The 57671-nt window shown below is 40.4% G+C and carries 53 protein-coding genes and 2 tRNA genes (2 of these 55 running past the window's edge); 27 read left to right on the forward strand and 28 right to left on the reverse strand.

Annotation, left to right across the window (positions count from 1 at the left end; translation table 11 throughout):
* The 4 genes from RT138_RS13840 to RT138_RS13855 all read left to right on the forward strand — a co-directional run.
* Window positions 1–1346 carry the 3' portion of an FGGY family carbohydrate kinase gene (locus RT138_RS13840; RefSeq protein WP_313191170.1) on the forward strand. The gene continues 130 nt to the left of window position 1, outside the view, so only the last 1346 of its 1476 coding nucleotides appear in the window; its start codon lies beyond the left edge, outside the window; its stop codon occupies window positions 1344–1346.
* 12 nt (window positions 1347–1358) lie between these two features.
* Window positions 1359–2687, forward strand: a complete 1329-nt coding sequence (xylA, locus tag RT138_RS13845) for a xylose isomerase (RefSeq protein ID WP_313191171.1) — start codon at window positions 1359–1361, stop codon at window positions 2685–2687.
* A 158-nt stretch (window positions 2688–2845) separates the two neighbouring features.
* Window positions 2846–2919 (forward strand) — tRNA-Asn (locus RT138_RS13850).
* A 56-nt stretch (window positions 2920–2975) separates the two neighbouring features.
* Window positions 2976–3896: a PfkB family carbohydrate kinase gene (locus RT138_RS13855; RefSeq protein ID WP_185214045.1), complete on the forward strand. Its 921-nt coding sequence runs from the start codon at window positions 2976–2978 to the stop codon at window positions 3894–3896.
* Window positions 3897–4012: 116 nt separating this feature from the next.
* Here RT138_RS13855 and RT138_RS13860 read toward each other — a convergent pair whose 3' ends face one another.
* On the reverse strand, window positions 4013–4528 hold the full coding sequence (locus RT138_RS13860) for a sigma-70 family RNA polymerase sigma factor (protein ID WP_313191172.1): 516 nt from the start codon (window positions 4526–4528) through the stop codon (window positions 4013–4015).
* Window positions 4529–4813: 285 nt separating this feature from the next.
* Window positions 4814–5830, reverse strand: coding sequence for a UDP-N-acetylmuramate dehydrogenase (murB, locus tag RT138_RS13865; protein WP_313191173.1), 1017 nt, complete (start codon window positions 5828–5830; stop codon window positions 4814–4816).
* Between the two features lie 102 nt (window positions 5831–5932).
* Between murB and RT138_RS13870 the strand changes: the two genes are divergently transcribed.
* Window positions 5933–6544: a TetR/AcrR family transcriptional regulator gene (locus tag RT138_RS13870; protein ID WP_313191174.1), complete on the forward strand. Its 612-nt coding sequence runs from the start codon at window positions 5933–5935 to the stop codon at window positions 6542–6544.
* On the opposite strand, the gene RT138_RS13875 is transcribed toward RT138_RS13870, so the two are convergent.
* Both RT138_RS13875 and RT138_RS13880 read right to left on the reverse strand, forming a co-directional pair.
* Window positions 6533–7510: a YpdA family putative bacillithiol disulfide reductase gene (locus RT138_RS13875; protein WP_313191175.1), complete on the reverse strand. Its 978-nt coding sequence runs from the start codon at window positions 7508–7510 to the stop codon at window positions 6533–6535. The genes RT138_RS13870 and RT138_RS13875 overlap by 12 nt on opposite strands.
* Window positions 7494–9692 (reverse strand): FUSC family membrane protein, encoded by a 2199-nt coding sequence (locus tag RT138_RS13880; protein ID WP_313191176.1) that lies wholly within the window; start codon window positions 9690–9692, stop codon window positions 7494–7496. The genes RT138_RS13875 and RT138_RS13880 overlap by 17 nt, the downstream gene beginning before the upstream one ends.
* Window positions 9693–10006: 314 nt before the next feature.
* Here RT138_RS13880 and RT138_RS13885 point away from each other — a divergent pair, with 314 nt between their 5' ends.
* The 5 genes from RT138_RS13885 (at window position 10007) to RT138_RS13905 (ending at window position 15411) form a co-directional block, all read left to right on the forward strand.
* The gene (locus tag RT138_RS13885) at window positions 10007–12583 is read left to right on the forward strand and encodes a phosphoenolpyruvate carboxylase (protein WP_313191177.1); all 2577 of its coding nucleotides are present in this window, start codon (window positions 10007–10009) and stop codon (window positions 12581–12583) included.
* A 78-nt stretch (window positions 12584–12661) separates the two neighbouring features.
* A complete protein-coding gene (locus RT138_RS13890) occupies window positions 12662–13282 on the forward strand; it encodes a hypothetical protein (protein ID WP_313191178.1) in 621 nt (206 codons plus the stop codon).
* Window positions 13283–13292: 10 nt separating this feature from the next.
* Complete coding sequence (locus RT138_RS13895; RefSeq protein WP_313191179.1) at window positions 13293–14315, forward strand: Gfo/Idh/MocA family oxidoreductase; 1023 nt, start codon at window positions 13293–13295, stop codon at window positions 14313–14315.
* Window positions 14316–14394: 79 nt separating this feature from the next.
* A complete protein-coding gene (locus RT138_RS13900; RefSeq protein WP_313191180.1) occupies window positions 14395–15282 on the forward strand; it encodes an exopolyphosphatase in 888 nt (295 codons plus the stop codon).
* A 45-nt stretch (window positions 15283–15327) separates the two neighbouring features.
* A tRNA-Leu gene (locus RT138_RS13905) sits at window positions 15328–15411 on the forward strand.
* Between the two features lie 140 nt (window positions 15412–15551).
* Here the strand turns inward: RT138_RS13905 and RT138_RS13910 are convergent.
* Complete coding sequence (locus tag RT138_RS13910; RefSeq protein ID WP_185214035.1) at window positions 15552–16346, reverse strand: (Fe-S)-binding protein; 795 nt, start codon at window positions 16344–16346, stop codon at window positions 15552–15554.
* A gap of 11 nt (window positions 16347–16357) precedes the next feature.
* Window positions 16358–17653 carry a (Fe-S)-binding protein gene (locus RT138_RS13915; RefSeq protein WP_313191181.1) on the reverse strand — a complete coding sequence of 432 codons (1296 nt, stop codon included), beginning with the start codon at window positions 17651–17653 and terminating at the stop codon, window positions 16358–16360.
* A 291-nt stretch (window positions 17654–17944) separates the two neighbouring features.
* Here RT138_RS13915 and RT138_RS13920 point away from each other — a divergent pair, with 291 nt between their 5' ends.
* Entirely contained in the window at window positions 17945–19636 is a 1692-nt protein-coding gene (locus RT138_RS13920) for a GMC family oxidoreductase (protein WP_313191182.1), read from the forward strand.
* An 88-nt stretch (window positions 19637–19724) separates the two neighbouring features.
* Here the strand turns inward: RT138_RS13920 and RT138_RS13925 are convergent, their stop codons facing one another.
* From RT138_RS13925 to RT138_RS13955, 7 genes are all read right to left on the reverse strand, one after another.
* Window positions 19725–20291: an OmpH family outer membrane protein gene (locus RT138_RS13925; protein ID WP_313191183.1), complete on the reverse strand. Its 567-nt coding sequence runs from the start codon at window positions 20289–20291 to the stop codon at window positions 19725–19727.
* A 96-nt stretch (window positions 20292–20387) separates the two neighbouring features.
* Window positions 20388–20921 carry an OmpH family outer membrane protein gene (locus RT138_RS13930; RefSeq protein WP_185217602.1) on the reverse strand — a complete coding sequence of 178 codons (534 nt, stop codon included), beginning with the start codon at window positions 20919–20921 and terminating at the stop codon, window positions 20388–20390.
* A 57-nt stretch (window positions 20922–20978) separates the two neighbouring features.
* On the reverse strand, window positions 20979–23552 hold the full coding sequence (gene bamA / locus RT138_RS13935) for an outer membrane protein assembly factor BamA (RefSeq protein WP_313191184.1): 2574 nt from the start codon (window positions 23550–23552) through the stop codon (window positions 20979–20981).
* Window positions 23553–23672: 120 nt separating this feature from the next.
* Window positions 23673–24410, reverse strand: coding sequence for an isoprenyl transferase (locus RT138_RS13940; RefSeq protein WP_185214029.1), 738 nt, complete (start codon window positions 24408–24410; stop codon window positions 23673–23675).
* Window positions 24410–24637, reverse strand: a complete 228-nt coding sequence (locus tag RT138_RS13945; protein ID WP_313191185.1) for a hypothetical protein — start codon at window positions 24635–24637, stop codon at window positions 24410–24412. Before RT138_RS13945 ends, RT138_RS13940 begins: the two co-directional genes overlap by 1 nt.
* A gap of 103 nt (window positions 24638–24740) precedes the next feature.
* A complete protein-coding gene (locus RT138_RS13950; protein ID WP_308214528.1) occupies window positions 24741–25634 on the reverse strand; it encodes an NAD kinase in 894 nt (297 codons plus the stop codon).
* A 42-nt stretch (window positions 25635–25676) separates the two neighbouring features.
* Window positions 25677–26339: a CBS domain-containing protein gene (locus RT138_RS13955; protein ID WP_185214028.1), complete on the reverse strand. Its 663-nt coding sequence runs from the start codon at window positions 26337–26339 to the stop codon at window positions 25677–25679.
* A gap of 176 nt (window positions 26340–26515) precedes the next feature.
* Here RT138_RS13955 and RT138_RS13960 point away from each other — a divergent pair, with 176 nt between their 5' ends.
* Both RT138_RS13960 and RT138_RS13965 read left to right on the forward strand, forming a co-directional pair.
* Complete coding sequence (locus RT138_RS13960; protein WP_313191186.1) at window positions 26516–27346, forward strand: 1-acyl-sn-glycerol-3-phosphate acyltransferase; 831 nt, start codon at window positions 26516–26518, stop codon at window positions 27344–27346.
* 6 nt (window positions 27347–27352) lie between these two features.
* Window positions 27353–28318, forward strand: a complete 966-nt coding sequence (locus RT138_RS13965) for a GNAT family N-acetyltransferase (protein WP_313191187.1) — start codon at window positions 27353–27355, stop codon at window positions 28316–28318.
* A gap of 219 nt (window positions 28319–28537) precedes the next feature.
* On the opposite strand, the gene RT138_RS13970 is transcribed toward RT138_RS13965, so the two are convergent.
* From RT138_RS13970 to RT138_RS13980, 3 genes are read right to left on the reverse strand one after another with little or no spacing between them, the layout of a single operon-like run.
* Window positions 28538–28984 (reverse strand): GNAT family N-acetyltransferase, encoded by a 447-nt coding sequence (locus RT138_RS13970; protein ID WP_313191188.1) that lies wholly within the window; start codon window positions 28982–28984, stop codon window positions 28538–28540.
* 7 nt (window positions 28985–28991) lie between these two features.
* On the reverse strand, window positions 28992–29441 hold the full coding sequence (locus RT138_RS13975; RefSeq protein ID WP_185214024.1) for a GatB/YqeY domain-containing protein: 450 nt from the start codon (window positions 29439–29441) through the stop codon (window positions 28992–28994).
* Between the two features lie 11 nt (window positions 29442–29452).
* Window positions 29453–30214 (reverse strand): SDR family NAD(P)-dependent oxidoreductase, encoded by a 762-nt coding sequence (locus tag RT138_RS13980; RefSeq protein ID WP_313191189.1) that lies wholly within the window; start codon window positions 30212–30214, stop codon window positions 29453–29455.
* Between the two features lie 485 nt (window positions 30215–30699).
* On the opposite strand from RT138_RS13980, the gene dnaB reads away from it, so the two are divergent.
* Window positions 30700–32295 (forward strand): replicative DNA helicase, encoded by a 1596-nt coding sequence (dnaB, locus tag RT138_RS13985; RefSeq protein ID WP_313191190.1) that lies wholly within the window; start codon window positions 30700–30702, stop codon window positions 32293–32295.
* Window positions 32296–32891: 596 nt separating this feature from the next.
* Here the strand turns inward: dnaB and RT138_RS13990 are convergent.
* Both RT138_RS13990 and RT138_RS13995 read right to left on the reverse strand, forming a co-directional pair.
* Entirely contained in the window at window positions 32892–33122 is a 231-nt protein-coding gene (locus tag RT138_RS13990) for a hypothetical protein (protein WP_313191191.1), read from the reverse strand.
* A gap of 31 nt (window positions 33123–33153) precedes the next feature.
* Window positions 33154–33837 (reverse strand): M15 family metallopeptidase, encoded by a 684-nt coding sequence (locus tag RT138_RS13995; RefSeq protein WP_313191192.1) that lies wholly within the window; start codon window positions 33835–33837, stop codon window positions 33154–33156.
* Window positions 33838–33978: 141 nt separating this feature from the next.
* On the opposite strand from RT138_RS13995, the gene RT138_RS14000 reads away from it, so the two are divergent.
* The 9 genes from RT138_RS14000 to RT138_RS14040 all read left to right on the forward strand — a co-directional run bounded on the left by RT138_RS14000 (window position 33979) and on the right by RT138_RS14040 (window position 41637).
* Entirely contained in the window at window positions 33979–34608 is a 630-nt protein-coding gene (locus RT138_RS14000) for a CatA-like O-acetyltransferase (RefSeq protein ID WP_313191193.1), read from the forward strand.
* A 114-nt stretch (window positions 34609–34722) separates the two neighbouring features.
* Window positions 34723–37008, forward strand: coding sequence for an ATP-dependent helicase (locus tag RT138_RS14005; protein WP_313191194.1), 2286 nt, complete (start codon window positions 34723–34725; stop codon window positions 37006–37008).
* A gap of 57 nt (window positions 37009–37065) precedes the next feature.
* Window positions 37066–37794 carry a DUF4290 domain-containing protein gene (locus RT138_RS14010; protein ID WP_313191195.1) on the forward strand — a complete coding sequence of 243 codons (729 nt, stop codon included), beginning with the start codon at window positions 37066–37068 and terminating at the stop codon, window positions 37792–37794.
* 122 nt (window positions 37795–37916) lie between these two features.
* A complete protein-coding gene (gene murA / locus RT138_RS14015) occupies window positions 37917–39242 on the forward strand; it encodes a UDP-N-acetylglucosamine 1-carboxyvinyltransferase (RefSeq protein WP_185214017.1) in 1326 nt (441 codons plus the stop codon).
* Window positions 39243–39340: 98 nt separating this feature from the next.
* A complete protein-coding gene (locus tag RT138_RS14020; RefSeq protein WP_185214016.1) occupies window positions 39341–39973 on the forward strand; it encodes a YceI family protein in 633 nt (210 codons plus the stop codon).
* A gap of 117 nt (window positions 39974–40090) precedes the next feature.
* Entirely contained in the window at window positions 40091–40564 is a 474-nt protein-coding gene (rlmH, locus tag RT138_RS14025; protein ID WP_313191196.1) for a 23S rRNA (pseudouridine(1915)-N(3))-methyltransferase RlmH, read from the forward strand.
* Window positions 40565–40617: 53 nt separating this feature from the next.
* Entirely contained in the window at window positions 40618–40749 is a 132-nt protein-coding gene (locus tag RT138_RS14030) for a hypothetical protein (protein ID WP_262890811.1), read from the forward strand.
* 19 nt (window positions 40750–40768) lie between these two features.
* Window positions 40769–41158 carry a hypothetical protein gene (locus tag RT138_RS14035; protein WP_313191197.1) on the forward strand — a complete coding sequence of 130 codons (390 nt, stop codon included), beginning with the start codon at window positions 40769–40771 and terminating at the stop codon, window positions 41156–41158.
* A complete protein-coding gene (locus RT138_RS14040; RefSeq protein WP_313191198.1) occupies window positions 41155–41637 on the forward strand; it encodes an HAD domain-containing protein in 483 nt (160 codons plus the stop codon). Before RT138_RS14035 ends, RT138_RS14040 begins: the two co-directional genes overlap by 4 nt.
* 322 nt (window positions 41638–41959) lie before the next feature.
* Here the strand turns inward: RT138_RS14040 and RT138_RS14045 are convergent, their stop codons facing one another.
* Both RT138_RS14045 and RT138_RS14050 read right to left on the reverse strand, forming a co-directional pair.
* Complete coding sequence (locus tag RT138_RS14045) at window positions 41960–42421, reverse strand: NUDIX domain-containing protein (protein ID WP_185217595.1); 462 nt, start codon at window positions 42419–42421, stop codon at window positions 41960–41962.
* 113 nt (window positions 42422–42534) lie between these two features.
* Window positions 42535–43272: a hypothetical protein gene (locus RT138_RS14050; protein WP_313191199.1), complete on the reverse strand. Its 738-nt coding sequence runs from the start codon at window positions 43270–43272 to the stop codon at window positions 42535–42537.
* Window positions 43273–43415: 143 nt separating this feature from the next.
* Between RT138_RS14050 and RT138_RS14055 the strand changes: the two genes are divergently transcribed.
* On the forward strand, window positions 43416–45833 hold the full coding sequence (locus RT138_RS14055) for a thiamine pyrophosphate-dependent enzyme (RefSeq protein ID WP_313191200.1): 2418 nt from the start codon (window positions 43416–43418) through the stop codon (window positions 45831–45833).
* A gap of 19 nt (window positions 45834–45852) precedes the next feature.
* On the opposite strand, the gene RT138_RS14060 is transcribed toward RT138_RS14055, so the two are convergent.
* The 5 genes from RT138_RS14060 to RT138_RS14080 all read right to left on the reverse strand — a co-directional run bounded on the left by RT138_RS14060 (window position 45853) and on the right by RT138_RS14080 (window position 51102).
* Window positions 45853–46716, reverse strand: a complete 864-nt coding sequence (locus RT138_RS14060) for an ROK family protein (protein WP_313191201.1) — start codon at window positions 46714–46716, stop codon at window positions 45853–45855.
* Window positions 46706–47803: a chorismate synthase gene (gene aroC / locus RT138_RS14065; RefSeq protein ID WP_313191202.1), complete on the reverse strand. Its 1098-nt coding sequence runs from the start codon at window positions 47801–47803 to the stop codon at window positions 46706–46708. Before aroC ends, RT138_RS14060 begins: the two co-directional genes overlap by 11 nt.
* Before the next feature lie 62 nt (window positions 47804–47865).
* Complete coding sequence (gene aroA / locus RT138_RS14070) at window positions 47866–49119, reverse strand: 3-phosphoshikimate 1-carboxyvinyltransferase (RefSeq protein WP_313191203.1); 1254 nt, start codon at window positions 49117–49119, stop codon at window positions 47866–47868.
* A 2-nt stretch (window positions 49120–49121) separates the two neighbouring features.
* The gene (locus RT138_RS14075) at window positions 49122–50228 is read right to left on the reverse strand and encodes a chorismate mutase (protein WP_185214008.1); all 1107 of its coding nucleotides are present in this window, start codon (window positions 50226–50228) and stop codon (window positions 49122–49124) included.
* Window positions 50229–50271: 43 nt separating this feature from the next.
* A complete protein-coding gene (locus RT138_RS14080) occupies window positions 50272–51102 on the reverse strand; it encodes a prephenate dehydratase (RefSeq protein ID WP_313191204.1) in 831 nt (276 codons plus the stop codon).
* Window positions 51103–51708: 606 nt separating this feature from the next.
* On the opposite strand from RT138_RS14080, the gene RT138_RS14085 reads away from it, so the two are divergent.
* The 3 genes from RT138_RS14085 to RT138_RS14095 are packed head-to-tail and all read left to right on the forward strand — an operon-like array spanning window position 51709 to window position 54028.
* Window positions 51709–52563, forward strand: coding sequence for an EamA family transporter (locus tag RT138_RS14085; protein ID WP_313191205.1), 855 nt, complete (start codon window positions 51709–51711; stop codon window positions 52561–52563).
* Window positions 52560–53177 (forward strand): YigZ family protein, encoded by a 618-nt coding sequence (locus RT138_RS14090; RefSeq protein ID WP_313191206.1) that lies wholly within the window; start codon window positions 52560–52562, stop codon window positions 53175–53177. Before RT138_RS14085 ends, RT138_RS14090 begins: the two co-directional genes overlap by 4 nt.
* Complete coding sequence (locus RT138_RS14095; protein WP_312696915.1) at window positions 53174–54028, forward strand: nucleoside phosphorylase; 855 nt, start codon at window positions 53174–53176, stop codon at window positions 54026–54028. The genes RT138_RS14090 and RT138_RS14095 overlap by 4 nt, the downstream gene beginning before the upstream one ends.
* Before the next feature lies 1 nt (window position 54029).
* On the opposite strand, the gene rodA is transcribed toward RT138_RS14095, so the two are convergent.
* The 3 genes in view from rodA to mreD are tightly spaced (at most 19 nt apart) and all read right to left on the reverse strand, a layout consistent with a single transcriptional unit that may run on beyond the window.
* Window positions 54030–55298: a rod shape-determining protein RodA gene (gene rodA / locus RT138_RS14100; RefSeq protein WP_185214003.1), complete on the reverse strand. Its 1269-nt coding sequence runs from the start codon at window positions 55296–55298 to the stop codon at window positions 54030–54032.
* Complete coding sequence (gene mrdA, locus RT138_RS14105) at window positions 55291–57267, reverse strand: penicillin-binding protein 2 (RefSeq protein WP_313191207.1); 1977 nt, start codon at window positions 57265–57267, stop codon at window positions 55291–55293. Before mrdA ends, rodA begins: the two co-directional genes overlap by 8 nt.
* A 19-nt stretch (window positions 57268–57286) precedes the next feature.
* Window positions 57287–57671: the 3' portion of a rod shape-determining protein MreD gene (gene mreD, locus RT138_RS14110; protein ID WP_237219514.1), read on the reverse strand. The gene runs 146 nt beyond the window's last position; 385 of the gene's 531 nt are visible here — the last part of the coding sequence; its start codon lies beyond the right edge, outside the window — the gene reads right to left on this strand; its stop codon occupies window positions 57287–57289.

Below are 57671 nucleotides of genomic sequence, written 5' to 3' on the forward strand. Positions count from 1 at the left end.
GTTGGGCTGAACAAGACCCGGAACTTTGGTGGCAAAATACCAAGAAAGCCATATTGAAAGCCAATGCTAGTGGCCAATATGATCCAAAGGATATCGCTGCCATTGGAATTGCCTATCAGATGCATGGCCTAGTTGTGGTTGATAAGGGCCAGAAGGTACTGCGCAATTCCATTATTTGGTGTGACAGTAGGGCTGTGGAAATTGGAAACGAGGCTTTCCAGTCTTTGGAACCAAAAGGTTTTCTAAGATCCCATCTTAATTCTCCGGGTAATTTTACGGCATCAAAACTGTCTTGGGTAAAGAACAATGAGCCTGAATTGTATGAAAGGGTTCATAAGTTTATGCTTCCAGGCGATTTTCTATGTATGTGCCTGACTAAGCAGATCAATTCCAATCCGAGTTCCATTTCTGAGGGTATCCTTTGGGATTTTGAAAAAGACGCACTATCAGATACTTTATTGGATTATTATGGTATAGATCGGTCTTTAGTGCCTGAGGTGCAAGCAATCTTTTCAAACTATGGTTCCATCGATAAGGGTGTAGCAGCTGAGTTAGGTCTATCGGAGAAGGCTATAGTAAGCTATAAAGCGGGGGATCAACCTAACAACGCATTATCCCTAGGTGTAATTGATGCAGGGGAGGTCGCTGCAACGGCCGGTACCTCTGGTGTGATCTATGCTGTTGCGGACCATTTAATTTTTGATAAGCAATCAAGGGTGAACAGTTTTGCCCATGTCAACCATAGTAAAGACCAAAGTAATATCGGTGTGCTATTATGTATTAATGGAACCGGTATCCAAAATAGTTGGATCAAAAAACTAACAGCTCAAGGTTTGGATTACGATCAGATAAACCAAAAAGCTGCTGAAGTTGCTATCGGTTCTGAAGGAATTGTGGTATTGCCATTTGGAAATGGTGCTGAACGTATGCTGAACAATAAAACTGTCAATGGCCATATCGAGAATCTCGATTTTGTGCGACATGATGCTTCCCATATTTGGCGTGCAGTCCAGGAAGGGATAGCCCATTCGTTTCGATATGGCCTAGATATCATTAAGGAAAATGAAATCCATCCAACGGTTATTAAGGCCGGTTATGCCAATATGTTCCTGAGCCCCGTGTTTCAACAATCCTTTGCCGGGGTAACCAATGTACCAGTCGAACTTTATGAAAATGACGGAAGCGTTGGGGCGGCGTTAGGAGCAGGAATTGGAGCACAGCTGTATAAAGATAAAAAAGAAGCATTCTCGGGCTTGAAAAAGATCAAGACCATCGAGCCTCAGCATAAGGATATCTATAATGACCTCTATTCAAATTGGAAGGAAAGTTTATTACAGAAATTATAATCAACTATAAATATGAAAGTTTTAATTGGAGAAAAAGAGTATTTCAAGAATATCGGGCAAATCAAGTACGAAGGCTTGGATTCCGATAATCCATTGGCATTTCGCTGGTATGATGCTAAAAAAGTAATCGGCGGAAAGACTATGGAGGAGCATTTTAAATTTGCATGTGCCTATTGGCATTCATTCAACGGAAACGGAGCGGATCCTTTTGGTGGGCAGACCCATTTCTTTCCTTGGGATGAAAAATCGAAAACACTAGATCGCGCAAAAGATAAGATGGATGCCGCTTTTGAGTTTATGACGAAATTGCAATTGCCATATTACTGTTTCCATGATGTAGATTTAGTGGACTATGGTAATGATGTCAATGAAAATGATTCCAATCTAGCGGCAATCGTCGAATATGCGAAGGAAAAACAAAAGGAAAGTGGAATTAAGTTGTTATGGGGTACAGCCAATCTATTCAGCCATCATCGTTATATGAATGGTGCTTCCACCAATCCTGATTTCCATGTATTGGCGCATGCTGGGGCACAAGTAAAAGCAGCTTTAGATGCAACCATAGCCCTAAAGGGAGAGAATTATGTGTTCTGGGGTGGTAGAGAAGGTTATATGTCCTTGTTGAATACCAACATGAAACGCGAACAGGAGCATTTGGCAAAATTCCTACATATGTCAAAAGATTATGCTCGTAAAAATGGTTTCAAGGGAACATTCTTTATTGAGCCGAAGCCATGTGAACCAACAAAACACCAATATGATTATGACTCCGCGACGGTCATCAGCTTCTTAAGGCAATATGATCTTTTGGATGATTTTAAATTGAACATTGAGGTTAACCATGCAACATTAGCTGGCCATACTTTCCAACATGAATTACAGGTTGCTGCTGATGCAGGCATGTTAGGTTCAATCGATGCCAACCGTGGTGATTACCAAAACGGATGGGATACCGATCAATTTCCAAATGATCTGAATGAATTGACAGAAGCGATGTTGATTATTTTGGAAGCAGGTGGCCTTCAAGGAGGTGGAGTGAACTTCGATGCGAAGATCAGAAGAAATTCAACTGACCCTGAAGATTTGTTCTATGCTCATATTGGCGGTATGGATGCCTTTGCTAGAGCATTGGTAACAGCAGATAATATCCTTCAGAAATCTGAGTTCAAAAAAATCCGTAAGGATCGTTATGCAAGTTTTGACAATGGAAAAGGAGCCGAATATGAACAAGGGAAGCTGACTTTGGAGGATTTGAGAAGCTATGCGGTAGAGAACGGTGAACCAGAAATGAGAAGTGGAAGACAAGAATTCTTAGAGAATTTAGTCAATCGTTATATTTAGTCGATCGAATTGATAAGATAATTTTCGTTGGATATGAGTGGATTACGTATTGAAAGGCCTTTTTATTAATAAATTTTCAATTTTTTGTTTGTGTATTAATTATTAAAAACCTATTTTTGTACCACTTTGAAGATGAGGGCAACCTTATCAATTCGAATTCCTGAATAGCTCAGTTGGTTAGAGCATCTGACTGTTAATCAGAGGGTCGCTGGTTCGAGCCCAGCTTCAGGAGCAAGATAAAACAGCCGGCCAATCGCCGGCATTTTTTTTATAACATAATTTATATCCATGAGTTTAGTAATCGTTGGAACAGTTGCTTTCGATGCCATTGAAACCCCATTTGGCAAAACAGATAAAATCGTAGGTGGAGCAGCAACATTTGCTGGATTAGCAGCATCTTATCTATTCCCAGATGTTAAATTAATTTCTGTAATTGGTGAAGACTTTGGCGATGATAACTTAAACATCATCAAATCAAGAGGTATCAATGTTGAAGGTATTGAAGTAATTCCTGGAGGGAAATCTTTCTTCTGGTCTGGAAAATACCATAATGATATGAACAGCCGTGATACATTGATCACTGAACTGAACGTATTGGCAGATTTTGATCCTAAAATCCCTGCTTCTTATCAAGACTGTGAATATCTGTTGTTGGGTAACTTGACCCCAGCGGTACAGATGGCAACTTTGAAACGTTTGGATAAGAAACCGAAGTTAGTGGTATTGGATACCATGAACTTCTGGATGGATGTGGCATTGGATGAGTTGAAAGAGGTGTTGAAGAAGGTTGATGTGTTGACTATTAACGATGCTGAAGCAAGACAATTGTCTGGAGAGTACTCATTGGTGAAAGCAGCAGAGAAGATCCTTCAGATGGGACCTCAGTACCTGATCATTAAAAAAGGTGAGCACGGAGCTTTGTTGTTTGGGGAAGGCCAGATCTTTTCAGCGCCTGCCTTACCATTAGCCGATGTATTTGATCCAACAGGAGCCGGAGATTCTTTTGCAGGTGGTTTTATCGGATATTTAGCAAAGCTACAATCCGTTAATTTTACCAATATGAAGAACGCGATTATTTTTGGGTCTGCTTTGGCCTCTTTCTGTGTGGAGAAATTCGGAACAGAAAGATTGCAGAATCTGAGCAGTGAAGAAATTTCGGAGCGTATTCAGGAGTTTGTAAAACTTTCAAAATTCGAGATAAGCGAATAAGCTTATCTCGAATTTCTTTTTAGGCTTCCCTTAAATTAGCATAAAAGTTTTAAGGGGATATGGCTTAATCTACATAAACCTTTAATAATATTTTTTTTCGGATGTTTTAAAGAGAATTAATTCTCTTTGAATTTATATGCAGTAAGAGTCTTTTTCATGGACTTTCTTGCTACATGTATCCTTGTTTTTACTGTTCCTATTGGAATCTGCAGATGGTCAGATATTTCATGGTATTTATAACCTTCGAAATACATGGTGAAAGGAACATAATATTCATCGGATAACTTGGAAAGAGCATAGTTGATGTCTTCCATGATGAATTTGTTTTCACCATTGTTCTTTGCTGCAGATACAACTAGGTTAATTTGTGAGATTTCTTCCTCCTTTGTGATAAAGGAATTCGTTTTTACTACGCGACGGTAATTATTGATAAAGGTGTTCTTCATAATGGTATAAAGCCAACCTTTCAAATTGGTTCCGTCCCTGAAGTTCTTGAAGTACGTGACGGCCTTGAGTAAGGTGTCCTGTACTAAGTCGTTAGCATCTTCATGATCACGGGTGAAGTTTCTGGCATAACTTCGAAGTGATTCAGAGTGCTTAACAACGAGTGAGTTGAATTCGATCTTGTTCATACAATTAGCGATTATAGTATAGTTAAATGATGCGATGTGTTTCAGGCTAGAGCCTGATTTAAGCTGAACAACCGAAAAAATTATTAAGCCATAATATTTCTACGCTACTATGTACAATTCTTGTGCAGTAAATTAATAAAATTGTGGATATCGATATTTTAGTGGAAGGAATTTTCGCAATACGAAAGTGGATTAAAAACCTGTATCGGCTTTTATTGTATTATAATCGATGATTATTGTTTTATAATAAAAAAAATATCGGAGTCACGAAAATGTGGAAAACTTTTATAGTATGTTTACTTCACGTTCTAAAAGTACTCCAAACTGTGTATTGACATCGTCCACTATAGTAGACGATACTTCAAATATTTCATTACCAGATGCTTTTCCGATGTTTGTGAGGACTAAAGCTTGATTTTTCCACACGGCCACCTGTCCAACCGATTTTCCTTTCCAGCCACATTGCTCAATCAGCCAGCCAGCCGCCAGCTTCTCATGGTCGGGGTCCATGGTATAATGTACGATATCGGGAAATTGTTTTTGAAGTTCTGAAAATTGTGCTTTCGTGATAATTGGATTTTTAAAAAAACTGCCTGCATTGCCGATAGTGGAAGGATCAGGAAGTTTTTCAACGCGGATATAGGATACCACTTCTGCGACATCTTTGATGCTTGGGGTATTAATTCCCCTTTTCTCCAATTCACTTTCAATGGCTCCATAGCTCGTATTGATCTTTCCAAACAGCTCAAGTTTGTAGGTCACACTGCAGATTATGAATCTACCCTTGTATTCCCTTTTGAAAATACTGTCACGGTAGGAGAATTGGCAATCTTCATTGTTGAAGGTGATAAACTCTCCAGTTTTACAATCAAATGCACGGCATGAATAGAAGATATGCATCAATTCCTGTCCATAGGCACCGATGTTTTGTATAGGGGATGCTCCAACCGTCCCTGGAATCAGGGCCATGTTTTCCAAGCCTGGGAAATCGTGGTCTATACAGTACCAAACGAGGTCGTTCCAAACTTCTCCGCCAGCAGCAGTGACGAATACCTGGTTTCCTTCAATGAAATGTTGTATCCCTTTATTGGCCACATGCACGATGAGCCCTGGATAGTCTTTGGTGAAAAGTACATTGCTTCCACCACCTAAGATGAAAAATTCGTTTTCAAAAGCTCCTGCAGAAAATAAGTCTATTAAAACCTGCTCATCTTCTACTTTAATATATTGATTTGCCATGGCCTCAATACCAAAAGTATTTAGGTTTTTTAGGGATTTATTCTCTTGAGTTGCGTTTTTCATTTTTTTGACCGAATCCTTTAAAAGTTCGAAAAATTAATCTATCTTAGTTTACAAGGCTGTAAAGATAGGTAAACGGCAAATTATAAACTAATTTTATTATGTATGGCAAAAAATGCAGATGCGAAAAGGGTGAAGATATTGGAGGCGGCAAAGCGTAGGTTTGCACATTATGGATTAGCCAAAACGACCATGGCAGAGATTGCCCAAGATCTTTCATTTTCTAAAGCCTTACTTTACTATTACTTTCCTGATAAAAACAGATTATACGCCGCAGTATTTGAAATGGCGGTTGATGAGATCGTGAATGAAACCACGGAAAAAATCTCCCAATCCAAAAACGTCAATGAAGCTATGGACGCTTTCCTATGTACCAGATTGCGCATTATCAAAGACAACTTTAATCTGTTCGAATTCAGTTATTCGCTAAGAAATGAGATGCCACCCGATATTGAAGCAATCTTACCTTCTCTTTTCGAAAAGGAGATCAAACAGGTATGCCTCGTATTGAGAAAAGGGTTGGAGACCAAAGAGATCGAAGTGGAAGAAATAGAAATAACCGCCAAGATTTTATTGATTTCTTTATTAGGGATGCGTATCGGTATCCTGCAGGAATTCAAGAATCTTTTCCTGCCACCATCCAAAGAAGAGTTTGATTATATCCTGAACCTTCAGAAAAAATTGGCGAAAATCTTCATCAATGGCCTAAGAGTTTAGGTTCTTTTCAACAATATTCTTCACAATGAGATGAGCATGGATCCTAGAGTTTTCTATGAACCATAAGTGCGTATTCAAACCTCCGCAAACCACTCCCGCTAGGTAAAGGTTTTCCACGTTTGTTTCCATCGTTTCGGGATTATGCGCTGGAATACAAGGAGCTGTTGTAGGGACCTCGATGCCGACCTTTTCAATGAATTCAAAGTTGGGTCGATAGCCTGTCAGTGCCAAAACAAAATCATTTTCGATACTGATCAGTCCTTTCGGAGTCGAGACTTGAACTTCTCTTTCCCCTATACTTACAATATTTGATCGGTAATGGACCTTAACCTCTCCATTGGCAATGCGGTTCTCAATATCGGGACGGACCCAGTATTTTACTCTTGGACTTACTTCCTTGCCTCGGATGATCAATGTAACATCTGCACCTTTTCGATAGGTTTCAAGTGCTGCATCAATGGAAGAATTGCTGGCTCCAACGACAATGACTTTCTGATTAGCATAATAATGGGGGTCATCATAATAGTGCCTTACCTTATCCAAGCCTTCGCCCGGTACCCCCAGATACATGGGGATATCATAAAAACCTGTAGCTACGATTACATTTTTGGCTCTATAGATCGATTTTGTCGTGGTGACCTGAAAAGTTCCATCAATTTTGTTGATGGTCAATACCTCTTCAAATAAATGGGTTTTTAAATTGAACTTCTTTTCTACCCGACGATAGTATTCCAGAGCTTCGGCACGTCTGGGCTTAGGGTTGGTTGTGACAAAAGGTGTGTCGCCGATCTCCAATCGCTCCGAGGTGGAGAAAAAAGTCATGTTGATCGGGTAATTGTATAAGGAGTTTGTCAAACAGCCCTTTTCAATGATTACATGGCTTAAGTTGTTTTTCTTTGCTTCAATTCCACAGGCGATCCCAATCGGACCTCCGCCTACTATCAATACATCAATTAAGTTGTCCATTAGCCATTTCTATTTGTCCAGGATGGATAGCACTTTCTTTCTCCATCACATCCAAGGTAGATTTGTATAAATCTGAGGAAATTTTATTTAAAAATTGCAATTGTTCTGTAATTAATTTGGTTTCCACGGGGTTCAAGGTTTCAGGCGTAATCTCGGGAAAATCACTTACAGGAATAAATTCCTCTGCACCTTTGATGGGAACAGCCTCGATAGATTTGCTGACATTCTGAAGCACCTTTTTTAGGAGTATCAAGTGTTCCTTGGTGTAGTTTGTATCTGTAGCCTCCGTTAATTGCGTGAGCAAGGTAGCTCCATAGGAGGAAAGGATATGGTTTAAGATCACCAATCTATTGACCTCTTTGGTGCTCTTTTGCCTCCATTTAGGTTCAGAAAGCATTCTCTGGAATGTAGAACCCATATTGGCAGATGCAATGTAGAGTTCCTTGCGCGAAAGCTTATAACTGGTCACCGTGATCTCTTCGCCTGATAAAATCCTAACCGCCTGAGCGAGGTATTTATAATTGGCAATCAACAATTGCCTGATATTGTTCTTGACCTGAAAACTTTCCCAATTTGGAAAAATAATATAACTCGATAAGAAGGCGATCATACCACCCAAGAAGGTGTCGAAAATCCTTTCCTTAGCAACCTCAAAAGTGTTGAGTCCTGAAAAGCTCAGCATAATCAAGACGTATGGCGTCATGAACATGACTGCCATAATATAATTGACCCGGAATAGGCTATAGGCAATCAAGAAAAAGAATATCAAAATAACGAACCTGGCCACTTCTGAATGCACGGTCATCAAGATTATCGCGCCAATGATACCCCCTATGATAGTCCCTAAGAGCCGTTGGAAGTTCCTTTCTTTGGTCAATCCGAACCCGGGTTTCAAGATCACCATTATGGTCAGTAATATCCAATAACTTCCCATGGTGCCGATATTGAAAAAATCCAGATTGAAAACCACATAGGTAATGGCCATTACGATAGCCATCCGTAGGGCGTGCCGGAAAATACTCGAATTGAAGGAAAGGTTATCCTTCAGTTTCCTCAAGTCAATATGTTCGGTTTGTATAAACTTAGATGCTTCCTCGATTTCCTGTTTCTTGATGTTGTTCGGTCTTACAACTGCATAATTATAGATGTTATGGATAAAAATGCTGATGTTCCTCACGCTGATCAAGATCTTTTTCAGCGGGATACTATTGATGTTTTCTTTTTTCTCGAGCGCATCGATGGAGCGCATGATGTTTTCAATATCCTCCTTGAAATTGTAAAGAGGCTTTGGAACACGGTTGGCATTCAATTGATAGGCCAGATGGTCCAATTCATTTGCTGTCTTAAGCAATAGATGCTTAAAATCCTTTAAGATACCCGTATGACCATATTCCTTCCTGATCAATTCATAATCATAATGCGTGGTCATGGACTGTTCGAATAGATCCACTACATCATTAAAGGTCAAGGTCAGGTACCGGCCAATTTTGGTGGTATCCTTGATGGATCTTTTGCTTTGGAAAAGAAGGTCGCGCACATTTTCCTGATGCTCATGGACTTCAATCTGTTTGTCGATGAGTTTAGTGTAGTTCTCATCAATAGATTTATGAATATCATAGAAATTGGCGCGCAGTCTAATGAAATCACCTACGTGCCTTATGGTTTCTGAAAGCTCCTGTTGGGCCAATCGATAGGGTCTAGCTTGGGTAATCGAGAAACTGATGAGCATATACCAAATAGCACCAAGGGAGAAATAGAAGAGGAGCATGATCTCCTCTTGGAAGCTGTTCACGTCATCTACATAGATCAGCATGATCAGGATTCCCATTGATCCCACCGTGGCTGCCCGTGCATTGAAGACGGCAAACATGGAATAGGTAAAACAGAGAAAACCCAATACGATGGCCATGATCCAAATATTTCCATTGGCTAGGAATGTGATGAACTGGGTCAGGATACATACGATTAAGCAAGCGATCATCCCGGTCCTACGATGCGACGGAGCTCCAGGTGTGTCGGAAAGCCCCACTAATAAGGCTCCCAGAGAAATATAGGTTCCCAACAGGAATTTGCCCAAAGAGGCACAGATCAAAATGGGAACAACACAACCAATGGTAATGCGAAGACCGTCAGCAAAATACTGACTGTAGAAGAAATTGCTTAATTCTTTGGTTTTTTTCATGTTTTGTCGAAACAAAGATACGTAAGCACTGGTTAAATAATGGAGTAAAATGCATGAAATTCAATAAAATCTTTAATTATCCAAGCGATTGAACCCATGTTGTAAAAATTTTAATGATCCGTTCCTTAAATTGAGGAAATAGGAGATTGATTTTTAAATTTTCACATTTAAATACGCAGTCAACATTATCAAAATAGCAATTTTTTTGTTTAGTTAGTGTAAATAATACAATTAGTTATTTAAAAAGATATTAAAATGATATATTTGTGTTTGTTCACAAATCAACTATCACAAATCAAGATACGTTATTTACTATGAGATTAAGCCAAAAGACAATAGCTTTTCAGAATGAAGTCCTCACGAGGTTCGATTTATATAAAAGTTTGTTCTTGACTTTACCTTTTCAAAGGGTAAAGCATACGGGGACTATTCTACCATTTTTTACGACCCATTGTGAAAAAGGAGTGGAGGAGCATTTATCGCCTGAGGTTATCATCGATAGTTTCTTCGGTCAATATGAACAGTACGTTCAGGAAGATGACCGTCTGGACTTGTTATTTCGCATTGTTCAATATATAGAACGTCAGGTTGTATTATTTGATGCGGTGGAAGATTCTGCCTTCAGGGCCGTTGGGAAAAGCGATGAAACCGGCGGATTGGAATCAATTTTCAATCTGGCCCAGACAAATCCCCAACTGAAGAAACAGGTTGTTTCCAGGTTGAAAGATATGTCCGTTAGGTTAGTTTTGACCGCACACCCGACCCAGTTCTATCCTGGTCCAGTGCTGTCCATCATCAATGACCTGATTGATGAACTCAAGAAAAACGATATTCCAACCATACACCTGTTGCTTCAACAATTAGGGAAAACACCATTTATCAATAAACAAAGTCCGACGCCGGTTGATGAGGCCATCAGTTTGGCTTGGTTCCTTGAAAACGTTTTTTATAGCGTGGCATCGGGAATCGAAGCTAAAATAGAAGATGAGCTGGAAATCAATCCTAAGGATGTCAATCACCTTATCGAGCTAGGATTTTGGCCCGGTGGTGACCGTGACGGGAATCCAAACGTTACCTGGGAAAGCACGAAAAAAGTGGCAAATCTGTTGAGAACCATTCTCTTTAGATGTTATTATCGTGATTTCAGGATTGTAAAAAGAAGGATTACCTTCCGTGGGGTGGAAAAATATATGGAAGAGCTTCAGGAGCTGTTCTATGAAAACAGCTTCAACCCAAGTGATAAGCCTGTCGATGAAACAGAAAGGATCTTGCACAACCTGACCGAGATCATTCGCGTTCTGAAAGAAAACCATGATGGACTCTTTGTAGAGATCGTGGAAGATTTGAGACGTAAAGTCCAAACTTTCGGCTGCTATTTCACGACTTTAGATATCCGCCAAGACAGTAGTGCCTTGCGAAGTACCTTTGATTGGTTGGTTAAAACCTATCCTAAAGAGACCGGCATTAAACTCCAAGAGATTGAAGGCTCGGAAGAGGAGAAGGAAAAGCACATCAAATTCACTGAAGCAAACCTGGAATTGCAGGATGGAGTAGATCCACTTGTCGAAGATACCATCAAGGTGATCCGATTGATCAAGGAAATCCAATCCACAGGTAGTGAAAGAGCGGTTCAACGCTTTATTATTTCCAATTGCCAACAGGCATCTGATATCTTGGGCTTGATGCAGCTATTCCTATGGGAAGGCTGGACCAAGAAAGACCTGACCATGGATTTTGTCCCTCTATTCGAAACCGTAGATGATCTGAAGCATGCAGCCGATGTAATGCGCAGCTTATATTCAAATCCCGTGTATGCTGCTCACCTGAAGAAAAGAGGAAACAAACAGACCATTATGCTGGGATTCTCCGATAGTACCAAGGATGGTGGTTACCTGATGGCCAACTGGTCGATCTATAAAGCTAAGATCGAATTGACAGCCATTTCTAGGGAGTATGATGTGGATCTGATATTCTTCGACGGTCGTGGTGGCCCTCCAGCGCGTGGCGGTGGTAAAACGCAGCGTTTCTATGCTTCTATGGGTAAGGAAATCGAAAACAACCACATTCAATTGACGATTCAAGGTCAGACGATCAGTAGTCAATATGGCTCGTTGGATTCTGCAAAATATAATATTGAACAATTGCTTCATGCAGGGTTGATCTCTGATCTGCAGCAAAGGGTAGGCGATACCTTGACTGCAAAGCAGAAGGATGTAATCGATCGCATGGCGGCAGAGAGCCATCAGAAATTCTTGGAATTAAGGCATCATCCCTTGTTCCTGAAATATCTGGAAACCTTAAGTCCATTGAAATCACTTTCCAGCATGAATATCTCCAGCAGACCGATGAAGAGAAATTCCGGTAGGGAACTAAGGTTGGAAGACCTCCGTGCCATCAGTTTTGTGACTTCATGGAGCCAGTTGAAACAGAATATTCCAGGGTTCTTTGGTGTAGGTACGGCTTTGCAATGGGCAGAGGACAATAACCTTTGGTCTTACGTGAAGAACCTGTATGAAACTTCAGGTATGTTCAATACGGTAATCGACAACTGTATGATGTCCATGACCAAGTCCAATTTTGACATCACGTCCTATATGAAAGACGATGCAAGATTTGGAGAATTCTGGACGATGTTGAAAGATGAATTCGATTTAACCAAGAAATATTTGTTAAAACTGACCGGTATGAAAGAATTAATGGAAAATTATCCAGTGGAAAGAGCTTCTATTTTAGAGAGAGAAAAAATTATCCTTCCATTGTTGATCATCCAACATTATGCCATCCGTTTGCTTGAAAAGCAGAAAATGGAAGAGTCTAAAGCAGAAACATACCGGAAATTAATTGGCCGTACCATTTATGGAGTGGTGAATGCAGGAAGAAATTTAGCTTAGATTGATTTTGAATTAGATAGAAATAGGCATTAATAGGGATATTTTTTTATTTTTGTGTGTTTTTAAAATAATAAAGCGATGAAATTAAATACATTATTAGTTGCAGCAGTTCTTGCAAGTACTTCTTTATCTTCTTGTGTTTTCAAAACGGCTGAAGAAAACCAATTGAAATACACACATACGACATTGGTTGATGGTGATGCGTATGCTTTCTTCAGACAAGTAGGGTCCATCGCACCTTATGAGGTATCCTACGCAGAACATGTAGCTACAGTGGGTAATGCACAGGCAAAAGATGCTGCCGCTAAAACTGCTAAGTTTTTCTCTGATATCCTTCCTAAGATGGATTCATTGGCTACTAAATACCATGTTGATTTCCCAATCCTAGGAACGGAGAAATTCACAGGTGAAGTTCAAGAAAATATTGCAGTTGAACCGAATGAAGCTCCAGTTGTTGTTAATGATTCTACTACCGCAGATTCTGCAGCTCCTTTGGCTTTACAACATGCTAAAGTTTATTCTGACCAAGAGTACTTAAGCCATATCCAACATCAAGTTGCTTTGGTAAAAGAACAATTCAGAAGACTTTCTCGTAATACCAATAAAGATTTGCGTGATTTTGCACAATCCCAAACAGAAACTGTTGCTCAGTTGTTTACTGCCGTAGGTGGTAAAGCAGATGCCCATGCGCATCACTAAGCAAAGATAAATGACAGAAAACAAAATAGTTACAGGTATATTGTCGTATGGAATGTCCGGAAGGGTATTCCATGCGCCATTTATAGAGGTTAACCCAAACTTCGAATTAAGAGGAATTGTAGAGCGTTCCAAGAAATTGGCGCAGGATAGATACCCAAATATCATCAGCTATGATTCAGTAGACGATTTGATCAACGATCCTGAGATTGAACTGGTCATTGTCAATACCCCAAACGATACCCATGTTGAGTTCGCGTTAAAAGCTCTGAAGGCCGGCAAACATGTGCTGATCGAAAAGCCTTTTGCACCAACTGCACCGGAAGCAAATGTGCTCTTTAAGGTGGCTAATGATATGGGAAAACATATCCTACCTTTCCATAACCGCCGTTTTGACGCCGATTTCCTGGCACTGAAGAAGGTCATAGAAAACAATGAGGTTGGGCGTCCAATCGAATTGCACATTCGCTTTGACCGCTTTAAACCAGAGCTGGGGCCAAAGCTGTTTAAAGAAACTAAAATCCCAGCATCAGGGGTCATTTACGACCTCGGTTCACACTTACTTGACCAGGCCATTTCCTTGTTTGGGAAGCCTAAAGCGATGACCAAGGTCCGGGGTGTTTATAGGCCAGGATCCATCGTGGATGACTATGGTTGTATTATCCTGAATTATACCTCTGGCTTGAATGTTTATATCACAGCTAGTCTATTAGTGGCCAACTCTCAAGCTAGTTTTGTGCTCCATGGCACCAAGGGTAGTTTCATCAAAAATAGAACCGACGTACAAGAAGCACAATTGATCGATGGGATGCTCCCAAATAATCCTGCCTATGGAATCGAGCCTGAAGGAATGGAAGGGGTCTTGACCAGCCCGGATGAAGAAGGTAATTTGGTTTCTAGGTTTGTTCCCGCAGAATTAGGGAATTACATGGGATTATTCGATGAAGTCTATCGCACAATTCGGGAAGATGAACCTTACTTTGTCACTAAAGACCAAATTCTTTGGCAGTTAGAGATTCTAGAACCAAATAAATAAAACTTCTATTTAATATAAAGTTTACATTTAGTTAATTTAGGATTTTTAACATTGTTAAACTTTTCAAATCTAATATAACGTGAGATATGCCGCTATTGATATCGGTTCAAACGCAGTCCGCTTGTTGATTGCCGATATTATTGTAAGAGAGAACGAAATCACATTTAACAAAAACACTTTACTTCGGGTTCCCCTTCGATTGGGAGACGACGCCTTTATACATCAACATATTTCTGAAGGAAAATTCGAGAGCATGATCAAGACCATGAGTGCTTTCAGGAACCTCATGGATGTCTATAAGGTTTCCGATTATATGGCTTGCGCTACATCTGCCATGCGTGATGCTGATAATGGAAAGGAAGTTGTCAAGGCATGTAAGGAAGCAGGCGTGGATATTGATATCATTGATGGGGCAATAGAGGCTCAGATCATCTACAATGTGCATAGCCATACCAGCATGGATAGAAATAAGGTTTATTTATATATCGATGTAGGCGGTGGTAGTACCGAGATATCATTGTTCGCCAATGGTGACTTGGTGGCTTCTAGATCCTTTAACCTAGGTACCATCCGTATCTTGGATAATCAAGATAGTCCTGAGACTTGGGACGATATGAAGTTGTGGGTGAAGAATATTACCAAAGGATATAAGAATATTTATGGTATAGGTAGTGGTGGTAACATCAACAAGCTATCCCGTTTGGCAAATGAAAAAGCAGATAAGCCTATTTCGTATGCGAAACTGAAAGCTTTATATGTCTACCTGAACTCTTATTCATTGAAAGATAGGATCAATGTGCTTGAATTAAAGCAAGATAGGGCCGACGTAATTATTCCAGCCTCCGAGATTTTCTTGACCATTATGAAAGTTGGGCACCTAAAGAATATTATGGCGCCACGTATCGGTCTGGCAGATGGAATAATCCAAACATTGATCAATAAAAATCTGAAGAAGGAAAAGGTCTAAATTCGTTGCAAAAATCAAAATAAAGAGTATTTTTGCGATGTCTAAGCCCAGGTGGCGAAATTGGTAGACGCACCATCTTGAGGGGGTGGCGCCCGATTGGGTGTGGCAGTTCGAATCTGCTCCTGGGCACCCTGAAAATTATTAAAGAAGTTATCTAGCTTAGATAGCTTCTTTTTTTTAGCCCTAAATTTATGGCAATAAAAAAATCCCCTTTGATTATCAACAAAAGGGATTTTTTAGGCCTTAATACTGGAGCATTATGTTTATCTCTACAGGTTATTGGCTTTTGCCGTAATCTCAGCAATATCCAATACCTTGATTTCCTGTTCTTTTTCTTTTACTTTGACTCCATCGCTCAACATGGTCATGCAGAATGGGCAAGCGGCAGCAACGATGCTCGCTTTGGATTCAATGACGTCTTCAATTCGCTCCACATTGATATCCTTGTTTCCCTTTTCAGGTTCCTTGAACATCTGGGCACCACCGGCACCACAGCACAGCCCATTCGATTTACAGCGTTTTAGTTCCACAAGATCAGCATCCAGTACCTCTAATGCTTTACGAGGTGCCTCATATACCCCATTTCCACGTCCCAGATAACAAGGGTCATGGAAGGTGATCTTCTTGCCTTTGAATTCATGGCCATCGGCTGGCCTCAGTTTACCCTCATCGATCAAGGATTGGATCAGCTGCGAATGGTGGATCACTTCGTAATGGCCGCCTAGGCTCGGATATTCATTCTTGATCGTGTTGAAACAATGTGGACAGGCCGTAACGATCTTTTTGATTTCATAACCATCGAGTACCTGTATGTTCATCATTGCCTGCATCTGAAATAAAAACTCATTTCCTGCACGCTTTGCCGGATCGCCGGTACAGCTTTCTTCAGTCCCTAAAATTGCATATTTGATGCCTACATGTTGGAGGATCTTGCAGATGTCCCTGGTAATGCGCTGCGCACGTTCGTCAAAACTTCCTGCACAGCCCACCCAGAACAACAGGTCTGGACTTTCGCCCTTGGCAACTAATTCTGCAACTGTAGGTATATGTAATTGATTTTCCATGATTTCTAATTTTATTGATTTGCCCAATTCGCACGGTCTGCCTGTGCATATTTCCACGGCGCACCGTTATTCTCTAAGTTAGAGAACATGTTATTGATGCTGGATGGGGCCTGTGATTCTTCCATCACTGCATACTGCCTTAGTCCTATGATAATCTCCAATGGATTGATGTTGACCGGACATTGCTCCACACAGGCATTACAGCTTGTACAAGCCCAAATCTCCTCTCTGCTGATATAAGTGTCCAACAAAGCCTTTCCATCCTCTACAAAGCTTCCATTCTTGTCTATATTCCTTCCAACCTCTTCAACACGGTCTCGGGTATCCATCATGATCTTTCGCGGAGACAGCAGTTTCCCGGTCATATTTGCAGGACATGCCGATGTACAACGGCCACATTCCGTACAGGTATAGGCATCCAGAAGATTCTTCCAGGTCAGGTCCTGAACATCCTTGACCCCAAATCGACTTGGCTCGCCAGTAGGGGGAGGGAGGCTAGGATCCAACATCACTTTCACCTCTTCGGTCACAGATGGCATGTTGTTGAACTCACCTTTTGGTTCCAATCTGCTGAAATAGGTGTTGGGGAATGCCAATAGGATATGTAAATGTTTGGAGATCGGTAAGTAATTCAGGAAAGCCAACACCCCAATGATATGGAACCACCAGCAGAATCTTTCTATCCCAATCAATACCTCCGGCGAATCCGGAAGGATGCCAACTAAATAAGAGCTGATTGGAAAGGAACCCACTGCATGATAGCCATCAACAGCAAGGAGCTGTAATTTTAGATCTGCGGCATTCATCGTTAAAAAGGCAGCCATCAATAAGATCTCTGCTGTAAGGATCAGGTTGGCATCTGTTTTTGGCCAATTGTCCAGTTCACTTTGGTTCAGACGTTTGACCTTCAGTACATTTCTGCGGATCATAAAGACCACACATCCCATCAAAACCAAGAATGCCAAGATCTCAAACGAGAAAATCAGGAAATCATATAGACCGCCCAATGCTTCTGAGAATACACGATGGGTACCAAATAACCCATCAATCACGATTTCCAGCATCTCGATATTGATGATGACAAATCCTACATACACAAATAAATGGAGCAAAGCTGGGATGGGTCGCTTGAACATCTTCTTCTGTCCAAAAGCTACCAACAGCATAAGCTTGATGCGTTCTCCAGGTTGGTCAATGCGATCAACTGATTTACCTAGCTTTATATTTCTATAGATTTTACTCGCGTTCCTGTAAAATAAGAACAGGGCCGCCAGTAAGATAATACCAAAAATGAGTTGACTTATCATAGTTTAATACTTAGGTTAACAAATATAATTAATCAGATTATACTATGCATGCATAATAAATTATTTAGAAAGATTAAAAATAATTGACAGGATTCAATAATGATTAAGAGCCTGGAAATCAAGTTAAGTATAATAATTGATACAACAAATAGCCCTGAAAATTAAGCCTCATTTTGTATATTGCAAGCTATTATCAACCTTAAAAAACAAGCTTCCTGTGTCAAAGATGGTGAATATCTGATCATTCAGGCAATTTTGGATACAGGCTAAAATCTTACAAACAATCAAGAGATGGCAAATAGTAACGACAGCTTTGATGTTATCGTCATTGGATCGGGGATTTCCGGAGGATGGGCAGCAAAAGAATTCTGTGAAAAAGGCTTCAAGACCTTGGTCTTGGAACGTGGTTTTGATGTGCAGCATGTCAAGGATTATCCTACCGCTTATATGGATCCTTGGCAATTTGATCATCATAATCGGGTGCCGCTGAAAATTAAACAGGAGAATCCCATTGCCTCCAGATGCTATGCCTTCAATGAGGATGCCATGCATTTTTTTACCAAGGACAAGGATCAGGAGTATGTGCAGGAAAAACCCTTTGACTGGATCAGGGGCTACCATGTAGGCGGTAAGTCGCTGTTATGGGCAAGACAGGTGCAGCGATGGAGCGATCATGATTTTGAAGGGCCTGCCAGGGATGGGTTTGCTGTAGATTGGCCCATTCGATATGCCGATATTGCCCCTTGGTATAGCCACGTAGAAAAATTCATTGGAGTTTCAGGAAATCGAGATGGCAATGCAGCCATGCCCGATGGTGAATTTCTTCCTCCATTTGAACTAAATGCAGTGGAACAGATGATCCAAAAGAAATTACCGAGCAAGTACAAGGACCGGCAGGTCATTGCAGGGCGCTGTGCCCATATTACAGACCCTCAGCCAATCCATATTGCACAGGGAAGGACCAAGTGCCAGAACAGGACCATGTGTCAACGGGGATGTCCCTTTGGCGGTTATTTCAGTTCCAATGCATCCACCTTGCCATGGGCTGCTAAAACAGGAAATTTAACCATCAGACCTAATTCCATCGTGGAATCGATTATCTATAGTGAGGATCAACAGAAAGCCACAGGGGTGAGGATTATTGATGCCGAAACCCAGAAAACTTCCGAATATTTCGCGAAGGTGATTTTTGTGAATGCTTCTACCATCGCCAGTAACCAGATTTTATTGAACTCCACCTCCAAGCGGTTTCCAAATGGTTTAGGTAATGACTCTGGTCTACTTGGTAAATACATCGCTTTCCATAATTACCTGGGCTCTATTTCCGCGAACATTGAAGGTTTTGAGGATATGTATTATTACGGTCGAAGACCTACACAACCTATTATCCCCAACTTCAGAAATGTGAAGAAACAGGAAATGGACTTCCTTCGTGGTTATGCCTCTTTCTTTGGTGCCTATCGTGGCCGTGGAGGAAGTAGTGAGATGCAAGTAGGGGCAGACTTTAAAGATAGCCTGTCTGAAGTAGGTGGATGGGGGATCAGTATGATGATGCAAGGGGAGACCATTCCAAAAGCGGAAAACCATGTACGCTTAAGTACAGACCTCAAAGATAAATACGGTATGGCGCAGCTCATCTTTAATGTTGGCTATGATGATAATGACCAAAAGAGCATGCAAGACTTTCTCGATCAAGGTTCGGAGATGTTGGATTATATCGGTGCGAAGAATATCAGTCAGCACAATAGCCAGCAAAACCCGGGATTAGATATCCATGAAATGGGAGGAGCAAGGATGGGGAACGACCCTAAAACTTCCATTCTGAACAAATGGAATCAGATACATGACTGTAAGAATGTTTTTGTCACAGATGGTGCCAGCATGACTTCGACCGGCACACAAAATCCTTCCCTGACCTTCATGGCCTTGACAGCTCGTGCAGCCAATTTTGCCGTGGATGAAATGAAAAAAGGAAATCTATAAGCCGATCATTATTCCCGATCCAATCGGATGGAAATAAAAAAAGATCAACCCAGGGGTTGATCTTTTTTTTATCCTTTAGCTTTCGGAATTATTTCTTTGGAGCAGCAGCTGGTGCAGCAGTTGCAGAAACACCTAATTTAGTTTTGATGTCTGCAGTCAAGTCGTCACCACCTTGGAAGTAAGGAACACTACCAGAAGAGATGTCCAAAACATATGCATAGCCTTTTTCTTTAGCTACAGCATTGATAGCAGTCATTACTTTTTGCTCGATAGGAGCGTATAATTCTTGTTGTTTTTTACCAATTTCTTCTTGTGCAGCTTGTTGAACACTTTGGATACGAGTTTCCATTTCACGCATAGTGTTAGCGATAGTTTGAACCTCTGCATCTACAGTTTCTTTGTTCGCTTCACTACGGTTTCTCAATTTCTCGTTCGCATTGTTTTGTTGCTTTTGGTACTCACTGATCATACCTTGAATTTCCTTTTGCTTAGTCTCTTGTAAGGTTTGCATTTGACCTTCAGCAGCTTTGAACTCATTGGTAGACTGAACAATTTCAGCTGTGTTGATATGTCCAATTTTTTGTTGTGCATTTACTGCGTTACCCGCCAATAAAATTCCTGTTGCTAATACTACACTTTTCAATAAATTTTTCATGCTTTTTTTGTTAGTCTTATATTTTCGGATATAAGGATATTCTTGTTTTGTTTTATGTTAAATAATAAAATTAGTTCGCAATTATAATAAAAATTATTAGTTCGCTAAAGAAGGATTCGGTTTCAACCCTAATTTCGTGATAACATCGTTACTTTTATCCAAATTTGGATTGGCATAAAGGAAGGCATTTTCACTTCTTTTATCCATAATGAAATCAAATTGACCTGCTGCTGCTACATCTTGGATAGCTTTGCTGACACGGGCCTGTATAGGTTTCATCAAGTTTTCACGTTGTTTGAAAAGTTCCCCTTCGAAACCAAATTTGCTGCGTTGGAATTCCTTTACGGCCTTTTCCTTATTTACGATCTCGTCCTCGCGGCGTCTGCGCATATCTGGATTTAAGTTCGCCTGATCCTTTTGATAGGATTGATACATACGTTCTATTTCTGCGTATTGCTTATCAACCTCAGCTTGCCATACCTTAGATTGATCATCTAATTGCTTCTGAGCTGAATTATATTCAGGGATATGTTTCATGACATATTCTGAATCTACATATGCTAATTTCTGGGCAAACGAAACTGAACCCAACATGGTTAACATCACGATTAATATTCCTATTCTTTTCATCGACATATTATTTTTTAAATTCTATGTTTAAGACAATTTAATTATTAAAAAGTTTAATTAGAACCCACCCATATTTTGGATAATACTGAATGTGAAGTTTTGTTTCCAGCGATCCGTAGTCAATCCAGGGATTGGATCCAATGCATGACCGTAGTCAATACCCAACATACCGAAGATTGGTAAGAAGATACGTGCACCAACACCTACTGAACGACGAACCTTGAATGGATTTACTTCATCAAATTTGTTCCAAGTATTACCTGCTTCAGCAAATGCCAAGGCAAATACCGTTGCTTGGTCATTTAACATGATCGGGTGACGTAATTCAATCTGGTACTTCGCATAAATCGGGCTACCAGACTGGATGGCGATACCCTGTTGGTTACTACCTGTAGAGGCTGGAATCAAAGCACCATTCGCGTATCCACGCATCGCAATGATCTCAGATCCTTGTAAGAAGTCAAACCCTTGCATACCATCACCACCTAATTTAAAACGCTCAAATGGGGAAATTGGTGCCTGTGTGCTGTAATTTCCTAAGTAACCAAATTGCGCCTGTGCTTTCAATACCAATTTACCAGCGATCTTGGTATACCATTGGGAATCAAATTTCCATTTATGGTATTCCGTGAATTTATACTTTTCATTGTCTGGTGCAGTTTCGTAGTTCATGTTGTTCCATAATGAATATGGAGGCGTCAATTGAACCGAGAACTTGATATGTGAACCAGAAGTAGGATAGATCGGTGCATCGATTGAGTTACGGCTGATCTCTTGGGTAAAGTTGATGTTGTAGGCTGTACCATCCGAGAATACGAAGATACCACCATAGTTATCCAAGAAGTAACGTTGGTAAGACAATGAACTGTTGATCTGGAAATAGTTGTCCGGCCATTGAAGACGTTTACCCAATGTTGCAGTCACACCGTGCATCTGGATTTTAGGGATACCCTCATAATCCTCATAACGGTTTTCCAAATAGTTATAACGTTGTAATTGTGAATTCGAGATATAGGCACTCAAACCAAAGTAAATAGGTTTCTTACCACCTAACCAAGGCTCTGAAAAGGAGAAACTATAAGATTGATAGCGTTTTCCTGATGTCTGTCCACGGATGCTCAATTTCTGTCCGTCTCCTCTTGGAAGTGGTTTCCAAGATTCTTTCTTGAAGAAATTGCTGGTAGAGAAGTTGTTAAAGGTCAGACCTAATGTACCGATTACCTGACCAGCACCATAACCTCCGGATAGCTCAACCTGATCGGACGGTTTTTCAGCCACCGAGAATTCAATGTCTGTCGTACCTTCTTCGTAGTTTAGGTTGGTCGGCATAGGTTGAACCTTCTGCTCATCAAACATCCCTAATTGGGAAATCTCACGAACACTTCTTACCAATAGCTCACGCGAATATTTCTGTCCTGGCTTGGTATAGATAGAACGTAGAACAACACGGTCATTCGTCACATCATTACCTTTCAGGATCACATTGTTGATCGTATATTGCTTACCCTCAAACATCTGGATTTCCAGATCGATGGTATCTTGGTAGATACGTTTGATCACCGGTTGAACACTGAATGTTAAGTAACCGTCGTTTTGGTAAATCGCAGCGATATCATCCGAGTTCCTGGTTGGTCCACTCAATTTGGAGTTCAATTTTTCCTCACTGTAAACATCACCGTGTTGGATACCCAATAGGATATTTAAGGTAGAGTCTTTGAATTTTGAGTTTCCTGACCATGAGATATTACCTACGTAATATTTAGGACCTTCATATACATCGATGTCGATGGCAACTTCATTGTTGTCATGACGTCTTACGGTATCTTTTAAGATTTGAGCATCACGGAAACCTTTGTCTTGCATTTTGGCAACTAGGTTTGTTTTTGCTTCCTCATATTTATCATCCTTGAACTTCCCTGGTCCGAATACTCTAAACCATGCTCTAGGACGTACACCTTTCATGAATTTAGTCAACTGCTTATTGCTGAATTCTTCATTTCCAGTAAAATTAATGCTGTTGACTTTAATCTTTTTGTTTCTTTCCACATCCACCACGACAATTTCGTTGTTTGCTTGTGCAGAGTCAGGTTTCGTCGTGATCTTGATATCAGGATAAAGGAAGGATTTTTCCCTTAAGAATTTCTCGATAGTGGCTTTGGTCGTTAATAGGAGGTTGTCATTGACAATTTTACCAGCATTGGTATTTAATCGCTTGCGAACTTCCTCTGTTTGCGATTTGCTCAGTCCATTGATGTCGATCCTGGTCAGTCGTGGTCTTTCCACCACCCTGATTTCAAGGAAGATCGTTTCGTCTTGGATTTTGGTAGCATATAATTGAACGTCTTCAAATAGGTTTTGCGCCATCAAATCCTTGATTACATTTGATGTTTGTTCGCTCGGAACCTCGATGTATTGCCCAACTGATAATTTGGAAATGGTGACGAGGACTTCGGAGTCTAGGTACTGTGCTCCAGTAACGGTTACTCCACCGATAACATAGTTTTTAGGGTCCAAATAAGTAATGTCATCTGGATTGTTCAAATTCAAAGGCCTATTTCCTGTTATCTGAGCCTGCGCGAAATTGCAAATTAAGAAGGTGAGTAAAATAGAAAGTTTAATTATACGCTTCATCTACTTTTTATTATGTCTGCTAAAGTACAGCAAAGTCTTGTTAATTTTTGTTAAAAGAAATATTACGAATTTCTGACAGTAAGCCTGTCGAAATTAAAATGTTGCAAAAGTAATGATTTCTTATAATTGTTCACTAGTTTTCCCAAATCTTCTTTCTCTATTTTGATATAGGTAAATACATTCAAATAGAGTTTCCCTAGAAAACTCAGGCCACATGATAGGGAGGAAAAACAGCTCAGAGTAGGCTATTTGCCACAACATATAGTTGCTAATGCGCTCTTCACCGCTGGTTCTGATCAATAGGTCAGGGTCGGGGATACCATGTGTATAAAGATTGTTGCTAAACATTTCTTCATTGATGTCATCCACGGAAATTTCACCTTTTTTAACTTTTTCAGCGATGGTTTTTGTCGCATCCAGGATCTCTTGACGGGATCCATAGCTCAAGGCAAGGGTCAATGTACAGCCAGTATTGTTCTTGGTTTGTTCAATGGTAGATTGAAGCGTCACCTGACAATGGGCAGGTAGGTCGGACATGCGGCCAATACTGTTGACACGGATGTTGTTTTCTTGGAAAGTGGGTAGTTCTTGGTTCAATGAGTTTACTAAGAGTTCCATCAAGGCATCTACCTCAAATTGCGGTCTGTTCCAGTTTTCGGTGGAAAAGGCATATAAGGTCAAATAGTTGAGGCCAATCTCAACAGAGGCCTCCAATGCTTCACGGACTGCTGTTACGCCGTTTTTATGGCCAAAGACACGAAGCTCGCCCTTTTCCTTTGCCCAACGGCCATTGCCGTCCATGATGATGGCAATATGCTGAGGTAATCTGTTTTTATCTATCTTATCTTTAAAACTCATTAGATAATTTCATTAATGCTTGAATAGTTTTGTGTCAACCCTAATCCAGACCATGCCGCCTGACTTTCTGGAAATCCAGAAATGCCAATCATGCATCGTAATTCTAGAAGCTGTTGATGATGTAGGTTAAGTAATCCAATCAGGAGGCCAAGCTGTTTTTGTCCTAAATTTTTAATGATAGGAATGATTGCAAATGAATTAATAAATAAAATTGATTCGCTTTTCATCTCGAATGTTGGTCCCAATAGTTTCAGATTTTATCGTAAAGATACAGGTTTTAAGATTATCCCTATAAAAATTTTATTGAATTAAAGTGAATAGAAGCTCCTATTAATAATTTCGGACATCGATACCCCAAAGCAATTTTTCGCGCAGGATGCCAAAATATTGGTCATTTGCCAAGCGGATAAGGTTTATACTGAAAGGTGCCTTGGTGATCAATAAGCTGGTTTTGGTACTCAAGGTATGGCTTTTTGAATCACAGCTCAATATATATTTCTCTGTCCTGCTTTCTATCTCTAAACGCAATTGCATATTCTCGTTCACCACGATAGGACGTACGTTTAAATTATGGGGAGAGATTGGGGTAATCACAAAATTCCCACTGCCAGGCATTATGATGGGGCCGCCGCAGCTTAAGGAATAGGCCGTAGAACCCGTAGGAGTCGCGATGATCAGACCATCGGCCCAGTACGAGTTCAACAGTTCATTGTCCAAAACTGCATGTACCGTAATCATGGCGGAAGAGTCCGACCTAAAAACCGTAATATCGTTCAGTGCAAAATCCTCCCCCTTTATAAAGGTACCGTCCGAACTCTCTACCTGTAACAAGGCACGTTTTTGGATCTGATAATTGTTGGAAAGGATTTGGTCCAATGCTTCCTCCATGTGATTTTTGGAGATGTTCGCCAAAAATCCCAAACGGCCGAAATTGATCCCTGCCAATGGAATGCCTGAATCTTTGATCAATGTTGCTGCTGAGAGCATGGTGCCATCACCCCCTAAGCTGAGCATAAAGGCAATGTCGGCAGGAAGATCTTTATGGGACTTGAATTTCTTAAAGGTAAAATCTAGCTTGCATAAGCGCTTAAGGAAACTGTGGAAATCCTGGTGGATGTAAACTTGCACATTCTTTTCACGCAGGTAGGTAAATAGTTCAATGACATATCCAATCACGGATTGGTTAAACTCTCGACCGTATACTGCTATGGACAGCTCTTTCATGCTTTTGATAATATTTTGCGCAAAGATGAAAAATTCTAAGAATTAAATGTTCAAATAGTTCATTAAAAGATTATATCTTTCTTGGATATCATTCTGATCAGAGCCATCATTGAAGGTCGCTTTTACCACATAGTCATGTCTCCATAAAGAGGCCAAGACTGAGGAAATATTGTTTTTGTTGACCTTGATGGTCAGTTCAACCTTGCTGGAATTCTCAATCGGTCGGATTCCCGTATTCAATATCTTGCTGTTTTCAGATTCTATGATATGGGCCACATGGGTCAAACTATTGTCCCTATCTTCCATCTCTAGGACGATGATCGCGCCCTTATCTTGGTTGGAGATCGTTTGGTTCACCGATCTCAATAGATCCTTCTGCGTAATCACCCCGACATATTCCTTTTGCTTGTTGACAATAGGTAAGAGGTCAAACTGATAGGTTTCCAGATATTGTAGGGCATCATAGATGTGCTGATAATCGTACAGATAGATAAATGGAAAGGTAAGTTTCAGTTCCTTGATCAAAGTTTCCTCATCTTCAGCCGATAGCAGGTCCTCCTCGGTAATAAGCCCGAGGTATTCTTTGCCCTTAACGACAGGAAGTTGATGGAAATGCAGCTCATTGACTTTATCTAACGAAAAAGCAACCGTATCGTTCGGGTGAACTTCGGTATAGAGCGTTGATATGTTTTCACCGATATACATGAAACCTTTTATTTATTAAACTACAATAAACGCAAAACGTTTAATTTTAGTTTAAATATGCGATTATCGCTAAGGTAGTGAAAATATTATTTTGATATAAAATAAAAAGATGTTTTAGTCATCTTAAAACTAATTATGTAATTTTACAAAACTTTTATAAAAGTGTATTATAGAATATGAGCTTACAAAAGCAAGAGAAGTTTATTGAAATCAGGGAAGTAATACGAAAGAAAAGTCCAGGTTTAGCCAAATGGATACCCAAGCCATTATTGAGTTATTTAACAAAGACAATCCACGAAGATGAGATAAACTACATCATGAGAACGTATCATGATGACATGGGATTAGATTTTGTAGACTCCTTATTAAAAGAGCTGAAGGTTAACGTACATTTGGAAGGCGCTGAGCATATTCCTTTAGATGAAAGTGTCATCTTTGCTTCCAATCACCCCTTAGGTGGTTTAGATGGGGTAGCTTTTATGCAGGCCATCGGGAAGTACAGAAAAGATGTGAAATTTTTGGTCAATGACATTCTGATGAATGTCCGCAACCTCGAACCCCTATTCGTTCCTGTAAATAAAGTCGGTAGTCAAAGTAAAACAGCCATAGCTGCAATTGAGAATGCCTATGCATCAGACCATGCTTTGCTTGTTTTCCCTGCTGGACTTGTTTCAAGGAAGATTAAAGGCGAGATCGTAGACCTGGAATGGAAAAAAAGTTTTATATCGAAAGCCAAAAAATATAAAAAAGACATCGTTCCTGTCTATATTGAAGGACGCAACTCGAATTTCTTTTACAACCTATCAAGAATAAGACACAAAATAGGATTAAAAGCAAATATTGAAATGTTATATTTACCTGATGAGATGTTCTCCCAAAGAGGAAAGGACATAACCATCAGGATTGGGGAGAAGATTCCCTATACCCATTTTGACACCAGTAAGAATGAACGTCAATGGGCAGCTGAAGTAAAAGAAATGGTTTATGCCATGGCTCATGGTAAATAATAATTTATGCAAGAAATAATTCAACCGGTAGATAGAGATCTAATCAAGAAAGAACTTACTAAGGAAGCCTTTGTTCGTTATACCAATAACGGCAGTAATGAGGTGTATCTAGTGAACTATCATACCGCACCTCATATAATGCGCGAGATTGGTAGATTGAGAGAGCTTACCTTTAGGGGAGCTGGTGGCGGTACAGGTCTACCTCTTGATATTGACGAAAACGATACTTCTAAACATAATTACGATCAACTGATCGCTTGGAATCCTGAAGATGAAGAAATCATTGCTGGATACCGCGTGATCAAATGTGATCAAGCAACTGCTGAGGATGGTGAAATTCACCTATCTACAGCACATTATTTTGACTTTTCCGAAAAATTCAAAAAAGATTTCTTGCCTTATACCATTGAATTGGGGCGTTCTTGGGTTCAACCTAAATATCAACCGGCAATAGACAATAGAAAGGGAATTTTTTCTTTGGATAACCTTTGGGATGGTCTTGGGGCATTGGTCCTGATCAATCCGGATGTGAAATATCTGTTCGGAAAGGTGACCATGTATCCGCATTATAACCAGGAAGCTAGGGATTTGCTGATCTACTTCATGAATCATTATTTTCCAGATCCTGACAATTTGGTAGAGCCTGTAAAGGAACTTTATTTAGGTTATAAAACCGATATCTCCAAACATGAAGGTATTTTTGACGGTCTGGACTATAAGGAAGGCTATAAAGTACTGAATGCTAAAGTTAGGGAGCTGGATGAAAATATTCCTCCATTGATCAATACCTATATGAATCTTTCACCGACCATGCGTGTTTTTGGAACAGCTAGGAACAATGAGTTTGGAGAAGTTGAAGAAACTGGAATTATGATCACCTTGGATGATATCTATCCAGCAAAAAAAGAAAGGCATATGTCGACCTTTGAAAGAGATAGGCATTTTGGCCAACGTCCTGTAAAGGCAAGATAGTTTGATGGATAAAAAAAGCCTTTTTTTTGGCTATTTTTATAGACCTCAGTTTAGTTTTATTCGAGACATATTTTGAAAATTCCGAATATGCCTCGAACAAGGGTAAAGCCAAAGCAGAAGGTAATACCAGGACAAATTGGATAAAATTATATCATTAATATAGAAAGCCCTCGATGATTAACATCGAGGGCTTTTTTATGAGGTCCAATTCACTAAGTCTTATGGATATAGGGCCATCTCTAAATGGGGAATATTGTCCTCCAGATAGACATCGCTTTCAATCTGGAATCCTAGTCCGGTATAGAATCGTTTCAGGTATTCCTGTGCACTTATACGGATGGGAAGGTCTGGATAGTCCTTTTTGATCTGTTCAATGGCTCGGTTCATCAGAAGCTGACCATATTGATGCTTCCGATAATCAGCATGGACCACCACTCTTCCGATGGAACTGCATTGCGGATAGGAGACATCGGGCGGCAATAACCTGGCATAAGCAACGCAGGTATCTTGGTCCATCGCAAAAAGATGTTTCCCTTTGAGGTCCTTATCATCACATTCGGGATAAAGACAATCTTGTTCCAGCATAAAGACATTGATCCGGAGCTGCAAAATCTTGTAGAGTTCCAGGGCGTCTAATTCTGAAAAGGACTTTGTTCTCCAGTCCATGTATGGATTAGCTTAATAGTGATTTTACGACTTCAGAAATTGTTCTGCCATCAGCTTGACCGGCAAGTTTCTGGTTTGCCGCGCCCATGACCTTACCCATATCCTTGATCGATGAAGCACCTGTTTCAGCAATAATGCCCTTAACTACATTTTCTATGGCCTCACGGTCCAATTGTTTGGGAAGGAATTCTTCGATAACTTCCAATTCTTCGATTTCAATGGTATATAGGTCCTTACGGTCCTGTTGCTGATAGATTTCGGCAGACTCCTTGCGTTGTTTTGCTAATTTCTGTAAAACCTTGATTTCGGCGTCTTCGGTCAATGTTTCGCTATGGCCTTTTTCGGTGTTAGCCAATAAGATTGCCGCTTTGATTGCACGCAGTCCACGTAATCTAACATTGTCCTTTGCGATCATGGCCGCTTTGATATCTTGGGTTATTTTTGCTTCTAATGACATATATGATTTGTTTATTTTCTAATAACTAGTGTTCCGTTTGCCTGAGCGGTTGGCATAACCAACAGGTCGTTGATATTGACATGCTTGGGTCTGGAAAGGATGAAAGATACGATTTCTGCAATGTCCTGTCCCGAAAGTGGAGTCAATCCCTTGTAAACTGATTTTGCGCGGTCCTTGTCTCCATGGAACCTCACTTCAGAGAATTCGGTTTCTACCATACCAGGGTCAATACTGCTGACCTTGATTCCTTTGGCTAGCAGATCAATGCGCATCGCTTTGGTCAAAGCATCGACGGCATGTTTCGTTGCGCAATAGACATTGCCATTGGGATAGACCTCTTTGCCGGCGATGGATCCCATGTTGATGATATGCGCCTGTTCACTGCCTTCCATCAATGGGATGACATATTTGCTGACATACAGTAAGCCTTTGACATTGGTGTCAATCATGCGGTCCCAATCACCAATCTGTCCATCTTGGATGGAATCCAATCCTTGGCTGAGTCCAGCATTGTTGATCAAGATGTCGACTTTTTTCCATTCCACTGGAAGGTTGGATAGGGTGGTTTCTACCTCTTCCGCATTGCGGACATCCAATTTAAAGCTATGGGTTTCGGTATTAGGGTTGATGGTTTTGATTTTTTGGATCAATTCTTCCAGTTTTTCAACTCTTCTGGCACATAAAAGAAACCTGTATTTATTTTCTTTTGCCAATTCCAGGGCGCAAGCTTCTCCGATTCCAGAGCTGGCTCCCGTGATTAAAACTGTCCTCATTTTATTGAAATTTATTTTACTTGGCTTCATACTTTTTTCCAGAATCGAGGTCTGGATTTTCCGTAGATGCGTTATTTGATACATAACAAATATACAACAAAAGACTAAAATTTACGGATACCCGGAATGCTTTCATAAACTTAAAGACTACCTGAAGGAGCTTAACTCGCTGACTATGAATTGAAGAGGGCAAAAGGCCCTAAAATAACTGTTTGAATGACCCTTCCGTGTAGGTTATTCACAACGGTCCATCTTATCCACATTCGGGTAAAGGCTTGATTTTTAATGCGTATATTTAGTTATTAACAGGTTCTTCACATTTGATGTTAATTATTAGTCCCTGTTTTACAACTGCTATTGCATGATTGTTGAAGCACCTAAATTTTACTGTTCAAAACTTGATGGTAGGGCGACTTTTATTTTTCTTACATTTGTTACCCTATCCTTGAAAACAGGGTGAATCAAGCCGAGAAATATTTTTTAGTATGTCTTTAGAAAACGAATTTAACAACAGTACGTCAGGACAACCTAGTCGTGCAAATTTCAACAAGAAAAGAACGAGCTTAAATAACCTAGTCTCCGGATTAGGCAAGCTCCCTCCACAAGCATTGGACTTAGAGGAGGCAGTGTTGGGTGCCCTGATGTTGGAGAAAAATGCACTAAGTGAAGTCATCGATATCCTGAAGCCAGAATCGTTCTATAAAGAGTCGCATCAGAAAATCTTTCAGGCTATCTATAACCTCTTCCAGAAGACTTCTCCGATCGATATCTTGACCGTGGTGGCCGAACTTCGTCAAATGGGAGCGTTGGAGATGGTAGGTGGTGCCTATTACATCACGCAGTTGACAGACCGTGTGGTATCAGCGGCCAATATTGAATACCATGCCCGTATTATTTCACAAAAATATATTCAGCGTGAATTGATCAAGGTTTCTACGGAAATCATCAATTCATCCTATGATGAAACATCCGATATCTTCGATCTATTGGACCATGCGGAGAAATCACTTTTTGATATTGCCCAAAACAACCTGCGAAGAGATTCCAGAAAGATGGACGATATCATGCGTGAGGCTATATCCTCGCTGGAATCCTTGCGTGAGAAGACCGATGGCTTGACCGGTATTCCTTCTGGCCTGACAGCATTGGACAGAATGACCTCCGGATGGCAACCTTCAGACTTGGTTATTATCGCAGCTCGTCCTGCAATGGGTAAGACGGCATTCGTATTATCCGTAGCGCGAAATGCGGCAGTGGACCATAATAAAGCAGTGGCCGTATTCTCCTTGGAGATGTCATCCGTGCAGTTGGTGAATCGTTTGATCGCCGGTGAAACGGAGATTGAACAGGAGAAACTGAAAAAAGGAAACCTAGCCGACCATGAATGGCAGCAACTGCACTCTAGGATCGGTCGTTTGACTGAGGCGCCTTTAATTATTGATGATACGCCAGCATTGAACGTGTTTGAATTCCGTGCAAAGTGCAGACGTCTGAAGGCTCAGTATGATATACAGATGGTAATCGTCGATTACCTGCAGCTGATGCATGGTAAGGGTGACGGTAAAGGTGGAGGAAACCGTGAACAGGAGATCGGTAGTATTTCACGTGCCTTAAAATCCGTTGCAAAAGAATTGAATATCCCAGTATTGGCCTTATCGCAGTTAAGTCGTGCGGTAGAGTCTAGACCGGGTAACAGTAAGCGTCCGATGCTATCCGACTTACGTGAGTCTGGATCAATTGAGCAGGATGCCGATATGGTACTGTTCCTTTACCGTCCAGAATACTATGGATTATTGGAAGATGAAGAAGGTCGTTCCACAGTTGGGGTAGGTGAGGTTATTATCTCCAAACACCGTAACGGTGAAACGGGTATTGTACCATTACGCTTCGTAGGTAAATATGTGAAGTTCGTCGACCTTGAGGATGATTTCTCCGGAATGGGTCCTGAAGGCGGAAGCTTCAATGATTTCGGCGGTGGAATGGGCAATGCCATCCAACCATCAGGTAATTTCGGCGACTTCGGCGGAGGTATCACCATGCCATCTAGAATGAATGATATGCCGGATGATGCACCGTTTTAGAACTTGAAAAACAGTGTAGGGGCATATTGCATACGCCCGCATCATGAAAAGAAAATATATTGCACCCGGAAGGGTGCTTTTTTTTTGGTGAAAAATTGAATAATATCATATCCCAAAATGGGTATATATTGATGGCCTGTATAAGGCGGGTGGTTGCGATACGCCTACGAACTCTCTTGCCTTTCCGGTGTGATCTTGGTCTATCCTCGCATCCCTTTAATCCTGGTTCAAATGTGTGAGGCGGACGGATTCAATCTGCTCCAACGAATTGGGGTATTTTTAGATAGTTTAAAAACCCACAGCGTGGGTGGAATCTTTATAGAAAATAGATGTACGAAAAAGCCAACCCACAGCGTGGGTGAAATATTTTTCTATAAAACTTTCAGCAGAGAAAAAATAGTTTCCTCATCTTACGATTTCGGAATGACGCCGATCCTTAAAAAAAACAAAAATAGATTCTTCGTTTCACTCTGAATCCCTCTTTTGCGCATTTTTATTCTGAACGATTAGTGAGGAATCTGTACGGTTCTCTACTATTATTGCATGTCATCCATTATCGAAGATAATGGAACTGTACGCCTTTGCAATCCTATTATTTATTCAAAATATGCGGCGGGCCTATGCAATACGCCCTTACAGTATGCTGGCCTTTCCAGCGACATTTGATTATAATCTTGGTCCATCCTCACATCCTCGGATGGCGAGCGGAGTCGAGCCACATCCTGGTTCAAACCAGATCTTGGTCTATCCTCACATCCTCGGATGGCGAGCGGAGTCGAGCCACATCCTGGTTCATACCATGATCTTGGTCCATCCTCACATCCCATCCATCCTGGTTCAAACCAACCCTTCCCAAATCTACTTCACCTTAAAATCAAAATACTGATCTTTAAAGGGTTCATTCTTTAGGGTATAGTGCCACCATTCTTCTTCGATGGATTTGAATCCATGTTTTTCCATGATGTCTTTGAGTAGTTTTCGGTTGGCCTTTTGCTGAGGACTGAGGTTGCTATAATCATGGTGTGAGGGTTCGCCGAAATAGTCGAAGCCGGTTCCCATGTCCAGTTCGTTTTTGTCCTTCAGGTTAATGATGGTTAGGTCGATGGTGCTGCCGCGGCTATGTCCAGATTTTTCGGCGATGTAACCCAACTTAAACAGGTTCCGTTTGTCCACATCGGGATAGAATTCTTTTTTTGCTGCGGTGTCGGCAATATCCAAGGCCCATTCCTTAAAGTTGTTGACTGCCTGTTGCGGTCTGTAGGCATCAAATACCTTGATACCCAAACCTTGTTGGTTCAGTTCTTTTTGGATTTGGATCAATGCGTTTGCTGCTTCTCTGCTGATAAAGACTTTATTGGCTTCATAGCCTTTTACCGGTCTTCCCAGGAAGTTATGGCTTCCATAATATCTCAGGTCGATTTCAAGATTTGGGATCTGCTCTTTCAGGTTGACAAATGAATGGGGGATCTCCCGTTTCGTAGCACAGGAAAAAAGTAAGCTGAGTGCCAAAAGAGGTAGGAGGAAAGCATATCTAGTATTCATGATCTTTGGTTATGATGATTATAGGACAAATGTAAAAAACCTTTAGTAGTTTGAAACCTTATCTGGAGGTTTTGGTTTTTGTTAGGGAATTATCCACAATCGTTTTTCGGGAAAAAGAGGAATGATTAGTTTTGTTGCTATATGAGAAAGAAATTTGATGTAGAAAATTGGGCCAGAAGAGAGCACTTTGAATTCTTTTCGCAGTTTCCCGAACCGTTCCATGGGATTACGGCAGAGTTGGACCTAAGTATTGCCTATCAACAGGCCAAGCAGAAATCACAGTCTTTCTTTATGTACTATCTGTACCGAGCGTTGAAGGCCATGAATGAAATTGAGAATTTCAGGCTGAGGATCGATGCTGGAGAACTCTATCTCTATGATCAGGTCCATATCTCTACTACAGTGTTAAGGTCAGATAAAACCTTTGGTTTTTCGTATATCGATTTTCATGAGGATGAGGTGAAGTTTTTGGAAGGAGCAGATATCGCGCTTGAAAAAGTGAAGGCTTCATCGGGCTTAGACCTGAGTGGGGCCAGGATCAATGAGGTGCATTGTTCTGCATTGCCTTGGGTAAACTTTAGCTCGCTTTCCCATGCCAGGAACTTCAATTATCCAGATTCCTGTCCGAAGATATCCTTTGCCAAATTAATGGATCGTGACGGCAAAAAGACGATGGCGATTTCTTTACATGCACACCATGCCTTGGTCGATGGTTACCATGTGGGACTGTTTATGCAGCGATTTCAGCAATTGCTCGATCAAATCGATTAGGTTTTTGCTATCTTCTTGTCCCTGTGGATAATTTTCTAAAATAGTATGCCTATTTTTATTAAATTTGAGTCCCCATTTTTGAGGCATTACATAAGATAAATTTAGGAGAGTATTTTGGATTTTTTAGCAGGACTGAACCCCTCACAACGAGCCGCAGTTGAACAAACAGAAGGTCCAGTAATGATTGTTGCTGGAGCGGGATCTGGAAAAACGCGTGTAATTACCTATAGAGTAGCCCATTTGATACAAAAAGGAGTAGATCCTTTCAATGTCCTTGTGCTGACCTTTACCAATAAGGCTGCCAAGGAAATGCGTGAACGTATCATGAAAGTGGTTGGCTCTGAAGCCAAAAATATATGGATGGGTACATTCCACTCGGTGTTTGCGCGAATCTTGCGGGTCGAAGCAGAACTTTTGGGATATCCCAAGAACTTCACCATCTATGATACAGATGACACCAAGAGTTTGTTAAGGACCATTTTGAAAGAAATGAACCTTGATGACAAGCTCTACAACGTAAACCATGTATATGGAAGGATATCATCAGCGAAGAATAATTTAATATCCCCACAGGAATATAATAAGAATGAGGCGATCCTTGCCGAAGACCAGTCTAACGGAAGAGGGCAATTGGGCCAGATCTATATGGCCTATGCGCAACGCTGTTACCGTGCTGGAGCGATGGATTTTGATGATTTACTTTTCAAGACCAATGTGCTGCTCAATAAATATCCGGATGTACTGCATAAGTATCAGCATCAGTTCAAATACCTGATGGTGGATGAGTACCAGGATACCAACTTTTCGCAGTACCTGATCGTGAAGCGATTGGCTGCGGTCAATGAAAATATATGTGTGGTAGGGGATGATGCACAGAGTATCTATGCCTTCCGTGGTGCCAATATCCAGAATATCCTGAATTTTCAGAAGGATTATCCCGATGTCAAGGTCTTCAAATTGGAACAGAACTACCGTTCGACCAAGATGATCGTGAATGCTGCCAACAGCATTATTGCGAACAATAAGAACCAATTGGAAAAGAACGTGTTCTCGGATAATGAGGATGGGGAGAAAATCAAGGTTAGCCGTGCCTTTTCAGACAATGAGGAAGGAAAGATCGTGGCAGAGGCCATCTCTCAGGAAAAATCGCTGAAAGGATTGTACTATAAAGATTTCGCAATTCTATACCGTACGAATGCCCAATCCAGATCGCTGGAGGAGGCATTGCGGAAATTGAATATCCCTTATAAATTATATGGTGGAACTTCCTTCTACCAACGTAAGGAAATTAAGGATTTAATTGCTTATTTTAGGCTGACCTTCAACCCGAACGATGAAGAAGCCCTGAAACGTGTGATCAACTATCCACGTCGGGGGATCGGTGATACAACGGTTGAAAAGATCATGGTTGCTGCCGATCAACAGCAATTGCGCTTGTGGGATGTAGTGGCCAATTCCCAAATGTTCCTGGACGGTAGAAGTGCTGCATCGGTTTCCAATTTTGGATTGATGATCCAGAGTTTCCAGGCGATGGCAAAAACCAATACCGCATTTGATACCGCGATGCATATCGCCCAGCATTCAGGGATCCTGAAGGACCTCTATGAGGATAAATCTGTTGAGGGACTTGCAAGGTATGAGAATATCCAGGAGTTACTGAACGGTATCAAGGAGTTTTCGGAAAGGGAAGATCTGGAAGAAAAAGGTCTGGATGTCTTTATGCAGGACATTGCCCTGTTGACCAATGATGACAATGATAAGGATCCGAATGCGGACACGGTTTCATTGATGACGATCCATGCATCAAAAGGGCTGGAGTTTCCAGTGGTTCACATCGTGGGACTGGAGGAAAACCTGTTCCCATCGCAACTTTCCCTGAATTCGAGATCGGAACTGGAAGAGGAGCGGAGGTTGTTTTATGTTGCTGTTACAAGGGCAGAGAAGAAATTGCACATTTCCTATGCAACATCGAGGTACCGTTGGGGAACCTTGAACAATTGTGAGCCGAGCAGGTTCTTGGATGAACTGAATCCAAGTTGCCTAGACCTTGACTTCAAACCACGTGGAGGAGGGATGATGGATGATGATTTTGGTTCGGAAAGGGTGCAGTGGCAACGTAAGGAAAGCAATTCTGGCGGGGATGTGTTCTCGAAGCCTAAGCCAAAAGTGATCAAGACCACCTCGATTTTGCCGAAGGCCCATAAGCCGAGTGCAGACTTTGCACCATCGGATACCTCAGGTCTGCAGGTCGGTATGGAAGTGGAACATGAACGCTTTGGATTTGGTAAGGTCATTAACCTTGAGGGAAACAAACCGGACATAAAAGCAACTATTTTCTTCAAAGAGTTGGGACAGAAGCAATTGTTGCTTAAATTTGCCAAACTTAGAATAGTAAATTGATACCCAATTTAGAATTACATATTTAACGCCTTTATAGGGTTAAAGCAAAATAAACATATGATTTTTGATTATAACAGCACTAGACCAAAATTAATTTTGGCGGAATACGGCAGAAATGTACAGAATATGGTCGACTATATCTGCACGCTGTCAGATAGGGAAGAAAGAAACCGCTTAGCCCAGGTTGTCATTGATATGATGGGGGTATTGAACCCGCACCTACGTGATGTATCTGATTTTAAGCATAAACTTTGGGATCACCTCTATATTATTTCGGACTTTAAGATCGATGTGGATTCCCCATATCCTATTCCTACCAAGGAAAATATCCATCATAAACCGGAGCCTCTAAAATACCCGAACCATAATATCAAGTTCAAACATTATGGTCATACGGTGGAGGAGATGATCAATAAAACATTGAACATCAGCAATCCAGAAGCTAGATTGAAAATGACCCTGAGCATTGCCAATTTCATGAAAATGGCATACCTGACTTGGAATAAAGATTCTGTATCGGATGACCAAATCCTTCAGGACCTGAAAACATTGTCGCGTGGAGAATTGGTCCTGCCGAGCGATACTGTCCTGACCAAGCTAGACTTCAAAACTCCGCCTCCAGGCAACCGTGTTAAATCCTCAGGTGGCAGCACTGGCCAACAGCAGCAAAATAAGCCGCAAAACAACTATAACAATAAGAGGAGCAACAATAACAACAACAATAACAACAAGAGGCCCTCGAACAATAACAACAACAATAACAGACAGAAAAAAAGCTATAAATAAGACCGGATGAAGAAAGCAATTGAATCGCAACGGGACAATTGCTTTTTTCATGTGGGATTAATATGAATTGAACAGACCTTTGGGCATTATCATTCCTGAGGTATGGTTGATATGAAAAAACTATGAATGCATTTGAAATTTACGGTGGCAAACCATTAAAAGGAGAAATCGTTCCGCAAGGAGCAAAAAACGAAGCATTACAAATAATCTCTGCAGTACTATTGACTGCTGAGAAAATGACCATTAGCAATATCCCCGACATTAAGGATGTCAATAAACTGATCGATCTTTTGGCAGCAATGGGTGTCGAAGTAAATAGAATCAGTGACGATACCTATGAGTTTGAGGCTAAAAATATCAATATTGATTATTTTCAATCGGAGGAATTCAAGAAAAAAGGGGGAAGCCTACGCGGATCGATCATGATCGTTGGGCCATTGTTGGCAAGATTTGGAAAGGCTGCTATCCCTAAACCTGGAGGTGACAAGATCGGTAGACGCCGTCTGGACACCCACTTTTTAGGTTTTGAGAAGTTAGGTGCTAAGTTTGTCTATGATGCTGAGAACCATTTCTTCAATGTGGATGCAACCCAATTGAAGGGGACTTATATCCTATTGGATGAGGCTTCAGTTACGGGTACGGCCAATATCGTGATGGCTGCCGTTCTTGCAAAAGGGGTAACCACGATCTATAATGCTGCTTGTGAGCCTTATCTTCAACAGTTATGTAAGATGTTGAACAGGATGGGCGCTAAGATCTCTGGGATCGGTTCTAACCTGTTGACAATTGAAGGTGTGGAGCAATTAGGTGGCACAAGCCATAAAATGCTTCCAGATATGATCGAAATCGGTTCTTTCATTGGTTTAGCTGCCATGACAGGATCTGAGATCACCATCAAGGATGTATGTTTCCAGGAATTGGGGATCATTCCATCGGTATTTTCCCGCTTGGGAATCAAATTTGAGTTGAGAGGTGACGATATCTTTATCCCTGCTCAAGAGAATTATGAAATCGACACCTTTATCGATGGTTCGATATTGACCATTTCTGATGCTCCATGGCCAGGTTTTACACCGGACCTTTTGAGTATCGTATTGGTGACAGCGATCCAGGCGAAAGGAAATGTGTTGATCCACCAGAAGATGTTTGAAAGCAGATTGTTCTTCGTGGATAAATTGATCGATATGGGCGCACAGATTATTCTTTGTGACCCGCACCGTGCGACGGTTATCGGTTTGAACAAGCAGAATAAACTTCGCGGAATTGAGATGACCTCCCCAGATATCCGTGCTGGTGTATCTTTATTGATTGCCGCATTATCGGCGCAAGGAAAGTCCGTAATCTATAATATCGAGCAGATAGAAAGAGGTTATCAGCATATCGAGGAACGCCTAAAAGCATTAGGTGCAGACATCAGAAGGGTTGAGGCACAGCCAGCTGGGCATTAAACCTGAATTGTCTGCCTATTGTTAAAAAAGGAATCAGAATTGGATAATCTACTAAGTCTATATAATTTTGTACTCAAATTAATTGTTCAAACACACAGATGAAAAAAATCACATTATTATCAGCAGTTGCGGCATTAGTATTGGCTTCATGCGCTGGAAACCCAGAAGGTAAAAAAGCTGAAACCAAGGATTCAGTTTCGATCACACAAACTGAAGTAACAGGAGATGCCTATACAGTTGATACAGCTGCATCCAAAGTAGTATGGACGGGTACAAAGGTTACCGGTAAACATACAGGTACAGTAACTGTTAAATCTGGTACAGTTAACGTTGATAACGGTAAATTAACTGGTGCTAATGTAGTATTGGATATGACTACAATTGGATCGACTGACCTAGAAGGTGAGTTCAAAGGAAAATTGGATGGACACTTGAAGTCTGATGATTTCTTTGCAACAGAAAAATTCCCTGAAGCTTCTTTCACGATCACTGAGGTTAAACCAGGTGCGACAGATGCAGACCTGAACATTTCTGGTAACTTGGTTATCAAAGGTGTTAGCAAGAACATTACATTTGATGCAAAAGTTGTTGAATCTACTGAAACTGCAGTGAAAGCTACTGCTAATTTCAACATCACTAGAGCTGATTGGGGTGTAACTTATGAAGGAAAATCTGATGATTTGATCTCTAAAGAAATCAACTTCGACATTACCTTAGTTGCAAATAAATAATTTTATTTAATTCTATAATAAGAGCCTTTGGTCATGGATCAAAGGCTTTTTTTGTGAGCTTCTCCCTCGGGAACAGACTTAATATCTTATTTTTGTAATTCAATTAATTCATTGCCAATGAAAATTACGCTGATCTGTATCGGGAAGACAGATGACCAACATATTGTGAAAGGGATCGAGATCTATACAAAAAGGTTGAAGCATTATGTGAACTTCCAGATCGTGACCATCCCTGATATCAAAAATTCCAAGAACTTAAGTGAAAGCCAGCAGAAAGAGAAAGAAGCACAGCTATTACTTAAAAATTGCAGCAACCAGGATTTTATCATCCTATTGGACGAACGAGGAAAGGAATATACCTCCGTGGAGTTTTCTGCGTTTCTAGAGAAGCAAATGGTATCCAGTGTGACGCATTTGGTTTTTATGATCGGTGGCCCTTATGGCTTTGATGATACGGTCTATCAGCGCGCCAATGCGAAGATATCGCTGTCTAGGATGACTTTCTCCCATCAGATGGTCCGACTGTTCTTTGTGGAGCAAATCTATCGCGCCTATACGATAATGAGGGGTGAACCTTATCATCACGAATAATTTTATGTAAATTGAATATTAAAAGCATCATATATTAAAAGTAAAGGGAAATCATGGACGATAATAAATTTAAAAGGGACTATAAATTTAAGAGCCAAGAGGGTGCTCATGGTGGTGGGATCAATAAATGGATCATTATCATCGGTGGGGCAATAGTGATATTATTGGCTTATCTGTTGAGATAAGGGGGGTACATTATTCTTTTTGCAAGAACTTGAAGAATTGACAAGGGATAGATTTGAAGAATTTATTGCCCAGAATAGTTTTAAATATAGGACTGTTCAAGTTAAGTTATGCTTCCAAATAATTAAGCGAATGTATAAGCGTTGTACACTGGGTTATTATTTTGGGGATATTAAGGTTTGCAAATCAAAGGAGATGGTGGTGGAAGGAAACCACAGATATTTGGCCTATCTTTTAGCTGGAATTGAATTTGAAGTTATTGATTGGACAAGTTCATATTCTGATAACCCTATACAATACAATGGAATTAAGGTTGATTTTGATGAAGATTGGGATGAGTTTCAGAAAGAAACCAGGATGTTTCTTACGGATGATTTTTTAAAAGATTTTGAAAGAAGGACAACACAATGATTATTTTCTTGGATATCGATGGGGTTATGGTACATGCCAATCCGCATAGAATGGTGGAGTTGGATTATGATGGGTTTTATAAATTCAATAAGAAGGCCGTTGAAATTCTCCAAAATACTATCTATAAAACTAAGGATCGGGTAGTTTTATCTACATCGCATCGTAATAAATATAACCTAAAAGAGTGGAAGGAGATTTTTGAGAAGAGGGGGTTATTCTTTGATTTTTTAAGTGTTTTGGATGTTAATTATTCCAATACTTCAACGGTCAGTAGAAAAACGGAGATAATTGATTGGATTAACAGGCATAAATTAAAACCGGAGGAAGTCTTGATCATTGATGATGATAAATCCCTGAATGATCTACCATTGAACTTCAAGGAGCGCTTAGTTTTGACTAATCCTTATGTTGGATTAAATAACCAAAATGAATTAAAAAGTGTTCTAAAAAGGAAAGTAAAAAAGACAGTTTTGGGTTAAAAAACTTAAAAGGTTTTCAAAAGGCTTTATCAATTAAGGGATAAGGCTTTTTTTGTGTCCTTAGGGGCTTGTTTGGGTTCTTGTAACAAGGTTTAGTGATTCTAGGGAAGAAGTAGCCCAGTAAAGGTTGCTTGGGGGATATAAATAAATAAGGCGATACGGGGAGTATCGCCTTAAAATCACACTAACTATTAATAAAACCCTATAGAACTAGGTGTTTTCAAAACATAGATCTTAGACTAGACTTCAGTCTATCTCCAAGACCCACTGTAAAAGTAAAAACCTTTTATTATAAAATCAAATAAAAGTTGCAACATTTATATTATAATTGAATTTTATCTGTACTTTTTAAAAATTCAACCCATGCAACCTGGTCAGTTTTAAATGTTAAGTCATTTTCTTGCAGGTCGTTTAAAGGAATTAACCTAAACGCTTGTAGTTTTCCTTCTAGGGATTTTTCGGTAAAGTCGAAAGATTTTGTCCTAATGTTTAATTCTACGTTGTTTTTTTGCTCTACTTGATAGTATATGGAAATAATTTGACTATCATTAAAACTTGATTTTTCATAGAAGTCTGTGGTGTAAATATGCTTGATGACCTCAACTTCCATCCCGGTTTCTTCCAGATATTCTCTTTTTAATGCATCGATCAATCCTTCTCCATATTCCAATCCGCCACCAGGGAATTTGGTGAAGGATACATTCTCCGTTCGTTCATCGCTAATCAAAACTTCATTACGTTCGTTGATCATTATGCCATAAACCCTAACATTAAATAAAAACATAGTTAAAAATATTGGATCCTGCCTTGGAAGGGGCAAAATCTAGATGTAGTAATTTGTAAATTCTGAGTCTGGTAAAAGGTGAAGGTAGGTTATCCCTGCCTTCACCATCAATATTATAACGGTTGGAAACCAGAATCCACCGATTCTGTATCTAAACCAACCAAGGAGTAGTGTTTTGGTAAAAACCAAGAAATGGTATTCATCGCTTGTTTGTACTTTTTTTCGTTTGAAAAGTTTTTTGGAGTGATGTTGAATACAAGGTCCTGTGTGACCTTCTCTTCATCCGTATAATTTCTGGCAATCAACATGACCATCGGGTTCTTCACGCCTGAATACTGTAGGAATTCGCGGATCTGACGACGTGCATAATCCGGTAAAATCTCTTGGGCTGGTTGTCCGACCAAAAGCTCTTCATCGCTGCCGATTACAAAATCTTGGTTGTTTATCGAGAAATGGTGCTCGTCGGTATAAAACTCATTGCACAAGGCATAGTTCAATAGATCTCCATAGCTGAACATCCAGTCAGGATTTTCTTTCCTGGTATTCAATGCCACCCCAAAACCATTCTGCAATAGGTTGCCTAATTTATTCTTAATGACATAGGCTTGGAAGTTCTCTCCAGGATCTACCGAACGAAGGTTGAAATAGGGGAAGCCTTCCGTACTCATGATGATCTCTGGTTCGGATACCGCTAGGTTTGCTTCAGCAATATTATCGATAAACTCCGCTACCCAATCATTGTTCCTCTTTTCTAAAGGGATTGTTAGCAGGTTGTTAATGACTAGTGTTTTTTCAAGATCTCCTAAATTCCCGGATCCTGCATTAGCATCAAAAAAATGTATGTTACTCATAAGTCCTTTGAAAATACGGCTAAAAGTAAGGATTATTGTCTTAATGTAAAGTGTTTTATTCAAAAATGATGGGATTTAAAGGACAATTAGGGTAAGATAAACTCGTTTATTTTCTTATTTTTGTTAAAAAAGGAACCACTTTAATGTCAGAATTAAATACGACACGATCAGTGCAATATAATACATCAAAAATAAGCTACGAGGAATTCCGCCAGGTACTCATAGAAGATTATAAACTAGCCACGCAAAGCCGATTTGTCAGTCTATTGGGAAGAAAGGAAGTGCTTACAGGCAAAGCTAAATTTGGAATTTTCGGAGATGGTAAGGAATTGGCTCAGATTGCTCTATCCAAGGTTTTCAAGCCGGGGGATTGGCGATCAGGGTATTATAGGGACCAAACTTTGGCTTTCGCCCTAGGGATCAGCAATGTCTATAATTTCTTTTCGCAATTGTATGCTAATCCTGATGTTGAGGCGGATCCATCTTCTGCAGGAAGACAAATGGTGGCCCACTTCGCCACGCCCCTTTTGAATGAGGACGGTGAGTGGATCGACCAAACCAAGCAGGTCAACTGCTTTTCTGATATTTCCACAACCGGTGGACAGATGTCAAGGATCCTAGGTTTAGGATTGGCATCGAAACTTTATAAAAATAATCCTAATCTCTCCCATAAAGAAAAGTTTAGCAATGATGGTCAAGAGGTGGTTTTCTGTACGATAGGAAACGCCGCGACCTCGGAAGGGGTGTTCTGGGAAACGGTGAATGCTGCCGGTGTGAAGCAACTGCCTGTCGTAATCTCCATTTGGGATGACGGCTATGGAATCTCCGTTCCTAATGATATCCAAACCACAAAAGGTGATATCTCTGCTCTGCTAAGAGGTTTTCAGGAGGATGAAGCTGGTCCGGGATTTGAAATATTTCGCGTGAAAGGCTGGGATTATGCCGGTCTATGCGAGGTATATGAGAAAGCTGCGGATTTTGCCAGAAACAACAGTAAGCCTTGCCTGGTGCATGTGGTCGAAATGACCCAACCGCAAGGTCACTCTACCTCCGGATCGCATGAGCGCTATAAAAGCCATGAACGATTGGAATGGGAAACCGAGTTTGATTGTAATAAGAAAATGCGGGATTGGTTGATTGATTCTGGAATGGCTACCGAAGAAGAATTGGCAGCTCTCGATTCAGAAGCAAAGGATTTCGTGAGGAAAGAACAGAAACGTGCCTGGGCAGATTATAGAAAAACGCTTCAGGTGGACCTGCAGGAAGCTATTGCTAAGTTGGAAGGTATCAACCATCATGCTGCTGAAATACCCTTAAAAACCTTGTTGTCGACTACAGAGCCTTCTCTTAAGGAGGTTTATGTAAATGTCAGACGTGTCATTAGGGAGCTTCGCGGGATTGATGTTTTAGGGAAAGAGGAATTGAAATCCTGGTTCCGCGAAAAACAGAAAATTAACCATGATCGATTCAACGATAAACTATTCGTTGATACAAAATATTCTCCACTGTTAGTGGAAACCGTTCCTGCTGAATTTGATCAGGATTCCCCCATTGTGGATGGTCGTGAGGTACTGAATGCTTGCTTCAAAGCTAATTTTGATAAAGATGCACGACTGTTGGCCTTCGGAGAGGATGTGGGTAAGATTGGGGATGTGAATCAAGGTTTCGCGGGCTTACAGGAAGAATTTGGTAGTCAGAGGATCTTCGATACCGGAATCAGGGAGTCTGCAATCATTGGAAAGGGGATAGGCCTAGCTGTTCGTGGCTTTAGACCTATTGCTGAAATCCAATATTTGGATTACCTGATTTACGCAATGCCTGTTCTCAGTGATGATTTAGCGAGTTTGAGTTACAGAACAAAGGGAAGGCAAAGAGCTCCTTTGATCGTAAGGACCCGTGGTCATCGATTGGAAGGTATTTGGCACTCTGGATCACCGATGTCAGTGCTATTGGGTGGTTTGAGAGGAATGCATATCTGTGTGCCAAGAAACATGACCCAAGCTGCTGGAATGTATAACACTCTTCTTAGATCCGATGAACCTGCAGTTGTGGTAGAGTGTCTGAATGGCTATAGATTGAAAGAGAAAATGCCGATCAATATCAGTGAATTTACCGTTCCGATTGGGAAAGCTGAAAAGATCAGAGAAGGTGCTGATATTACGGTAGTGTCTTATGGTTCAACCCTTAGGATTGTGCAGGAAGCTGCTTTGGAATTGGATAAATTGGGTGTTTCCATAGAAATCATTGATGCTCAATGTCTGCAACCGTTCGATAGAGACAAGATTTCCGTTGAATCCTTGAAGAAAACAAATAGATTATTAGTGGTGGATGAAGATTTCCCTGGAGGGGCATCTTCTTATATCACCCATGAAATATTGGAAAAACAAGGTGGTTATTACCATTTGGATGGACAACCTAAAACCTTGACTGCAAAAGCTCATCGTCCGCCTTACGGCTCTGATGGTGACTATTTTACTAAACCAGCTGTTGATGATGTCGTGGAAACGGCCTATCAAATGATGTCTGATAGTAATCCAACAACATTTCCTCCTATCTTCTAGGAGGAAATGTTCCTGAATATTATATGCCGTTTGAGAATAGGGATGCCGCTCCAATTATCGCTGCATGCTCTTGGTATTGACCAATCTGAACGTCAAATCCTTCCAGTACAGATTTGTCTGGAAAAATACGGTCCCAGGCCTTTACAATGTTCCCGCCAATGACAAATGACTTACATTCATGCTTCTGGCTAAAAAACTCCATAAAACGCAATAAGTGTTCCTGATATTCTGAAAGGAGTTGAGTTACTTCTTTGGTTTCAGCATGTTTTTCAAGGATCTCCCTTAATCCACTTTCCTTAATTCCTGATAATTCCTCAAATCGCTTTACAAACCATCTTGTTACCAGATATTCTTCAAAGATAGAGTCCTTATAGACCGTATCCCAAAGATCAGCATCAAATGCTTTCTCACCCTGACTCCAAACTGCGCTCCCTAAACCAGTTCCCAAAGTAATTCCTAAAATCCTATCTTTATGGTCTAATCCACATCCAAAGACCTCACCTTGCAAAAAGGCAGCAGCGTCATTGATGTATAGAATTTTGAAATCTTGTTGACCAAGCCCTTCTAAAATAGGCTCAGTAACTTTGATATTATAAATACTATCGTATTTTGATTGACCTTTCATGAGGGCAATTCCCTTTTCATAATCGAAGGGTCCTGGAGCAGCAATTCCAATGTTAACTACTTCTAAATCAGTTTTTTCTAGGCAGGATTTCATGTTGGTGGTCCAGTCAAGAAAAATCGATTTAGCATTTTCCAATGAATTTACATGCGAACGGGTGATGGTTTCGTTAAGAATTCTCCAAGAATCCTTCTCAACGATCGCTGAAGTGATATGTGTCCCGCCAATATCACACGAAAGAATATAATTGCTATTCTGCATTCTTTAAATAGGCCTTATATTTTAATAAATGGTCAGCTATTACGAGGGCAGCCATGGCTTCCACGATAATAACTGCACGAGGTACAACACAAGGGTCATGGCGTCCCTTTCCAGAAATGGTCGTTTCGTTTCCTTCTTCATTTATTGTGTTCTGATCACGCATGATCGTTGCGACAGGTTTAAATGCAGTGCGGAAAGTAATATCCATTCCATTAGAAATGCCACCTTGAATACCTCCTGAAAAATTGGTTATTGTTTTTACTTGATTATCTTCTTTTACAAAGATGTCGTTGTGTTCTGAACCTAGCATTTTTGAGCCTTCAAACCCAGATCCGTATTCAAAGCCATGAACAGCATTAATGCTCATCATTGCCTTGGCTAGGTCTGCATGAAGTTTGTCAAATACTGGCTCTCCAAGTCCGACTGGAACCTTTCTGATGACAGTGGAAATAACACCGCCAACTGTGTCTCCATTTTTACGGACTTGATTGATGAATTCTTCCATTTCGGAAGCACTGGCAGGGTCAGCACATCTTACGATGTTGCTCTCCCTGGTTTCTAACAATCCATTTAAATCATTAAGCTCCAGATTAGGAGCCTGAATATTCCCTACGGCAGAAACATGGGCAAATATTTCGATTCCGTATTGTTTCAAGAATAATTTTGCAATTGCTCCTGCTGCTACACGAGCTGCAGTTTCTCTTGCTGATGACCTACCACCGCCACGGTAATCGCGGATGCTGTATTTCATTTGATAAGTGAAATCTGCATGAGAGGGTCTGAATTTATCTTGAATGTGAGAATAGTCCTTTGAGCGTTGGTCTTCATTTGGAATTACGATGGCAATGGGCGTGCCTGTAGATTTTCCTTCAAAAGTACCGGATAGAATTTGTGCAGTATCGCTTTCTTTTCTTTGGGTTGTGATCTTGGATTGGCCAGGGCGACGTTTGTCCAATTCTGATTGAATGAATTCTTCATCAATTTCAACCAGCGCTGGGCATCCATCCACTATCACCCCAATTGCCTTTCCATGTGATTCCCCGAAAGTGCTTATCTTAAATAAATCTCCAAAAGTATTTCCTGCCATAATTCGATAATGCCCGTAAATATATAAAAATAGATATGAAAATTGCTTAGCTTATAATAATATTATTTTTCAGCGATTTGGAAGCCATGTTCTTCTAGATGCTGCCAAAACATAGGATATGATTTTTCAACCACCATAGGTTCTTCAATGATAACTTGATTGAATACTAATGCCAATGGAGCAAATGCCATTGCCATGCGGTGATCTTCATAGGTTGCAATAGTAAGGTTTCCTGGATCTTGCACATCAGCCGTCTTCAAGTGGTAAGTTTCACCATCTGCGATGAGTTTTGCTCCGAACTTACCGATTTCAGTCTGTAAGGCAAGAATCCGATCAGTTTCCTTGATTTTCAAGGTTTCTAATCCGGTAAATGAAACATCCTTTTTCAGAGCTGAAGCAATAACGACAACAGTTTGTGCTAAATCGGGACATTCTTTAAAGTCGAATAAAGTTTTTTCAGACTTACAATCCACTTTTTTCAAATGGAGACCATCTTTTTCAAAGCTTGACTCCACTCCAAAATGCGTCATGATTTCTACGATCGCCATGTCGCCTTGCAAACTATGTTCCTTTAATCCAGGCAACACAATTTCCCCGTTTTGGGAAAGAGCAACGATAGAGTACCAATAAGAAGCTGCGCTCCAATCTGGTTCAACATAGATCACTGACTCCGAAAAATCCTGCTTGGCAATCTGGATTTTATTATCTTCAAAATTGTATTGGATTCCACATTCCTGCAGCATTTCCAAAGTCATGGTTACATAAGGCCTAGAGGTCAATTCGCCTTTAATATCAATGGTCAAACCTTTCTTTAAGGAAGATGCGATCAACAATAGCGAAGAAATATACTGGCTACTGATATTACCTTGGATTGAAATTTGTTCTTTTCCTTGAATCATTCCCCCTTCAATTTTTAAGGGAGGGTAACCCGACTTGTTTTCATAATGGATATCAGCGCCCAAGTCTTTTAAGGCATCCACCAGAATCCCTATAGGTCTCAGTTGCATCCTTTCAGTTCCAGTTAAGACAAAGTTTCCTTTGATCAGGTTTAGGTACGAAGTCAAGAACCTCATTGCAGTACCTGCAGGGCCGATATCGATGTTATTGATTCCGGGATTTGGATTAGAAGCTTGGTTCAGGGCTGCATTTAAAGTAACGGTATCAGCTGCTTCAGAAAGATTTTCAACGCGTACAGCTCCTTTACTTAATGCTCTGATGATAAGAGCACGGTTGCTCTCTGATTTTGAACCAGTAAGTTGAACCGTGCCTTTAATTTCTTGCGAAGGGTGGGTTAAAATTAAGCTTTTCGCCGTCATTCTTAAGCCTCCGCAACCGGTTTAGTGTTCATAACCTCGTTTTGCTTACGAATCGATTCGTTATGCAACAACTCTAAATATTTTGAAGTAAACTCTTCGCTCAGGTTAAGGGCCTTCGCCAATTGAATACGTTTCTGAACGATTTCATCCCAACGGTTGATCTGAAGGATCGTTACATTATTATCTCTTTTGAACTCTCCAATTTTTTCAGCAATCTTCATACGGTCAGCGATCTGTTTGATGATTTGGTCATCCAACTTATCGATTTGCCCACGCAATTCAGCTAATTTATCTTCGAATGCAGGGTTGTTAGATTCAGGCTTACGAACCGCTACATTATCCAATAGTTCAGACAAAGCTGCAGGGGTAACCTGTTGTTTAGCATCTGTCCAAGCAACTGAAGGATCGATATGCGACTCGATGATCAGACCTTGCATATCCATATCCATTGCTTTTTGCGTAACATAAGGGATTAATTCACGGTTACCGCAGATATGGCTAGGATCGTTGATGATAGGCAATTCAGGAGCGATCGCTTTCAATTGGATGGCGATATCCCACATTGGTTCATTACGGAAAGCCGTTTTTTCGAAAGAAGAGAATCCACGGTGGATAGCAGCTAATTTTTTGATTCCAGCTCTATTTACGCGTTCCAATGCACCAATCCATAGAGAAAGGTCAGGATTCACTGGGTTTTTAATCAATACAGGAACATCAACACCTTGCAATGCATCTGCAATTTCTTGAACTGTAAATGGGTTCGCGGTTGAACGAGCACCAATCCACAAAATATCAATTCCAGCGGCCAATGCTTCCTCAACATGTTTTGCCGTAGCTACTTCTGTTGCGGTCAACAAGCCGGTTTCTTCTTTAGCTCTCTTCATCCATTCCAAACCGATGCTGCCAATTCCTTCGAATTCTCCTGGTCTTGTACGTGGTTTCCAGATACCTGCACGTAAAACATTCACTTTTCCAGTGTTGGCTAATAAATGTGCTGTAGAAACCACTTGTTCTTCTGTTTCAGCACTACATGGTCCGGCAATGATTAAAGGTTTATCCCCTGTATCTAACCAAGATTTTAAAGGGAGAATGTCTAATGAATGTTTCATTGTATTTTAGTTTGATTATTTACTTGTTAAATTATTTTTTGATTTAGATCTTTTCGTTTTTCAGGTATTCACCCATGATGCTGAAGTTCACTGTGTGCTTCAGGACCTTGCGGATGGCAGCATCATAGTCTGCTTGTTTTTTCCATTCCACATCCACATAGAAATCATATTCATTTCTTCTGCCTACAACGGGCATAGATTGTATTTTGCTCAGGTTGACATTTTGTTCAGCAAAGCATTGTAAGACCATCGCTAATGCACCAATAGCATGGGAAGTCTGGAATGATAATGAAGCTTTGTTGGCATTTTTCTGCTCTTCCAATTCGTTTGAAAGGATCAGGAAGCGAGTAGAATTCTTTTTATTGGTTTCAATTCTCTTTTCCAATATCTCCAAACCATACAGTTTTGCTGCAGCTTCACTTGCGATAGCGGCGGTATGGGGCAATTTCTCATCCAAGATCTTTTTGGCGCAAGCTGCCGTATCCATTCCTTCTTTGATGATCCACTCAGGGTGATCACTTAGGAACTCATCACACTGTCTGATGGCGATAGGGTGGGACTCGACAAATTGAACATCTAAAAGTTTAACACCAGGCAATGCCAAAAGATGCTGTTGAATATTGAGATGAACTTCACCAATGATATGAAAGCGGTAGTCCCTTAAAAGATTGTAATTAGGTAGAATGCTTCCTGCAATTGAATTTTCAATCGCCATCACGACATAGTCTGCTTTTCCTTGCTTCAGGAGGTCACATGTTTTCTTAAATGATGAACATTCAAGCGTTTCTATGTCCTTGCCGAAATATTTATAGGCAGCTTCCTCATGAAATGAAGCTTTTACTCCTTGGATGGCAATCTTTATTTTTTCACTCATTATCTTTTATTATGCTTTACTTTTTTGTCAAAAAAAAGGTCCCAAACTTTTCAGCTGGGACCCTTCAATATTTTCTAAATACCATATACTAGTCCCAGCTCTTATCTTTAAAATAAAAGAACCAAAAGTTGGTATATGTATATTGTATGTTCATTTCCCGTTTATTTGTTTTCAAATATAGAGCTTCTTTATTTAAGTGCAAAATATTTTTTAAAAAATATTGTTTTACGCAATAAAAACTAATCAAAAATCGCGTTAAAATTCATTAAAAATTGCGATAAAAATAGCCTAAAAAAATAATCGAAAATAATGAATAATATGTCTGAATAAATTATAAAACACCTATTTAAATCATATTAAGGTGGTTTTATTAAGATTTTGACTTATAAATTTTGTTTAAAAAACAGTGTAAAAAAAACTAAAAAATAACGTTAAAAAATGATTAAAAAATATCAAAAAATTTAACCAAAATTGGCTCATTTATCATTCGAAAAACTGATGTTTTGAAGCAATTTCTGATTTCTGAAAGCTTGATTGCTCCTTTTCCTACTCTATTTGCTATCTAGAAAAGGATATATTTGTAGCATTTCGAAGAATAGTACAAAAATGCATTATATCCTCATTTCGGTTCTCTGTTCGGTGACTGTTGCCATTATTATCAAATTGGCCAGACAACGTGGAGTGAACTACTTACAACTCCTGGTCTGGAATTATCCTATTGCACTTTTCCTTACTTATTTGGTACTGAAACCCCAAATTGTCCCTTGGACTTCCAGCCTTCCTTGGGCTATCTATGTCCCTTTGGGATTCCTATTACCCTTTATATTTATATGTCTGGCCCTTTCAATCCGTTATGGAGGAATTGTCAAAACAGAGGTTGCTCAGCGCTTATCCCTTTTTATTCCCTTGTTAGCAGCATATTTCTGGATGAATGAAGAATTTGCAGCAAATAAGTTTATTGGTATCGCGGTAGGATTGGTTGCTATCGTGTTTTCCATAGGTTGGAATAAGAATGATCGAGTTCAGGGAAAGCAAATTTGGATATACCCATTGTTGGTATTCTTCGGGATGGGTATCATTGATATTCTTTTCAAGCAAATAGCCTTAAACAGCCAGATTACCTATATGTCCTCCCTTTGGATAGTATTCACATTGGCTTTAGGATTTGCATTGCTCTTTCTGTTTTACCTCTTATTTGTCAAAAAACAGGACTTTGACAAAAAATCTCTCCTTTATGGCGCTATTTTAGGCGTTTTCAATTTTGGTAACATAGTCTTTTACATGAAAGCCCACAAAGCACTCCCTGATAGTCCATCCCTTGTTTTCACAGGGATGAATATTGGAGTGATTGCCATAGGAGCGTTGGCAGGAGTGGTATTATTTCAGGAGAAACTTAGTGTTTACAATAAAATTGGGCTATTTTTGGCCATTATTTCAGTTTTATTAATTGCATTGCTGTGAGTTTATTCGAAGATACATACCAAACTATTGAAGCACCTTCAGAAGGAATTTTTAGGGACAAGGGAAGCAAGTTTATTGCCTATGCCTATCCCTTCAAGGATGAAAGTAAGCTTAAGGATATTATCGCAGAACTGAAATCCATGCATCCTAAGGCCCGCCACCATTGTTATGCTTATAGGCTTAGCCCAGACCGTGCAGTGTTCCGGGTAAATGACGATGGAGAACCTTCGGGGACAGCAGGGAGGCCTATTTTGAATGTTTTGCTCTCTATGGATGTCACGAATATCCTGGTGGTGGTCGTGCGCTATTTTGGAGGCACCTTATTGGGAGTTCCAGGCTTGATCAATGCCTATAAGACAGCAACCCAAGAAGCCCTTGCAGAAGCAGAAGTCGTTGAGAAGACCGTAAATGATGTCTATGAGTTGAAGTTCGATTACCTACAGATGAATGATGTCATGCGGATTGTTAAGGAAACAGATCTAATCGTTTTGAGTCAAGATTTTGATACGAATTGTAAAATTTCCTTCGAAATCCGTAAATTACAGGTAAATGAAGTGATCGGGAGAATGGAGAAGATTGAGGGGGTAGAGATCAATTACTTGCGAACCATATGATTAACGATTCTGAACTGATTATTAATTCCGATGGAAGTATTTACCATTTGAATTTATTGCCATCTGATATTGCCGATACTGTAATTTTCGTCGGAGATCCTGACCGTGTTCCTGAAGTTTCCAAATACTTCGATGATATCGAGATCAAGAAAGGAAGACGAGAATTTATTACCCATACTGGTTCCGTCAAGGGAAAAAGGATCACCGTTATTTCTACAGGGATTGGAACAGATAACATTGATATCGTTCTGAATGAATTGGATGCTTTGGTTAATGTCGATTTCCAGACCAAAACCCTAAAGCCTGAAATCAAATCCTTAGATATTATCCGAATTGGAACCTCCGGGTCTATCCAAGGGAATATTTCCATGGGTACCGTATTAGCTTCCGAATTTGCCATAGGATTCGATACCCTAATGCAATATTATAGAAAACCTTATACCGAGCCCGAAGTCCAATTGCAGGATGCCGTAGTCAAGCACTTTGATAGTCTAACTTTCAAACCCTATGTAGGTCGCGCATCTCAAAAGCTTTTGGATCAATTTGCATTCGACCTTCCAAAAGGAATAACCATGACAGCCCCAGGTTTCTATGGCCCCCAAGGCAGGAATGTCAGGTCCAACAATATCTATCCGGACCTCATCAAGAATGCCAACAGTTTTGAAATTTCAGGAAGAAACATCACCAATCTAGAAATGGAAACTGCGGGAATCTATGCGCTCAGTAATATGTTTGGTCATCATGCCATCTCCATCAACGCGATACTTGCCAGTCGAGTGAGTGAATCTTTTAGTAAAAATCCTCAAGAAATTGTTGATAAGGCAATAAGATTGGTGATAGAGAGAATATAAGCTACCCTGTCCCTTTCCTTGTCGAGTCAAATTTCAACAGAATAAACAACAATATGGTGAAGGACCATAATGAGGATCCTCCATAACTAATAAAAGGCAATGGGATGCCAATTACAGGGACGATTCCGATGGTCATTCCAATATTGATAAAGAAGTGAAAGAATAGGATAGAAGCTACCCCGTATGCATATATCCTGGCGAATGCGGTCCGTTGTCTTTCCGCAATATTCACCAGCCTTACCAGCAAGGCAACATAGATGGAAATCAATACTACAGAGCCTACAAAACCCCATTCTTCACCGACCGTACAGAAAATAAAATCGGTACTTTGTTCTGGCACAAAGTTATATTTGGTTTGGGTCCCCTGAAGATAACCTTTTCCAAAAAGCTGACCGGAACCAATGGCAATCATGGATTGGTTCAGGTTATAACCTTGACCTTTGGGATCATCCATTTTGCCCAAGATAATGTCGATACGGTTTCTTTGGTGCGGTTGTAAGATTTGCTCATAGGCGAAGTCCACGCACAGCACATATACACTGGAGACCACAAACAGGATTGCCATATTGATCAGGTTCTTTCGTTTTTTGCGCATCATAAAAGCAAAAAACCCACAGACCAAGGCCAATATACCGATCAGGATCCATTGATTGACCAATAATGCCAAGACGAAAAGGAATATCGCCAAGCCACCAATGATCAATAAGCCTGTACTTACATAGCCTTCCCTGTAGAAGACAAAGATCAAGGCAAAGAAAGCTAGGGCAGAACCCGTATCAGGTTGCAACATAACTAAAGCAACAGGAAACAATACAATACATGCACCTATGAACAAGGTCTTCATATTGGGGTTTTTGTTCGTCTGGTTGCTGAGGTAATAGGCCAACAATAGACAGGTTGCCAACTTTCCAAACTCAGAAGGTTGCAGCCTAAAACTACCTAAAGGTATCCATGCCTGGTTACCCCCCACATTTCGACCAACCACCAATACGGCCACCAAAAGCAGAATGACGATGATATAGATAATAGGGGCAGAGGAAATGAAAAACCGGGAGTCAATGATCAGGATACAGATACCAATGATCAGTGCCGTAAAGATATAAATGGATTGCTTGCCGTAGTTGGTTGCCAGATTGAATAAACCTGGATTCTCAGCATCATATACCGCTGCATGGATATTGAACCAACCGATCAAACATAAAGCCAACCACAATCCAATGGTCAACCAATCAATTCTACCGAAAAAACTTTTCTTATGTAGGTTATTCATGGTTTCTCCTCACTTGGCTATGGTGCACTAATACTGCAGATTCCGTTTTTTTCTTTGGGTCTACTGCTGCGGTACGTACCGTTTGTGTTTTATTGTTGTTCTTTGTGCTGTCCTTTTTGATATTTTCCTCTTTCTTCACTTTAGGCTTCGGCATTAAGTTTCCATTATAGATTCTGTCCTGAATATATTTAGGCAAAGAGATGGTATCCTTTAGGTATTTTTCAACCATCATACTCGCGATCGGAGCCGCCCATGTACCTCCATAACCAGCATTCTCTACGAAAACCGCAATAGCGATTTTAGGATTATCTCTTGGTGCAAAAGCAAAGAATACGGCGTGGTTTTCACCATGCGGGTTCTGAACGGTACCCGTTTTTCCGCACATCTCAATTCCAGCTATTCTTGACGCCGCGCCGGTACCACCTTGGTTCACTGCTTGGCTCATTCCCTCAATGACAGGCTCATAATGTCTGGCATCAACACCAGCAAAGATCTTCTCCGTAAATTCTTCCTTTACAATCTGTTTTTCACCTATTCCCTTAATGAGGTGCGGGCGGTAATAGAACCCTCTATTTGCCACGATAGCCATGATGTTGGCCATTTGCAATGGAGTGATCCCTAGTTCACCTTGACCGATAGATAAGGAGATATTAAAACTTGATCTCCAATTTCCACTGCCATATCTTTTGGTATAAAAGTCTGATGTAGGCACAAGACCTGGTTTTTCGCCAGGAAGGTCTATCCCCAATTTATGGCCGAGGCCAAATTTTCCCAATGCTTCCTTCCAGAGGTCATAGGCTTTCGGTCCGCTCATTCCTCTGCTGTCGATCATTTTGGCATAAACATACCCGTAATAGGTATTACAGGACATCTTGATGGATTTTACCAATCCGGTTGCACCATCAACGTGCGTACAGCGCATTATCGCGCGACCACCACCATAACGATAACCACCTGGACAATAAAATACAGTCTGATCATTGATCACACCAGCTTGCTGGGCTGTTAGAGCAGAAACCACTTTAAAAACAGATCCTGGAGGATAAGAAGCTTGAATGGGACGGATAAACATAGGTTTGGTTTCATCATTCAACAATTTCATGTAATTGTTTCCTAATTCACGCCCAACCATCATATTTGGATTGTAAGATGGACTACTTACAAAACTCAAGATCTCACCCGTGGAAGGCTCAATGGCAACGACAGAACCTAGTTTATTTTTCATCAGCTTTTCAGCCAAAATCTGAAGGTCTTTGTCCAAGGAAGAAACAAGTCCATCCCCTGTAACGGCAAGTGTATCATATTTACCATCCATAAAACTACCCTGAGGTCTGTTCAGGGCATCAACCATTTGGTTTTCCACCCCACGTTTACCCCTCAAAAGTTCTTCATAGGCTCTTTCTACTCCTGATGCTCCAATATAATCTCCAGGGCGATAAAAGCCATTCGATTTTTCAATATCTCTTTCGTTGACCTCCTGGATATAACCCAAAAATTGCGCAGCAATACTATCAGGATAACTACGGACGGTACGGTTCAATGGATAGAATCCCCGGAACTTATACAGGTGTTCCTGAAATTTGGCATAGACAGTCGATGAAACCTGCTTCATAAATTGTGATGCCCGATAGGGAGAGTGTGCTTTTGCCTTTCTCATCCGAACATTGAAATCAACCGTGTCGATCCCTAAAAGGTCACATAGCAACAGGGTGTCCAGATCCTTGACTTCCCTTGGGGTAACCATAATGTCATAAACCGGTTCATTCTGGACCAAGACTTTACCATTCCGGTCTAAAATAACACCACGTGCGGGATAGATGATCTTTTTCCGCATGACATTGTTGTTGGCTGAAAGAAGGTATTTGTCGTCGATGACCTGTATATAGAAGAGTCTTGCTACAATAACGAGTGCAATAGCAATGAAGATTCCTTGGATAACGAACTTACGGTTGAAATAACTATTGTTCATGAGAATAAGACCGTAATTATTAATTACTTAATAAGCGAGATTTTCTTTTGTAAATAAGTATACTAATCAATATGATTAACAAGATAGTAAAAATACTGCTTAGTAATATGCTCAGTAGTGTGCTTAAATAGTTTGAGAAACTAAAATATTCTACATGCAGAAGAACGAAATGGTGGATCAAGGTTCCGATAGAAATATAGGAAAGGAACCATTTGGCGCCCATATTGCCTAATGAAGGAGTTTCAAAGGAATCCTGAACATCAACGTCCAAGGTAATTCTATGGAAAAATATCCGGTACCAGGTCAGGGCTACGCAGGCAGCAGCATGTACACCTATCGAATCATAAAATGCATCTACGGTAAGTCCTGTTAAGAAGGCCAATACATACAATACAAAGTTTGGA

It is taken from the genome of Sphingobacterium sp. (assembly GCF_032065005.1).
Taxonomy (GTDB): Bacteria; Bacteroidota; Bacteroidia; order Sphingobacteriales; family Sphingobacteriaceae; genus Sphingobacterium.

Bases quoted from the DNA above. Each gene is read 5' to 3' on its own strand.
- RT138_RS14085 (WP_313191205.1), top strand. From the start codon at position 51,709: ATGCATTATATCCTCATTTCGGTTCTCTGTTCGGTGACTGTTGCCATT.
- RT138_RS14045 (WP_185217595.1), bottom strand. From the start codon at position 42,421: ATGTTTTTATTTAATGTTAGGGTTTATGGCATAATGATCAACGAACGT.
- aroC (WP_313191202.1), bottom strand. From the start codon at position 47,803: ATGGCAGGAAATACTTTTGGAGATTTATTTAAGATAAGCACTTTCGGG.
- RT138_RS13895 (WP_313191179.1), top strand. From the start codon at position 13,293: ATGACAGAAAACAAAATAGTTACAGGTATATTGTCGTATGGAATGTCC.
- RT138_RS13945 (WP_313191185.1), bottom strand. From the start codon at position 24,637: ATGAAAAGCGAATCAATTTTATTTATTAATTCATTTGCAATCATTCCT.
- RT138_RS14080 (WP_313191204.1), bottom strand. From the start codon at position 51,102: ATGAGTGAAAAAATAAAGATTGCCATCCAAGGAGTAAAAGCTTCATTT.
- RT138_RS13915 (WP_313191181.1), bottom strand. From the start codon at position 17,653: ATGATAAGTCAACTCATTTTTGGTATTATCTTACTGGCGGCCCTGTTC.
- RT138_RS13955 (WP_185214028.1), bottom strand. From the start codon at position 26,339: ATGTATATCGGTGAAAACATATCAACGCTCTATACCGAAGTTCACCCG.
- RT138_RS13930 (WP_185217602.1), bottom strand. From the start codon at position 20,921: ATGAAAAGAATAGGAATATTAATCGTGATGTTAACCATGTTGGGTTCA.
- xylA (WP_313191171.1), top strand. From the start codon at position 1,359: ATGAAAGTTTTAATTGGAGAAAAAGAGTATTTCAAGAATATCGGGCAA.
- RT138_RS13855 (WP_185214045.1), top strand. From the start codon at position 2,976: ATGAGTTTAGTAATCGTTGGAACAGTTGCTTTCGATGCCATTGAAACC.
- RT138_RS13875 (WP_313191175.1), bottom strand. From the start codon at position 7,510: ATGGACAACTTAATTGATGTATTGATAGTAGGCGGAGGTCCGATTGGG.
- RT138_RS14075 (WP_185214008.1), bottom strand. From the start codon at position 50,228: ATGAAACATTCATTAGACATTCTCCCTTTAAAATCTTGGTTAGATACA.
- RT138_RS13940 (WP_185214029.1), bottom strand. From the start codon at position 24,410: ATGAGTTTTAAAGATAAGATAGATAAAAACAGATTACCTCAGCATATT.
- RT138_RS13965 (WP_313191187.1), top strand. From the start codon at position 27,353: ATGCAAGAAATAATTCAACCGGTAGATAGAGATCTAATCAAGAAAGAA.
- RT138_RS13860 (WP_313191172.1), bottom strand. From the start codon at position 4,528: ATGAACAAGATCGAATTCAACTCACTCGTTGTTAAGCACTCTGAATCA.
- RT138_RS13885 (WP_313191177.1), top strand. From the start codon at position 10,007: ATGAGATTAAGCCAAAAGACAATAGCTTTTCAGAATGAAGTCCTCACG.
- RT138_RS13890 (WP_313191178.1), top strand. From the start codon at position 12,662: ATGAAATTAAATACATTATTAGTTGCAGCAGTTCTTGCAAGTACTTCT.
- RT138_RS13980 (WP_313191189.1), bottom strand. From the start codon at position 30,214: ATGAGGACAGTTTTAATCACGGGAGCCAGCTCTGGAATCGGAGAAGCT.
- RT138_RS14050 (WP_313191199.1), bottom strand. From the start codon at position 43,272: ATGAGTAACATACATTTTTTTGATGCTAATGCAGGATCCGGGAATTTA.
- RT138_RS13870 (WP_313191174.1), top strand. From the start codon at position 5,933: ATGGCAAAAAATGCAGATGCGAAAAGGGTGAAGATATTGGAGGCGGCA.
- rodA (WP_185214003.1), bottom strand. From the start codon at position 55,298: ATGAATAACCTACATAAGAAAAGTTTTTTCGGTAGAATTGATTGGTTG.
- RT138_RS14060 (WP_313191201.1), bottom strand. From the start codon at position 46,716: ATGCAGAATAGCAATTATATTCTTTCGTGTGATATTGGCGGGACACAT.
- RT138_RS14000 (WP_313191193.1), top strand. From the start codon at position 33,979: ATGAGAAAGAAATTTGATGTAGAAAATTGGGCCAGAAGAGAGCACTTT.
- RT138_RS14010 (WP_313191195.1), top strand. From the start codon at position 37,066: ATGATTTTTGATTATAACAGCACTAGACCAAAATTAATTTTGGCGGAA.
- RT138_RS13990 (WP_313191191.1), bottom strand. From the start codon at position 33,122: ATGGGATGTGAGGATGGACCAAGATCATGGTATGAACCAGGATGTGGC.
- RT138_RS13880 (WP_313191176.1), bottom strand. From the start codon at position 9,692: ATGAAAAAAACCAAAGAATTAAGCAATTTCTTCTACAGTCAGTATTTT.
- RT138_RS13975 (WP_185214024.1), bottom strand. From the start codon at position 29,441: ATGTCATTAGAAGCAAAAATAACCCAAGATATCAAAGCGGCCATGATC.
- aroA (WP_313191203.1), bottom strand. From the start codon at position 49,119: ATGACGGCGAAAAGCTTAATTTTAACCCACCCTTCGCAAGAAATTAAA.
- RT138_RS14055 (WP_313191200.1), top strand. From the start codon at position 43,416: ATGTCAGAATTAAATACGACACGATCAGTGCAATATAATACATCAAAA.
- dnaB (WP_313191190.1), top strand. From the start codon at position 30,700: ATGTCTTTAGAAAACGAATTTAACAACAGTACGTCAGGACAACCTAGT.
- mrdA (WP_313191207.1), bottom strand. From the start codon at position 57,267: ATGAACAATAGTTATTTCAACCGTAAGTTCGTTATCCAAGGAATCTTC.
- RT138_RS14040 (WP_313191198.1), top strand. From the start codon at position 41,155: ATGATTATTTTCTTGGATATCGATGGGGTTATGGTACATGCCAATCCG.
- rlmH (WP_313191196.1), top strand. From the start codon at position 40,091: ATGAAAATTACGCTGATCTGTATCGGGAAGACAGATGACCAACATATT.
- RT138_RS13920 (WP_313191182.1), top strand. From the start codon at position 17,945: ATGGCAAATAGTAACGACAGCTTTGATGTTATCGTCATTGGATCGGGG.
- RT138_RS14030 (WP_262890811.1), top strand. From the start codon at position 40,618: ATGGACGATAATAAATTTAAAAGGGACTATAAATTTAAGAGCCAAGAG.
- RT138_RS13960 (WP_313191186.1), top strand. From the start codon at position 26,516: ATGAGCTTACAAAAGCAAGAGAAGTTTATTGAAATCAGGGAAGTAATA.
- RT138_RS13910 (WP_185214035.1), bottom strand. From the start codon at position 16,346: ATGGAAAATCAATTACATATACCTACAGTTGCAGAATTAGTTGCCAAG.
- RT138_RS13970 (WP_313191188.1), bottom strand. From the start codon at position 28,984: ATGGACTGGAGAACAAAGTCCTTTTCAGAATTAGACGCCCTGGAACTC.
- RT138_RS13925 (WP_313191183.1), bottom strand. From the start codon at position 20,291: ATGAAAAATTTATTGAAAAGTGTAGTATTAGCAACAGGAATTTTATTG.
- RT138_RS13995 (WP_313191192.1), bottom strand. From the start codon at position 33,837: ATGAATACTAGATATGCTTTCCTCCTACCTCTTTTGGCACTCAGCTTA.
- RT138_RS13950 (WP_308214528.1), bottom strand. From the start codon at position 25,634: ATGAAAGAGCTGTCCATAGCAGTATACGGTCGAGAGTTTAACCAATCC.
- RT138_RS14095 (WP_312696915.1), top strand. From the start codon at position 53,174: ATGATTAACGATTCTGAACTGATTATTAATTCCGATGGAAGTATTTAC.
- bamA (WP_313191184.1), bottom strand. From the start codon at position 23,552: ATGAAGCGTATAATTAAACTTTCTATTTTACTCACCTTCTTAATTTGC.
- murA (WP_185214017.1), top strand. From the start codon at position 37,917: ATGAATGCATTTGAAATTTACGGTGGCAAACCATTAAAAGGAGAAATC.
- murB (WP_313191173.1), bottom strand. From the start codon at position 5,830: ATGAAAAACGCAACTCAAGAGAATAAATCCCTAAAAAACCTAAATACT.
- RT138_RS14020 (WP_185214016.1), top strand. From the start codon at position 39,341: ATGAAAAAAATCACATTATTATCAGCAGTTGCGGCATTAGTATTGGCT.